The organism is Delftia sp. NA_296.1, assembly GCF_052692095.1.
The window spans coordinates 1-44,797 of sequence record NZ_JBQZGF010000020.1 but is presented as its reverse complement, the minus strand read 5'-3'; the positions used below and the strand labels follow the sequence as shown (position 1 = coordinate 44,797).

At 66.6% G+C, this 44,797-nt stretch carries 28 protein-coding genes, 2 tRNA genes and 1 riboswitch; of the genes, 27 read left to right on the top strand and 3 right to left on the bottom strand.

Going from position 1 to position 44,797, the window contains the following annotated elements; all coding sequences use genetic code 11:
- The 16 genes from ACUTR7_RS29180 to ACUTR7_RS29105 form a co-directional block, all read left to right on the top strand.
- On the top strand, positions 1-69 hold a 69-nt coding region (locus ACUTR7_RS29180), incomplete at its 5' end, for an EF-Tu C-terminal domain-related protein (RefSeq protein ID WP_198552046.1).
- A gap of 9 nt (positions 70-78) precedes the next feature.
- Positions 79-154 (top strand) — tRNA-Trp (locus ACUTR7_RS29175).
- An 86-nt stretch (positions 155-240) separates the two neighbouring features.
- The gene (gene secE, locus ACUTR7_RS29170) at positions 241-624 is read left to right on the top strand and encodes a preprotein translocase subunit SecE (RefSeq protein WP_445610408.1); all 384 of its coding nucleotides are present in this window, start codon (positions 241-243) and stop codon (positions 622-624) included.
- A complete protein-coding gene (gene nusG / locus ACUTR7_RS29165) occupies positions 624-1,208 on the top strand; it encodes a transcription termination/antitermination protein NusG (protein WP_012202437.1) in 585 nt (194 codons plus the stop codon). The genes secE and nusG overlap by 1 nt, the downstream gene beginning before the upstream one ends.
- Positions 1,209-1,348: 140 nt before the next feature.
- A complete protein-coding gene (gene rplK / locus ACUTR7_RS29160; protein WP_012202438.1) occupies positions 1,349-1,780 on the top strand; it encodes a 50S ribosomal protein L11 in 432 nt (143 codons plus the stop codon).
- Positions 1,781-2,476 (top strand): 50S ribosomal protein L1, encoded by a 696-nt coding sequence (gene rplA / locus ACUTR7_RS29155; RefSeq protein WP_013800271.1) that lies wholly within the window; start codon positions 1,781-1,783, stop codon positions 2,474-2,476.
- A gap of 226 nt (positions 2,477-2,702) precedes the next feature.
- Complete coding sequence (gene rplJ, locus ACUTR7_RS29150; RefSeq protein WP_012202440.1) at positions 2,703-3,230, top strand: 50S ribosomal protein L10; 528 nt, start codon at positions 2,703-2,705, stop codon at positions 3,228-3,230.
- Positions 3,231-3,267: 37 nt separating this feature from the next.
- On the top strand, positions 3,268-3,645 hold the full coding sequence (gene rplL / locus ACUTR7_RS29145; protein ID WP_012202441.1) for a 50S ribosomal protein L7/L12: 378 nt from the start codon (positions 3,268-3,270) through the stop codon (positions 3,643-3,645).
- 276 nt (positions 3,646-3,921) lie between these two features.
- The gene (rpoB, locus tag ACUTR7_RS29140; RefSeq protein WP_071953774.1) at positions 3,922-8,034 is read left to right on the top strand and encodes a DNA-directed RNA polymerase subunit beta; all 4,113 of its coding nucleotides are present in this window, start codon (positions 3,922-3,924) and stop codon (positions 8,032-8,034) included.
- A 23-nt stretch (positions 8,035-8,057) separates the two neighbouring features.
- Entirely contained in the window at positions 8,058-12,287 is a 4,230-nt protein-coding gene (gene rpoC / locus ACUTR7_RS29135) for a DNA-directed RNA polymerase subunit beta' (RefSeq protein ID WP_013800273.1), read from the top strand.
- Between the two features lie 254 nt (positions 12,288-12,541).
- Positions 12,542-13,171: a LemA protein gene (locus ACUTR7_RS29130; RefSeq protein WP_034397916.1), complete on the top strand. Its 630-nt coding sequence runs from the start codon at positions 12,542-12,544 to the stop codon at positions 13,169-13,171.
- Entirely contained in the window at positions 13,168-14,565 is a 1,398-nt protein-coding gene (gene rsmB / locus ACUTR7_RS29125) for a 16S rRNA (cytosine(967)-C(5))-methyltransferase RsmB (protein WP_034397918.1), read from the top strand. Before ACUTR7_RS29130 ends, rsmB begins: the two co-directional genes overlap by 4 nt.
- Positions 14,510-15,193, top strand: coding sequence for a DUF4390 domain-containing protein (locus tag ACUTR7_RS29120; RefSeq protein ID WP_445610407.1), 684 nt, complete (start codon positions 14,510-14,512; stop codon positions 15,191-15,193). The genes rsmB and ACUTR7_RS29120 overlap by 56 nt, the downstream gene beginning before the upstream one ends.
- On the top strand, positions 15,190-17,532 hold the full coding sequence (locus ACUTR7_RS29115) for an ATP-binding protein (RefSeq protein ID WP_445610406.1): 2,343 nt from the start codon (positions 15,190-15,192) through the stop codon (positions 17,530-17,532). Before ACUTR7_RS29120 ends, ACUTR7_RS29115 begins: the two co-directional genes overlap by 4 nt.
- A 41-nt stretch (positions 17,533-17,573) precedes the next feature.
- The gene (locus tag ACUTR7_RS29110) at positions 17,574-18,245 is read left to right on the top strand and encodes a response regulator (RefSeq protein WP_012202448.1); all 672 of its coding nucleotides are present in this window, start codon (positions 17,574-17,576) and stop codon (positions 18,243-18,245) included.
- 66 nt (positions 18,246-18,311) lie between these two features.
- Positions 18,312-18,387 (top strand) — tRNA-Phe (locus ACUTR7_RS29105).
- A gap of 101 nt (positions 18,388-18,488) precedes the next feature.
- On the opposite strand, the gene ACUTR7_RS29100 is transcribed toward ACUTR7_RS29105, so the two are convergent.
- Positions 18,489-18,818: a cupin domain-containing protein gene (locus tag ACUTR7_RS29100; protein ID WP_012202449.1), complete on the bottom strand. Its 330-nt coding sequence runs from the start codon at positions 18,816-18,818 to the stop codon at positions 18,489-18,491.
- 119 nt (positions 18,819-18,937) lie between these two features.
- Here ACUTR7_RS29100 and ACUTR7_RS29095 point away from each other — a divergent pair, with 119 nt between their 5' ends.
- The 6 genes from ACUTR7_RS29095 (at position 18,938) to recD (ending at position 30,690) form a co-directional block, all read left to right on the top strand.
- Positions 18,938-20,134 (top strand): NnrS family protein, encoded by a 1,197-nt coding sequence (locus tag ACUTR7_RS29095; protein ID WP_445610405.1) that lies wholly within the window; start codon positions 18,938-18,940, stop codon positions 20,132-20,134.
- Positions 20,135-20,147: 13 nt separating this feature from the next.
- Positions 20,148-20,600, top strand: coding sequence for an RrF2 family transcriptional regulator (locus ACUTR7_RS29090; RefSeq protein WP_043824540.1), 453 nt, complete (start codon positions 20,148-20,150; stop codon positions 20,598-20,600).
- Positions 20,597-21,049 (top strand): CopD family copper resistance protein, encoded by a 453-nt coding sequence (locus ACUTR7_RS29085; RefSeq protein WP_445610404.1) that lies wholly within the window; start codon positions 20,597-20,599, stop codon positions 21,047-21,049. The genes ACUTR7_RS29090 and ACUTR7_RS29085 overlap by 4 nt, the downstream gene beginning before the upstream one ends.
- A gap of 70 nt (positions 21,050-21,119) precedes the next feature.
- The gene (recC, locus tag ACUTR7_RS29080) at positions 21,120-24,644 is read left to right on the top strand and encodes an exodeoxyribonuclease V subunit gamma (protein WP_445610403.1); all 3,525 of its coding nucleotides are present in this window, start codon (positions 21,120-21,122) and stop codon (positions 24,642-24,644) included.
- Positions 24,641-28,498 (top strand): exodeoxyribonuclease V subunit beta, encoded by a 3,858-nt coding sequence (gene recB / locus ACUTR7_RS29075; RefSeq protein ID WP_445610402.1) that lies wholly within the window; start codon positions 24,641-24,643, stop codon positions 28,496-28,498. The genes recC and recB overlap by 4 nt, the downstream gene beginning before the upstream one ends.
- The gene (gene recD / locus ACUTR7_RS29070) at positions 28,495-30,690 is read left to right on the top strand and encodes an exodeoxyribonuclease V subunit alpha (RefSeq protein ID WP_445610401.1); all 2,196 of its coding nucleotides are present in this window, start codon (positions 28,495-28,497) and stop codon (positions 30,688-30,690) included. The genes recB and recD overlap by 4 nt, the downstream gene beginning before the upstream one ends.
- Before the next feature lie 18 nt (positions 30,691-30,708).
- Here the strand turns inward: recD and ACUTR7_RS29065 are convergent, their stop codons facing one another.
- Complete coding sequence (locus ACUTR7_RS29065) at positions 30,709-31,371, bottom strand: glutathione S-transferase family protein (protein WP_445610400.1); 663 nt, start codon at positions 31,369-31,371, stop codon at positions 30,709-30,711.
- 119 nt (positions 31,372-31,490) lie between these two features.
- Between ACUTR7_RS29065 and ACUTR7_RS29060 the strand changes: the two genes are divergently transcribed.
- The 4 genes from ACUTR7_RS29060 (at position 31,491) to ACUTR7_RS29045 (ending at position 34,870) form a co-directional block, all read left to right on the top strand.
- Positions 31,491-31,850, top strand: a complete 360-nt coding sequence (locus tag ACUTR7_RS29060) for a hypothetical protein (RefSeq protein WP_013800287.1) — start codon at positions 31,491-31,493, stop codon at positions 31,848-31,850.
- A gap of 96 nt (positions 31,851-31,946) precedes the next feature.
- Positions 31,947-32,459, top strand: coding sequence for a copper chaperone PCu(A)C (locus ACUTR7_RS29055; protein WP_445610399.1), 513 nt, complete (start codon positions 31,947-31,949; stop codon positions 32,457-32,459).
- 142 nt (positions 32,460-32,601) lie between these two features.
- Complete coding sequence (locus tag ACUTR7_RS29050) at positions 32,602-33,558, top strand: PhaM family polyhydroxyalkanoate granule multifunctional regulatory protein (RefSeq protein WP_445610398.1); 957 nt, start codon at positions 32,602-32,604, stop codon at positions 33,556-33,558.
- Positions 33,559-33,634: 76 nt separating this feature from the next.
- Positions 33,635-34,870: an FIST signal transduction protein gene (locus ACUTR7_RS29045; RefSeq protein WP_445610397.1), complete on the top strand. Its 1,236-nt coding sequence runs from the start codon at positions 33,635-33,637 to the stop codon at positions 34,868-34,870.
- A 50-nt stretch (positions 34,871-34,920) separates the two neighbouring features.
- On the opposite strand, the gene ACUTR7_RS29040 is transcribed toward ACUTR7_RS29045, so the two are convergent.
- Entirely contained in the window at positions 34,921-36,252 is a 1,332-nt protein-coding gene (locus tag ACUTR7_RS29040; RefSeq protein WP_445610396.1) for a D-amino acid dehydrogenase, read from the bottom strand.
- 92 nt (positions 36,253-36,344) lie between these two features.
- Positions 36,345-36,455: riboswitch (glycine riboswitch) on the bottom strand.
- Between the two features lie 659 nt (positions 36,456-37,114).
- On the opposite strand from ACUTR7_RS29040, the gene ACUTR7_RS29035 reads away from it, so the two are divergent.
- The coding region (locus ACUTR7_RS29035; RefSeq protein WP_445610395.1) for an invasin domain 3-containing protein at positions 37,115-44,797 on the top strand (7,683 nt) is incomplete at its 3' end.

The window sequence follows — 44,797 nt, the reverse complement described above, 5'->3', positions numbered from 1 at the left end:
CTGCGCTTCGCTATCCGCGAAGGTGGCCGTACCGTGGGCGCTGGCGTGGTTGCCAAGATCATTGCCTAATTGATTCGTAGGGGTATAGCTCAATTGGCAGAGCGTCGGTCTCCAAAACCGAAGGTTGTAGGTTCGATTCCTACTGCCCCTGCCACCTGATGGTGGAATCGCAACGAGCCCGCCCCAAAGCGGGCTTCGGTGTCTTGGCGTTGCGCAAAAGATGCGCATTAGAAATGGATTATGGCCACTACTCAGGTTGAAACGGTCAGCTCCGGAGCTGACAAAGCCAAGCTTGCCGCAGTCGCGGCTTTAGTCGTTGCTGCGATCGCAGGTTTCTATCTGCTGAGCAAGCAAGGGCCCATCATCCAGTGGCTGGTGCTGCTGGTTGGCCTGGCTGCAGCTGCGGGCACGTTCCTTGTTTCCGAGCCCGGAAAGCGTTTCGTGAGCTTTGCCCAGGATGCCTGGCGCGAAGTCAAGAAGGTCGTCTGGCCGACGCGCAAGGAAACCATGCAGATGACCTTGTACGTCTTCGGCTTTGTCGTCATCATGGCCTTGTTCCTGTGGTTCACGGACAAGACGCTTGAGTGGGTCTTGTACGACCTGATTTTGGGCTGGAGGAAGTAATGGATGCTGTCGAAACGGGTGTGAACGACGGAGGGGCAGCGCCTGCCAATCCGGATCTGCGCTGGTACATCGTCCATGCCTACTCCGGCATGGAAAAGGCGGTTGAGCGCAACATCATCGAGCGCATCGCGCGCTCTGACATGCAGTCCAAGTTCGGTCGCATTCTTGTCCCTACTGAAGAAGTGGTGGAAATGAAGAATGGCCAGCGCCGCACTACCGAGCGCCGTCTGTTTCCTGGCTACGTGTTCGTCGAGATGGTTATGGACGACGACACCTGGCACTTGGTCAAGCACACCAGCAAGGTGACGGGTTTCGTGGGCGGTGCCAAGAACCGTCCTGCGCCCATTTCCGAAGAGGAAGTGCGCAAGATCGTCAGCCAGATGCAGGAAGGCACGGAAAAGCCGCGCCACAAGGTCGAGTTCATGCCCGGCGAGCTGGTGCGTGTCAAGGAAGGTCCGTTCACGGACTTCAATGGCTCTGTCGAAGAGGTCAACTACGAGAAGAGCCGTCTGCGCGTCTCCGTGATGATCTTCGGTCGCTCCACGCCAGTCGAGCTTGAATTTGCCCAGGTTGAAAAAACCTGAGTTACCGCTTACAATCTCTGGCTCTGCATTTTTAGGCTTGGTGCAGAGCGTTTTCACAAGAGTCTTTCAACCCCCGGGGAGCTGCCGGCTGCAACTGTTGTTGGTTGGGCCGGCGGCGCTATACCCGCAAGGAGCATTCAATGGCGAAGAAAATCGTCGGCTTCATCAAGCTGCAAGTGCCAGCTGGTAAGGCCAATCCCTCTCCCCCGATCGGTCCTGCGCTGGGTCAGCGCGGCCTCAACATCATGGAATTCTGCAAGGCGTTCAACGCCCAGACCCAAGGTGTCGAGCCCGGACTGCCCCTGCCCGTGGTCATCACGGCCTTCGCGGACAAGAGCTTCACCTTCATCATCAAGACGCCTCCGGCGACTGTGCTGATCAAGAAGGCCATCAAGCTGGACAAGGGTTCTTCCAACCCCCTGAAGAACAAGGTCGGCAAGATCACCCGCGCTCAGCTGGAAGAGATCGCCAACACCAAGCTGAAGGACATGAACGCTGCTGACGTGGACGCCGCCGTGCGTACGCTGGCTGGTTCGGCTCGCTCGATGGGCGTGATTGTGGAGGGCGTGTAAATGGCCAAGTTGACCAAGAAGCAAAAGGCTCTCCAGGGCAAGGTGGAGTCCACCAAGCTGTACGCTTTCGCTGACGCAGTTGCGCTGGTGAAGGATGCTGCCACCGCCAAGTTCGATGAATCCATCGACGTGGCCGTGCAACTGGGCGTGGACGCCAAGAAGTCTGACCAAGTGGTTCGCGGCGCTGTCGTGCTGCCCCATGGCACCGGCAAGATTGCCCGCGTGGCTGTGTTCGCCCAAGGCGCCAAGGCTGAAGAAGCCAAGGCTGCCGGCGCCGACGTGGTCGGCATGGACGACCTGGCTGCCCGCGTGAAGGCTGGCGACATGCCCTTCGACGTGGTCATCGCTGCCCCCGACGCCATGCGCGTCGTCGGTACGCTGGGCCAGATCCTGGGCCCGCGCGGCCTGATGCCCAACCCCAAGGTTGGCACGGTGACTCCCGATGTGGCCACGGCTGTGAAGAACGCCAAGGCTGGTCAGGTGCAATATCGCGTCGACAAGGCCGGCATCATCCACGCCACCATCGGCCGCCGCTCGTTCGACAACGAGAAGCTGCAAGGCAACCTGGCTGCGCTGATCGACGCGCTGAACAAGTCCAAGCCCGCTTCGAGCAAGGGCCTGTACCTGCGCAAGGTCGCTGTTTCGTCGACCATGGGTGTGGGCGTTCGCGTCGACACGCAAACCATCTCGGCCTGATAGCCAAGAAATCTTGAGACACCTTTCGGGGTGCCTCAGTGGTGGGCCGGTGCAGCGATGCGCCGGGTCATCCAAGACCGTTGGTGTGCCTTGCGGCACTTAAACCCCCGGGGCCAACGCAGATGGCGATCCCGCTGCAGATGGATGCATTTCCAAAACAGTTGGTCGCTGCAACAAGAGCGCGCATGAGGGGCTTGCCCCGAGTGCGCATTTGAAGGAGTAGACCTTGAGTCTTAATCGCAGTGAGAAAGAAGCGGTCATCAATGAAGTGACCAGCCTCGCCGCAAAAGCTCAAACGCTTGTGATCGCGGAATACCGCGGCATCACGGTCGCCGACATGACCAAACTGCGTTCTGATGCTCGCAGCAAGGGTGTGAGCCTGAGCGTGTTGAAGAACACGCTGGCCCGCCGTGCTGTGGCTGGCAGCCAGTTTGACGTTGTCGCCGACCAGATGACCGGCCCTCTGATCTATGGCTTCTCTGAAGACGCAGTGGCCGCCGCCAAGGTGGTGGCCGACTTCGCGAAAACCAACGACAAGCTGGTGATCCGCGGTGGTGCGTTTGCAGGCAAGGCCCTGGACGTGAACGGTGTGAAGCAACTGGCGAACATCCCCTCGAAGGAAGTTCTGCTGGCACAACTGTGTGGCTTGCTGATGTCGCCTATCTCGCGTACGGCCGTTGTGCTGGGCGCCCTGGCGGCAAAGAAGAGCGAAGGCTCTGCCGAAGAACCGGCAGCCGAAGCAGTCGCAGCCTGAGCGCGCGGCAGTTAACCAATATTGTTAGGAAATCAAAATGGCATTCGATAAAGACGCATTTCTGACCGCGCTCGACGGCATGACGGTCCTGGAACTCAATGACCTGGTGAAGGCCATTGAAGAGAAGTTTGGCGTGAGCGCTGCCGCTATGGCTGCTCCCGCTGCTGGCGGCGCTGCTGGCGGCGCTGCTGCTGCAGAAGAAAAGACCGAGTTCAACGTTGTGCTGACCGAAGCCGGCGCGAACAAGGTTTCCGTCATCAAGGCCGTGCGTGAAATCACCGGCCTGGGTCTGAAGGAAGCCAAGGACCTGGTCGACGGCGCTCCCAAGAACGTCAAGGAAGGCGTTGCCAAGGCTGACGCTGAAGCCGCTGTGAAGAAGCTGGTGGAAGCCGGTGCCAAGGCTGAACTGAAGTAATTCAGTCCCCTCAAGGGCTGGAGGCTCCGAAAAAGGGCCTCCAGCCTTTGGCGCTTGTGGAGCGCTGATCCATAGAGCACACTAAAAAGCAGTCAGCACAGTCTGTTTTTTAGTGTCTTCTGACAACCCGACAGCAGAAGATGCCTTGGTTCGGGCGATGTGCAACGCATCGCCGTCAGCCATGGTTGGTAGTGGCCAACCGCCAAGCCCGCAGGGAGCTTTCCATGTGGGGCAGTCGTCGCAGACCCAGGACTCATGTCTTTGCCCGGAGATCTCATGGCCTATTCTTACACCGAACGCAAGCGAATCCGCAAAAGCTTCGGGAGCCGCGACAGCGTGCTCGAAGTGCCTTACCTGCTGCAGATGCAAAAAGATGCATATACCGCATTCTTGCAGTCAGATGTAGCCCCCAAAAAACGCACCATCGAAGGCCTGCAAGCGGCCTTCAACTCCGCCTTCCCCATCGTCTCCCACAACGGTTTTGTGGAGATGAAGTTCGTCGAGTACAACCTCGCCAAGCCTGCTTTCGATGTGCGCGAGTGCCAGACCCGTGGTCTGACGTTCGCCTCCGCCGTGCGCGCCAAGGTCCAGTTGATCATCTATGACCGTGAGTCTTCGACCTCGCAGTCCAAGGTGGTCAAGGAAGTCAAGGAGCAAGAGGTCTACATGGGCGAAGTGCCCCTGATGACCGAAAAGGGCTCGTTCATCATCAACGGCACCGAGCGTGTCATCGTCTCGCAGCTGCACCGCTCGCCTGGCGTGTTCTTCGAGCACGACAAGGGCAAGACCCACAGCTCGGGCAAGCTGCTGTTCTCGGCACGCATCATTCCTTACCGCGGCTCGTGGCTGGACTTCGAGTTCGACCCCAAGGACCTGCTGTTCTTCCGCGTCGACCGTCGCCGCAAGATGCCCGTGTCCATTCTGCTGAAGGCCATCGGCCTGACGCCGGAATCGATCCTGGCCAACTTCTTCGTCAACGACAACTTCCGCCTCATGGATTCGGGCGCGCAGATGGAGTTCGTCTCCGAGCGCCTGCGCGGCGAAGTCGCGCGCTTCGACATCACCGACAAGTCGGGCAAGGTCGTGGTCGCCAAGGACAAGCGCGTCACCGCTCGCCACACGCGTGAGCTGGAGCAGTCGGGCACCAAGTTCATCAGCGTCCCCGAAGATTTCCTGATCGGCCGCGTGGTCGCCAAGAACATCGTCGATCCGGACACGGGCGAGATCATCGCCAAGGCCAATGAAGAGCTGACCGAGTCCCTGCTCAAGAAGCTGCGCAGCGCCGGCATCCAGGATCTGCAGTGCATCTACACGAATGAGCTGGACCAGGGCGCCTACATCTCGCAGACCCTGCGCACCGACGAAACCGTCGATGAGTTCGCTGCACGCGTGGCCATCTACCGCATGATGCGCCCCGGCGAGCCGCCGACCGAAGACGCCGTGCAGGCTCTGTTCCAGCGCCTGTTCTACAACCCCGACACCTACGACCTTTCGCGCGTGGGCCGGATGAAGTTCAACGCCAAGGTCGGCCGCGATGGCGCCACCGGCCCCATGGTGCTGTCCAACGAGGACATCCTGGCCGTGGTCAAGATCCTGGTGGATCTGCGCAACGGCAAGGGCGAAGTCGACGATATCGACCACCTGGGCAACCGCCGCGTGCGTTGCGTGGGCGAACTGGCCGAAAACCAGTACCGCACGGGCCTGGCACGTATCGAGAAGGCTGTGAAGGAGCGTCTGGGCCAGGCCGAGCAAGAGCCGCTGATGCCCCATGACCTGATCAACAGCAAGCCGATTTCGGCCGCCCTGAAGGAATTCTTCGGTGCGTCGCAGCTGTCGCAGTTCATGGACCAGACCAACCCTCTGGCCGAAATCACGCACAAGCGTCGCGTCTCGGCCCTGGGCCCGGGCGGTCTGACCCGCGAGCGTGCAGGCTTCGAAGTGCGCGACGTGCACGTGACCCACTACGGCCGCGTCTGCCCTATCGAAACGCCTGAAGGCCCGAACATCGGCCTGATCAACTCGCTGGCCCTGTACGCCCGCCTGAACGAGTACGGCTTCATCGAGACGCCGTACCGTCGCGTGGCCGACGGCAAGGTCACGATGGAGATCGACTACCTGTCGGCCATCGAGGAAGGCAAGTACATCATCGCCCAGGCCAATGCCGACCTGGATGCCGAAGGCCGCCTGATCGGCGACCTGGTGTCGGCACGCGAAAAGGGTGATTCGACCCTGGTGTCGGCCGAGCGCGTTCAGTACATGGACGTGTCGCCCGCACAGATCGTGTCGGTGGCTGCCTCGCTGATTCCGTTCCTGGAACACGATGACGCGAACCGCGCATTGATGGGCGCCAACATGTCGCGTCAGGCCGTGCCTGTGCTGCGTCCCGAAAAGCCCATGGTGGGCACGGGCATCGAGCGCGTGGCGGCAGTGGACTCCGGCACCGTGGTGACGGCAACCCGCGGCGGTATCGTGGACTATGTCGATGCAACGCGCATCGTGGTCCGCGTGAACGATGCGGAAGCCGTGGCCGGCGAAGTCGGCGTGGACATCTACAACCTCATCAAGTACCAGCGTTCCAACCAGAACACCAACATCCACCAGCGTCCCATCGTCAAGCGTGGCGACAAGCTGGCCAAGGGTGACGTGGTGGCCGACGGCGCATCGACCGACCTGGGCGAAATCGCCATCGGTCAGAACATGCTGATCGCCTTCATGCCCTGGAACGGCTACAACTTCGAGGATTCGATCCTGATCAACGAGCGCGTGGTGGCCGAAGACCGCTACACCTCGATCCACATCGAAGAACTCGTGGTGATGGCCCGCGACACCAAGCTCGGTGCCGAGGAAATCACGCGCGACATCCCGAACCTGTCCGAGCAGCAGCTCAACCGCCTGGACGAGTCCGGCATCATCTACGTGGGTGCGGAAGTGCAGCCCGGCGATGTGCTGGTCGGCAAGGTAACGCCCAAGGGCGAGACCACGCTGACGCCTGAAGAGAAGCTGCTGCGCGCCATCTTCGGCGAGAAGGCTTCCGACGTGAAGGACACCTCGCTGCGCGTGGACCAGGGCTCGCAAGGCACCGTGATCGACGTGCAGGTCTTCACCCGTGAAGGCATCCAGCGTGACAAGCGCGCCCAGCAGATCATCGACGATGAACTCAAGCGCTACCGCCTGGACCTGAACGACCAGCTGCGCATCGTCGAGGCCGACGCCTTCGACCGTATCGAAAAGCTGCTCAATGGCCGCGTGGCCAACGGCGGCCCGCAAAAGCTGGCCAAGGGCGCCAAGATCGACAAGGCCTACCTGGATGGCGTGGAGAAGTTCCACTGGTTCGACATCCGTCCTGCAGAGGACGAAGTCGCCACCCAGCTCGAGTCCATCAAGAACTCGCTGGAGCAGACGCGCCACAGCTTCGACCTGGCTTTTGAAGAAAAGCGCAAGAAGCTCACCCAGGGCGACGAGCTGCCCGCTGGCGTGCTCAAGATGGTCAAGGTCTACCTGGCCGTCAAGCGCCGCCTGCAACCCGGTGACAAGATGGCCGGCCGCCACGGCAACAAGGGTGTGGTCTCCAAGATCGTTCCGGTCGAGGACATGCCCTACATGGCCGACGGCTCCACTGCCGACATCGTGCTGAACCCGCTGGGCGTGCCTTCGCGTATGAACATCGGCCAGGTGCTGGAAGTGCATCTGGGCTGGGCCGGCAAGGGCCTGGGCCAGCGCATCGGCGACATGCTGCAGCAGGAAGCCCGCGCCGCCGAGATCCGCACCTTCATGGAAGAGATCTACAACTCGCGCGGCCGCAAGGAAGACCTGACGCAGCTCGACGACAAGGAGATCGTGTCCATGGCGCAGGCGCTGACCACGGGCGTGCCGTTTGCCACGCCGGTGTTCGACGGTGCGTCCGAGCAGGAAATCCAGGACATGCTGCATCTGGCATATCCGGAGGAACTGGCCCAGCGCAAGGGACTGACGGAGTCGCGCACGCAGGCCTACCTGTATGACGGCCGCACCGGCGACCGCTTCGAGCGTCCGACCACCATCGGCTACATGCACTACCTGAAGCTGCACCACTTGGTCGACGACAAGATGCACGCCCGCTCCACGGGTCCGTACTCTCTGGTGACGCAGCAGCCGCTGGGCGGCAAGGCCCAGTTCGGTGGCCAGCGTTTCGGGGAAATGGAAGTGTGGGCGCTGGAAGCTTACGGCGCCGCCTATGTGCTGCAGGAAATGCTGACCGTGAAGTCCGACGACGTGGTGGGCCGTACCAAGGTGTACGAATCCATCGTCAAGGGCGAGCACGCCATCGAGGCAGGCATGCCCGAGTCGTTCAACGTGCTGGTCAAGGAAATCCGCTCCCTGGGCCTCGACATCGAGCTTGAGCGTTCTTAAATATTGAAAAGGGAAAGAGTCTTATGAAATCTCTACTCGACCTGTTCAAGCAATTCACGCCTGATGAGCATTTCGATGCCATCAAGATCGGTCTGGCTTCTCCCGAGAAGATCCGTTCCTGGTCCTTCGGCGAGGTGAAGAAGCCCGAGACCATCAACTACCGCACGTTCAAGCCCGAGCGCGATGGTCTGTTCTGCGCCAAGATCTTTGGCCCCATCAAGGACTACGAGTGCCTGTGCGGCAAGTACAAGCGCCTCAAGCACCGCGGTGTGATCTGCGAGAAGTGCGGTGTCGAAGTGACCCAGACCAAGGTGCGCCGCGAGCGCATGGGCCACATCGACCTGGCTGCGCCCTGCGCCCACATCTGGTTCCTGAAGTCGCTGCCGTCGCGTCTGGGCCTGGTGCTCGACATGACGCTGCGCGACATCGAGCGCGTGCTGTACTTCGAAGCCTACGTGGTGACCGACCCCGGCATGACCCCGCTGAAGAAGTTCAGCATCATGACCGAGGACGACTACGAGGCCAAGCGCACCGAATACGGTGACGAGTTCGAAGCCAAGATGGGCGCCGAAGGCATCAAGGACCTGCTCGAAGGCATCGACATCGATGTCGAGACCGAGCGTCTGCGCGGCGATCTGACCGGCTCCGAAGTCAAGGTCAAGAAGAACGCCAAGCGCCTGAAGCTGCTGGAAGCGTTCAAGAAGTCCGGCATCAAGCCGGGCTGGATGGTCATGGAAGTGCTGCCCGTGCTGCCCCCGGACCTGCGTCCGCTGGTGCCGCTGGACGGCGGCCGCTTCGCAACGTCCGACCTGAACGACCTGTATCGCCGCGTCATCAACCGCAACTCGCGTCTGCGCCGCCTGCTGGAGCTGAAGGCTCCGGAAATCATCGCGCGCAACGAAAAGCGCATGCTGCAGGAAGCAGTGGACTCGCTGCTGGACAACGGCCGCCGTGGCAAGGCCATGACGGGCGCCAACAAGCGTGCCCTGAAGTCGCTGGCCGACATGATCAAGGGCAAGAGCGGTCGTTTCCGCCAGAACTTGCTGGGCAAGCGCGTGGACTATTCGGGCCGTTCCGTGATCACGGTGGGTCCGTACCTCAAGCTGCACCAGTGCGGTCTGCCCAAGCTGATGGCGCTGGAACTGTTCAAGCCCTTCATCTTCGCGCAGCTCGAGCAGCGCGGCATCGCCACCACCATCAAGGCGGCGAAGAAGGAAGTCGAATCCGGCACGCCCGTGGTGTGGGACATCCTCGAAGAGGTCATCAAGGAGCACCCGGTCATGCTGAACCGTGCTCCCACGCTGCACCGACTGGGCATCCAGGCCTTCGAACCCATCCTGATCGAAGGCAAGGCCATCCAGCTGCACCCGCTCGTCTGCGCGGCCTTCAACGCCGACTTCGACGGTGACCAGATGGCTGTCCACGTTCCGCTGTCGGTAGAAGCACAGATGGAAGCCCGCACGCTGATGCTGGCCTCCAACAACGTGCTGTTCCCCGCATCGGGCGAGCCCTCCATCGTTCCTTCGCAGGACGTGGTGCTGGGTCTGTACCACGCAACGCGCGAGCGCATCAACGGCAAGGGCGAAGGCATGATCTTCGCCGACATCGGTGAAGTGCAGCGCGCGCTGGACTCCGACCAGGTCGAACTGGCCGCCAAGATCAGCGTGCGTCTGACCGAGTGGACCAAGAACAAGGACTCTGGCGAGTTCGAGCCTTCGACCAGCCTGGTGGAAACCACCGTGGGCCGCGCCCTGATGTCCGAGATCCTTCCCAAGGGCCTGCCGTTCAGCCACATGAACAAGGCGCTCAAGAAGAAGGAAATCTCCAAGCTCATCAACGCCTCGTTCCGCAAGTGCGGTCTCAAGGCCACGGTGGTGTTTGCCGACAAGCTGCTGCAAAACGGCTTCCGCCTGTCCACGCACGCCGGTATCTCGATCGCCATCGGCGACATGCTGGTGCCGCCGCAAAAGGCCGAGATCATCGGCCGTGCCGAAGCCGAGGTGAAGGAGATCGAACAGCAGTACGTCTCCGGTCTCGTGACCGCTGGCGAGCGCTACAACAAGGTGGTGGACATCTGGGGCAAGGCCGGCGACGAAGTCTCCAAGGTCATGATGGCCCAGCTTGCCAAGGAAAAGGTCATCGACCGCCACGGCAACGAAGTCGAGCAGGAATCGTTCAACGCCATTTACATGATGGCCGACTCCGGCGCCCGCGGCTCGGCCGCGCAGATCCGCCAGCTGGCCGGCATGCGTGGCCTGATGGCCAAGCCTGACGGCTCCATCATCGAGACGCCCATTACGGCGAACTTCCGTGAAGGCCTGAACGTTCTGCAGTACTTTATCTCCACCCACGGCGCCCGAAAGGGTCTGGCCGACACGGCGTTGAAGACGGCCAACTCCGGCTACCTGACGCGTCGTCTGGTGGACGTGACGCAGGATCTGGTGGTCAACGAGGACGATTGCGGCACGACCAATGGCGCACTGATGCGCGCCATCGTCGAAGGCGGTGAAGTGATCGAATCGCTGCGTGACCGCGTGCTGGGCCGTACCACGGCCGAGGACGTCGTGCACCCCGAGACGCTGGCCGTCCTGCTGCCCGCAGGCACGCTGCTCAACGAAGACGGGATCGATGAACTCGAGTTGCAAGGCGTGGACGAAATCAAGGTCCGCACCGCGCTGAACTGCGAAACCCGCTACGGCCTGTGCGCCAAGTGCTACGGCCGCGACCTGGGCCGCGGCGGCCAGATCAACCTCGGCGAAGCCGTGGGTGTGATCGCCGCACAGTCCATCGGCGAGCCCGGCACGCAGCTGACCATGCGTACCTTCCACATCGGTGGTGCCGCTTCGCGCGCTGCCATCGCATCGAGCGTGGAAGCCAAGTCCAACGGCGCCATCAGCTTCAACAGCACGATGCGTTACGTCAGCAACACCAAGGGTGAGCTGGTCGTGATTTCGCGTTCGGGCGAAATCGTCATCAGCGACAACGGCCGCGAGCGTGAGCGCCACAAGGTGCCTTACGGTGCCGTGCTGACCGTCAGGCCCGACCAGCAGGTCAAGGCCGGTCTGATCCTGGCCAACTGGGATCCGCTGACCCGACCCATCATTACCGAGTACGCCGGCCAGGTGCGCTTCGAGAATGTGGAAGAGGGCCTGACCGTGGCCAAGCAGGTCGACGAAGTGACCGGCCTGTCCACGCTGGTGGTGATCGATCCCAAGCGCCGTGGCTCTGCCAAGGTCGTGCGTCCTCAGGTCAAGCTGATCGATGCCAACAACCAGGAAGTCAAGATCCCCGGCACCGACCACTCGGTGACGATCGGCTTCCAGGTCGGCGCTCTGATCCAGGTGCGTGACGGCCAGGACGTGGGCCCCGGCGAAGTGCTGGCCCGTATCCCTGTCGAAGGCCAGAAGACCCGCGACATTACCGGCGGTCTGCCCCGTGTGGCCGAGCTGTTTGAAGCCCGTACGCCCAAGGACAAGGGCACGCTGGCCGAGATGACCGGCACCATCTCCTTCGGCAAGGAAACCAAGGGCAAGGTGCGCATGCAGATCACCGATCTGGATGGCAAGGTCTGGGAAGAGCTCGTGCCCAAGGAAAAGAACATCCTGGTGCACGAAGGCCAGGTGGTCAACAAGGGCGAGTCCATCGTCGACGGTCCCGCCGATCCGCAGGACATCCTGCGCCTGCTGGGCATCGAGGAGCTGTCGCGCTACATCGTTGATGAAGTGCAGGACGTCTACCGTCTGCAGGGTGTGAAGATCAATGACAAGCACATCGAGGTGATCGTTCGCCAGATGCTGCGCCGCGTCGTGGTCGAGAACACCGGCGATTCGACCTACATCGCTGGCGAGCAGGTCGAGCGTTCGGAAATCCTCAATACCAACGAGGCCCTGCAGCGCGAAGGCAAGATCCCCGCCACGTACTCCAACGTGCTGCTGGGTATTACCAAGGCTTCGCTGTCGACCGACTCCTTCATCTCCGCCGCGTCGTTCCAGGAAACGACCCGCGTGCTCACCGAGGCTGCCATCATGGGCAAGCGCGACGAGCTGCGTGGCCTGAAGGAAAACGTCATCGTGGGTCGCCTGATCCCCGCTGGTACGGGTCTGGCCTACCACCAGGCACGCAAGGCCAAGGACGCCATGGACGACGCAGAGCGCCGCGCCATCGCCGACGCCGAAGCGGCCGAACTGGCCGGTGTGATGGCTGACGACGACGCTGGCGTGGCTGCCGTCGCCGGTGACGCTTCCGCTGACTGATAGGCGGTGTCACCCCCTGAGCGGCTGTGCCGCTTCCCCCTCTCTCGCTACGCGGGAGGGGGACGACGCCCTCGCTGCGGGGCGGCCCTTGCTCGGCGTCCCCCTTGTTGGGACATGCTGTCTCCTAGAGCAGTGCATGGCGCAAGTGCTTGATGATGTGACGCTCCCGGCCTGCCCTGCGCAGGCGGGAGCGTTTTTCTTTGGGAATAACCAGAGTTCGGCCGGAACAGCTTCCGGCCGGGCCATTGCAGACGATGTGGTCCTTGTCTCTTGAATGGATGCTGCTGGCACTGCTGGTGTTCTGGGCCGTTGGCGCATACAACCGGCTGGCCCGGCTGCGCAGCGGCTGCGTGCAGCAGTTCGGAGCGCTCGATGCGCACCTGGGCCAGTGGCATGCCATGCTGCAGGCCTTCGAGGCCCAGCCCAAGGCTGAAGGCCAAAGCCCCGCCCTTGTGCATGCCCAGGCCGCACTGCACCAGACCGCCGCACAGCTGCAGGCGGCCCTGGTCGATGCCCGTGGCCGGCCGCTGCGCGAGACCGCGCTGGCCTCGCTGGAGCACGCCTGTTCGGCGCTGGACGTGGCCTGGCAGGCCATGACCAAGGTCGCCGTTGACACCGGCGCCGGCGCCGCTGGCACTGGCGCTGCGCCATCAGATGCCCCATCGCCGGACCCCGATCCGCTGCAGCCCTGGCAGCAGCGCTGGACCGAGCACCAGGTGCGCAACCGCCTGGGACTGCAGCAATTCAACGCCGCGGCCGAGCGCTACAACGCCGCCATTGCGCAATATCCGGCCAGGCTGCTGGCCTGGCTGCTGGGCTTTCGCCCGGTGCGCAGCCTGCTGGTCGAGCCTGTCGCCAGCAAGGCACAGGAAAGTGGAACATGAACCAACGCACGCATTCTTCCCCGCGCCGCGCTGCGGCGCCCTCGCAGGCGCATGCCGCACCGGCCGCACCTCCTCTTTGGCAGCAGCTCGACGCCGTCGCCCAATGCCTGCAGTCCGTGCTTGAAGGCCAGTCCAGCCGCAGCGTGCTGGCGCGCGTGGCGCAGCCGCTGCGCCCCGGCGTCCAGGCGCTGCTGTTCCAGGTGCTGCGCCAGTTGGGCCGTGCCCAGGCGCTGCAAAAGCAGCTGGCCTCGCGCAACCCGCCGCCGCGCGTCAGCGCATTGCTGAACACGGCCCTGGCCTTGGCCTGGGATGAGTCCCGGGCACCGTACCCACCATTCACCCTGGTCAACCAGACGGTGGAGGCTGCCAAGCAGGGGCCGACGCGCGCCCAGTCCGGCTTCATCAATGCCTGCCTGCGCCGCTTCCTGCGCGAGCGCGATGCCCTGGTCGCCGCCACCGACGACCAGCCGCAGGCCGTCTGGAACCACCCGGCCTGGTGGATCGCCCGCCTGCGCAAGGACCATCCCGATCATTGGCAAGCCATCCTGCAGGCCAACAATGAACAGCCGCCGATGACGCTGCGCGTCAACCGCCAACAAACGGACCGCCAGTCCTACCAGGCAGCGCTGCAGGCCATGGACGTGCCTTCCCTGGCCGTGGCCGACAGCGGCCTGCAACTGCAGCAGGCCCTGCCGGTGCAATCCCTGCCGGGCTTCGACGAAGGCCTGGCCTCGGTGCAGGATGCGGCCGCGCAACTGGCCGCGCCGCTGCTGCTGCAGGGGCTGGAGCAGCCCGCCGGCCGCGCGCTGCGCGTGCTCGATGCCTGCGCCGCCCCGGGCGGCAAGACGGCCCACCTGCTGGAGTACGCAGCCCCGCAGACCCTGGAGGTCACGGCGCTGGAGATAGATGCCGAGCGCGCCGCGCGCATCGCGGACACGCTGGGGCGGCTGCGCCTGCAGGCCCGCGTGGTGGTGGCCGATGCATCCCGGCCCGACCAGTGGTTCGATGCGCAATGCGGCGGCCAGCGGTTCGACGCCATCTTGCTGGACGCACCCTGCACGGCCTCGGGCATCGTGCGGCGCCAGCCCGACGTGCGCTGGCTGCGCCGCGAAAGCGATGTGCGCCAGCTGGCCGAGATCCAGGCGCGCCTGCTCGACACCCTGTGGCCCCTGCTGCAGCCCGGTGGGCGCCTGCTCTACTGCACCTGCTCGGTCTTCAGGGAAGAGGGCGAGGCACAGGTTCAAGCGTTTGTTACACGCAACAGTGAGGCGCGAACCCTGGCGGCACCGGGGCATTTAATCCCGGGCAAAGCCGACAAAGCCGGCATGCTGGCTGACAATGCTTTGGGTGACCACGACGGTTTCTTCTACGCCTTGCTGCAAAAGACGCGCTGACCCCCCCCAACGGGCCTGGTCGCCAGCCTGGCTGCGCCTGCTGGCGCGGCTGGCCGGGGCGCTTTTGCTGGCCGGCGTGCTGGCGGGCCTGGGCCTGCAGGCCAGGGCCGAAGCCCTGACGGCCGAGATCGGCCCCATGCAGCTCGATCGCTCCGACGACGGCCTGCTGCTGTCGGCCAACCTCCATTTCGAGCTGCCCTACCAGATCGACGATGCGCTGCGCCAGGGCATCCCCATGTACTTCGTGGCCGATGCCCAGATCCAGCGCGAGCGCTGGTACTGGTCCGATCAGCAACTGGCCACCGCCAGCCGCCACTACCGCCTCAGCCACCAGCCGCTGACGCGCCGCTGGCGCCTGCACGTCTCCAGCACTCCGTTCTCCAGCAGCGGCCTGGGGTTGGCGCTGGGCCAGACCTTCGAAAGCCTGGACGATGCGCTGGCCTCCATGCAGCGCATCTCGCGCTGGAAGATCATGGACACGGCGCCCACGCAATCGGGCGTATCGGTGCAACTGCGCTTTCGCATCGACCTGTCCCAGCTGCCCAGGCCGCTGCAGATCGGCGCGCTGGGCCGCTCGGGCTGGAACCTGCAGCTGTCGCGCACCCAGATGCTGGAAGACGCGCCATGAGCAGGGCCTCAGCCGGCGACGAACGCGTGGCCCTGCCGGCCTCGGCCGGCCTGTCGCGCGGCACGCGCTGGGCCGTGGGCGTGGGCGCCGGCCTCATGGGCTTGGTCGGCGTGCTGCTGCTGTTCCTGCTCACCCTGGCCACCAACAACCGCCTGGACTACGAGCGCAACTACAACTGGCTGTTCGCCGCCAACGTGGTCGTGGCCGGCCTGCTGCTGGCCATCCTGGCCTGGGGCGGCATCCGCCTGGCCATCCGGCTACAGCGCGGTCGCTTCGGCAGCCGCCTGCTGCTCAAGCTGGCCGGCATCTTCACGCTGGTGGGCCTGGTGCCGGGCCTGCTGATCTACATCGTCTCCTACCAGTTCGTCTCGCGGTCCATCGAAAGCTGGTTCGATGTGCAGGTCGAGGGCGCGCTGTCGGCCGGCGTGAGCCTGGCCAGTGCCACGCTGGAGACCGTGGCCAATGACATGGCCAACAACACGCGCACCGCAGGCGCCCAGCTGTCCCAGGCCTCCGATGCCGGCGCCGCGCTGATCCTGGAGCGCGTGCGCGACCAGTTGGGTGCCACCGATGTCGTGCTGTGGAGTGCATCGGAGCTTGCCGTCATGGGCCCGACGCAGACCACCCGCGGCGGCGACCTTGCGGGCCTGCGCGCCATCGCCAGCGTGGGCCAGTCGCGCTTCAACCTGCAGCCTGAACGCCCCAGCGCGCAAATGCTGCGCTCGCTGCGCGAGCAGCGCGCCGTGGCCAGCATCGAAGGCCTGGACGACGACGGCATGGCCCAGCCCGGCGCCACCGCGCCCGGCGCCCAGGTCCGCACACTGGCCCTGGTGCCCAACCCCAGTGTGGGCCTGCTGACCGAGCCGCGCTACCTGCAAGCCACCATTGCACTGCCGCAGGCCCTGGTGACCAATGCCCTGGCCGTGCAGGCAGCCAACCGCGAATACCAGGAGCGCGCGCTGGCACGCGGTGGCCTGCAGCGCATGTACATAGGCACGCTCACGCTCAGCCTGTTCCTGGCCGTCTTCGGCGCCGTGGTGCTGGCCATCGTGCTGGGCAACCAGCTGGCCCGGCCGCTGCTGCTGCTGGCCCAGGGCATGCGCGACGTGGCGCGCGGCGACCTGCGGCCCAAGCCGGCGCTGCAGACGCGCGACGAGATCGGCGGGCTCACGCGCTCCTTTGCGCTCATGACCCAGCAACTGGCCGACGCCCGTGCCGAAGCCAACCGCAGCATGGGCCAGCTCGATGCCGCACGCGGCAACCTGCAGACCATCCTCGACAACCTCACCTCGGGCGTCATCGTGCTGGATGCGCGGGGCGCCATCGTGCTGAGCAATCCCGGCGCCACGCGCATATTGCGCGCGCCCATGGCCGTCCATGAAGGCCGGCTGCTGTCCCAGGTGCCGGGGCTGGAGCAGTTCGGCGAAGTCGTGCAGGAGCAGTTCGCGCTCTTCCTGGGCGAGCAGGGGCGCGATCGCTGGCAACTGGTGCATGAGCTGCATGCCTCCACCGATGGCGGCGTCATCCAGCACACCACCACCCTGGTCATGCGTGGTGCGGAACTGCCCGATGCGCAGCGCCTGCTGGTCTTCGACGACATCTCGGAAATCGTCTCGGCCCAGCGTGCCCAGGCCTGGGGCGAGGTGGCGCGCCGCGTGGCCCACGAGATCAAGAACCCGCTCACGCCCATCCAGCTGTCGGCCGAGCGCATGGCCATGCGGCTGACCGACAAGCTGCAGCCTGCAGAGCAGGCGCTGCTGGCCAAGTCCGTCAAGACCATCGTCGATCAGGTCGGCGCCATGAAGCGCCTGGTCGATGAATTCCGCGACTACGCGCGCCTTCCCGCCGCCAACCTGCAGTCGCTGGACCTCAACGCGCTGGTCACCGATGTGCTCCAGCTGTATGGGGAAGAGAACGCCGAAGTGCGCGTGGACTGCGTGCTGGACCCGCAATGCCCGCCGATTTCCGGCGATGGCCAGCAGCTGCGGCAGGTCATTCACAATCTTTTGCAGAATGCCCAGGACGCCACGGCCCAGCGCGCGCAGGAAAGCGGCCAGCCCCCCGGCCCCGTGACCATAGAGACGCGCTGGAACGAGTCCGCGCGTCGCGTGCGCCTGAGCATCAGTGACAGCGGCACGGGCTTCGCCGCCAACATCCTTCAACGGGCCTTCGAGCCCTACGTCACGACCAAGGTGCGAGGCACCGGCCTGGGCCTGGCCGTGGTCAAGAAAATCGCAGACGAGCATGGCGCCCGCATCGACCTGGGCAACAGGGAAGACGACGGGGTGATTCAAGGTGCGCAAGTGTCGCTATCATTTGCGCCTGAGCGTACGGGATAGGCCTGACGCCCCCCGCGCCTCAGCACATAGGCTTAAGACACATGGCAAACATACTGGTGGTCGACGACGAACTGGGGATCCGGGATTTGTTGTCGGAAATCCTCAACGACGAAGGTCATAGTGTGGACGTGGCCGAGAACGCCGGTCAGGCACGCTCGGCGCGCGCCTCCAACACCTACGACCTCGTGCTTCTCGACATCTGGATGCCCGACACCGATGGCGTATCGCTGCTCAAGGAATGGGCCTCGGCAGGTCTGCTGACCATGCCCGTGATCATGATGAGCGGCCACGCCACCATCGAGACGGCCGTGGAGGCCACGCGCATCGGCGCGCTGTCCTTCCTCGAAAAACCCATCACCATGCAAAAGCTGCTCAAGGCCGTGGAGCAGGGCCTGGCGCGCAACGCCGCCAGCCAGGCACCGGCTGCAGCGCCCGTGGCGGTGGTCGAGCCGGACACTGCGGCCGTGGTCACGCCTGCGGCCAGCCGCGTGCCGGTGGACAACAACGTGCCGCATGCACACCAGGGTTTCGATCTGGACCGCCCGCTGCGCGAGGCGCGCGACGGCTTCGAGAAGGCCTATTTCGAATTCCACCTGGCACGCGAAGGCGGCTCCATGACACGCGTGGCCGAGAAGACCGGCCTGGAGCGCACCCACCTGTACCGCAAGCTGCGCCAGCTGGGCGTGGACCTGGGCCGCAACAAGCGCGGGTAGACTTTTTGAAGGAATTTTGGCTTTTTCGTTTTTGGGTCAAAAAATCCTGCATATAATCTAGTTCTCGGCCCGGTAGCTCAGTCGGTAGAGCAGAGGATTGAAAATCCTTGTGTCGGCGGTTCGATTCCGTCCCAGGCCACCAAATTCAGTAAAAAATTACGGACTGCTTCGCAAGAAGCGGTCCGTTTTTCTTTGTGCCTCAGGCAATGCGTGATCCTGCCTGTGCGCCGGCTGCGGCCGCCTTCAGTCGTTCGCGCCCGCAATCGTCACCAACAGCACGCAGCCCTGGTCGCCGCGCGCGTGCACATCGTGCAGCTCGCCGGCAGGCACCAGCACCACCGAGCCGGCCACCAGCCGCAGGCTTGCCAGGCGCGTGGCAATGCCGGCCTCGCCCGCCAGGCAGTGGATGGTGGCTTCGCCGGGGACCTGATGGCTGGGCAGGGCATGGCCCGGTGGCAGCACCAGGCGCAGCAGTTGCAGCTTCGGCGTTCGGATCAGGCTGGTGCTGATGGGCATGCCGTCGCGGGCGTGCAGGGCGATGACCTCCAGTGGCTTTGCGTGTTCGAGTGCCATGCTTGGCTCCTGCTTGATGTGGATCAGAAGGTGGTTGCGCCGCCGCCTCGCCTGTGCACTTGAAGATGTACGCTGGATGCATCTTATGCAGGCGCAGCGGGCCGGAAGGAGTGCACATCATGGCGCAATGGATGGAGCTGGAGGAACCCCTGAGAACCCGGGAGCCGGCGCCGCAATGGAAGGCATTCCTCGAATTGGGATTTCGGCCGCTGTACCTGCTGGGCTGCCTCTGGGCCGCGCTGTCGGTGGCGCTGTGGGTCCATGCGCCGCAGAGGATCACCGGTCGCATGCCCGGCGTGTTCTGGCATGCGCACGAGATGCTGTGGGCCTTCGTGGCCACCATCGCCGTAGGCTTTCTGTTCACGGCGGGCAGCAACTGGACGGGACGCAATCCGCTGCAGGGCCGGGCGCTGGGCGCGCTGTGCCTGCTGTGGCTGATCGCCCGTGCGGGCTTTCTGCTGCCCGGGCCGCAGGCCTTTGCCGTGGCTGCGCTGTGCGAGACCGCCTTCTTTGCCTGGGCCGCGCTGGCGCTGGGCCGCGCCATCCATGCCGCGCGCAGCCGGCGCAACTACGGGCTGCCCCTGCTGCTGGCCGGCCTGGGCACGGCCGACGCGCTGTACCTGTGGTCCATCTGGCAGGGCGACTACGGCGCGCTCATGCAGCGCTTCAACGCAGGCCTGCTGTGCATGGCCGTGATTGCGCTGCTGATCGCGCGGCGCGTGATTCCCTTCTTTGCCATGCGCGCCGTCGCCGGCCTGCAGATTCCCATGCACGCGGCCAGCGGCCCGTGGCAGCTGGGCGCGGGCGTGGTGGCCATCGCCTGCCTGCTGGCGGGCTGGATGCCTGGCATGGCGGCCGGCCTGGCCGTGGCGGGCCTGATCGCCCTGTGGCAGGTGCTGGCCTGGAGGCCCCAGGCCGTGCGCCGCGTGCCGCTGCTGTGGATTCTCTACCTGGGTCACGCGGCGCTGGGTGTGGGCCTGCTGGTGGCCGGCGCGCATGCGGCCGGATGGGTGCTGCGCCCCGCCTGGCCCGTGCATGTGATCGGTGCGGGCGGCTTTGCCCTGCTCATCATCGGCATGTGCACACGGACGTCGATGGGCCACTTGGGCCTGCCGCTGCGCACCGACCGCAGCATGGTCGCCGCCTATGCCCTGGTCATTGCCGCTGCCGTGCTGCGCCTGGCGGCCCTGCTGCCCACGGCGCTGTCGCTGGCGGCGCTGCATGCCTCGGCCGCTGCCTGGGTATTGGCCTTTGCGCTGTACCTGTGGCGTTTCGCCCCGCTGCTGGTGCGCCCGCGTGCCGACCGGCAGGCATGAGCGGAGGCCTGCCATGCGCCTGACCCTGATGACCGACTACGCGCTGCGCCTGCTCATGCATGTGGCGCGCCACCCCGGGCGGCTGTGCACGATTGCCGAGATCGCCCAGGCCCATGCCATCTCCGAAGCCCACCTCATGAAGGTCACGCACCAGTTGGCGCTGCGCGGCTGGATCGTCACCGTGCGCGGCAAGGGCGGCGGCATGCGCCTGGCCCATGCGCCGGCCGACATCGGCCTGGGCGACGTGGTGCGCGGCATGGAGCCGGACCTTGCCATCGTCGAATGCTTCACGGGCACCAGCCCACCTGCCTGCACGCTTGCGCAGGACTGCCGGCTGGCCGGCGTGCTGGGCGGGGCGCTGGACAGCTTCATGGCCCATCTGGACGGCTTCACGCTGGCCGATCTGCTGCCGGCTCCCGCATCCCTGCCGCTGTCCCTGCCGTTGCCGCACAGGAGCCGCGCATGAGCTACGGACTGCTGCTGACCCTGCACCTGCTGGCGGCCATTGCCTTTGCAGGCACGGTGTTCTTCGAAGTCGTGCTGCTGGCCGGGGCGCGCCGCCACCTGCCCGCTGCCGTGGCGCGCGCCACCGAGCAGGCGCTGGGCGACCGCGCGGTCGCCGTCATGCCCTGGGTGCTGATGGTGCTGTACGGCGCGGGGCTGGGACTGGCCTGGCAGCACCGCGCGACATTGGCTGCCGCCTTTGCCGCTCCGCTGGCCGGCAGCTTCGGCCTGCTGCTGGCGCTCAAGATCGTGCTGGCGCTCAGCGTGTTCGGGCATTTCCTGGCGGCCATGTGGTGGCGCCGGCGCGGTGTGCTGGGCGGGCGCCGCTCGCACCGCCTGCACCTGAGCGTGTTCTGCCACGTGCTGGCCATCGTGCTGCTGGCCAAGGCCATGTTCTACCTGCACTGGTAAACAGCCTGCAGGCAGGCCCTGCCCGCGTTAAGCTCACTGCTCGCATGGCTTGGAGCACGGGGGCGCAGAGGTGGCATCGCATTGGCAGCCGGGCTTGATCGCCCTGCACGGGAATCAGACGGAGGTGCTGGCCGACACGGTGCTGGCATGGCTGGCTGCGCACCCGCTGGATGTGCTGGAGCCCGAGGTGGTGCTGGTGCAGAGCAACGGCATGGCCGAGTGGTTCAAGATGCGCATGGCCGAGCAGCTGGGCGTGTGCGCCGCCGCGCGCGTGGAACTGCCCGCGCGCTTTGTGTGGCGCAGCTACCGCCAGGTGCTGGGCCGCCAGGCCGTGCCGCGCGAATCGCCGCTGGACAAGACACCCATGACCTGGCGGCTCATGCGCCTGCTGCCGCAGTGCCTTCATGACCCGGCCTTCGCCCCCATTGCAGGCTTTCTGCGCCCCGGCGAGCCCGAGCGGCTGCTGCAATTGGCCCAGCGCCTGGCCGACCTTTTCGACCAATACCAGATCTACCGCGCCGACTGGCTGGACGCCTGGGAGGCCGGGCATGACGTGCTGCCCATGCCCTTGCGCCCTGGTGTGGCGGACGTCCCGGTGCCCGAAGGCCAGCAGTGGCAGCCGCGCCTGTGGCGCGCCGTGCTGGCCGAGTTGGACGAGGACCAGCGCGGCGCCACGCGCGCGCGCCTGCAGGGCAGGGTGCTGGCCGCGCTGCAGTCCGGCGAGGCGCCGGCCGCGCCGCTGGCGCGCCGCGTGGTGGTGTTCGGCATCAGCCAGTTGCCGCTGAGCCTGCTGGAATTCCTGGCCGCCATTGCCCGCCACAGCCAGGTGCTGCTGGCCGTGCCCAATCCCTGCCGCTTCCATTGGGCCGACGCCATCGACGGGCGCGAGCTGCTGCGCATGGCGCGGCGCCGCCAGCCGCTGCGCGGCGGGCGTGATCTGGCGCAGCTGCCGCTGGAGGCCATGCACGCCCACGCCCATCCGCTGCTGGCCGCCTGGGGCCGGCAAAGCCGCGACTATGTGCGCCAGCTCGACGCCTTCGACACCACGGGTGCCGCCGCGCAGCTGCAGATGCCACGCGTGGACCTGTTCGACGAGACGGATGCCGAGGACCTGCGCACCGCGCCGCTGCTGGCCCAGGTGCAGCAGCGCATCCGCGACCTGGTGCCGCTGGCCGAGCACCCGCCGCTGGAGGTGGCGCGGGCCGACCGCTCCATCGTCTTTCACAGCGCCCACAGCGTGGTGCGCGAGCTGGAAGTGCTGCACGACCAGCTGCTGCAGATGCTGGCCCGGCCACCGGATCCTGCCCAGCCAGGGCAAGCGCCGCTGGCCCCGCGTGACGTGGTGGTCATGCTCCCGTCCATAGAGACGGCAGCGCCCTCGATACGTGCGGTCTTCGGCCAGTACGGCCGCCATGACCCGCGCCATATTCCCTTCGACATCGCCGACCTGGGTGCGCGCGCCAGCAGCCCGCTGGCCGTGGCCCTGCAATGGCTGCTGCGCCTGCCCCAGCAGCGCTGCCGGCTCAGCGAGCTGTGCGACCTGCTGGACGTCCCCGCGATTGCCGCGCGCATGGGGCTGGCGGCCGACGACCTGCCCCAGCTCACGCGCTGGATGGCCGGGGCCGGCATCCGCTGGGGACTCAATGCGCCGCAGCGTGGCGCCCTGGGCCTGCAGGCCTGTGGCGAGCACAACAGCGCCTGGTTCGGCCTGCAGCGCATGCTGCTGGGCTATGCCGGCGGCGTGGCGCAGGACGGCCAGGCCTTTGGCGGCATCGAGCCCTATGACGAAGTGGGCGGCCTGTCGGCCGAGCTGGCCGGCGTGCTGGCCGCGCTGCTGGAGCGCATGCTGGCCTGGTGGCGTGAGGCCGGGCGGCCCGCCACGCCCGAGGTCTGGGCGCAGCGCTTTCGCGCACTGCTGCAGGACTTCTTCAAGGCGCAGGACGATGAGGACGAGGCCATGCTGGCCGCGCTGGACGCCGCCCTCACGGACTGGCAGCGCGCCTGCGAGCAGGCCGGCTATGCGGACGCCGTGGAACTGGGCGTGGCTCAGGAGGCCTGGATGCAGGCGCTGGAGCAGCCCTCGCTGTCGCAGCGCTTTCGCGCCGGTGGCGTGACCTTTTGCACGCTGATGCCCATGCGGGCCATTCCCTTCGAGGTGGTCTGCCTGCTGGGCATGAACGATGGCGACTATCCGCGCCGCGCCATGCGCAGCGACTTCGACCTGATGGCGTTGCCTGGTCAGCAGCGCCCCGGCGACCGCGCGCGCCGCGACGATGACCGCCAGCTCATGCTCGAAGCCCTGCTGTCCGCACGCCGCGCGCTCTACATCAGCTGGACCGGCCACCATGTGCGCGACAACAGCGAGCAGCCGCCCTCGGTCCTGGTCTCCCAGCTGCGCGACTACCTGGAGACGGGCTGGCGCGGCGAAGGCGGCCAGCCGCTGCTGGCGCAGCGCACGCAGCAGCACCCGCTGCAGCCCTTCAGCCGCCGCTATTTCGAAGAAGGTTCGCCGTGGACCACCTATGCGCGCGAGTGGCGGGCCGCGCATGCGCAGTCGGACGGCACGGACGCGTTGCCTCCGCTGCCCGCGCAGCCGCGCCCGCCCTTTGTCCCCGACGCCTCGGCGCCGCTGACGCTGGCCCGGCTCACCGATTTCCTGCGCCACCCGGCGCGCGCCTACCTGCGCCAGCGCCTGCAGGTGCGCTTCGAGCAGGAGGACAACCCCGTGGTGGACGAGGAACTGTTCCAGCTCGACGGCCTGACCGAATACCTGCTGCTGCAGCAGTTGCAGCAGCAGGTGGCGGCCAGCCTGGACGAGCCCGGGCAGGCGCCCCAGGCCATGGAAGACAGCGTGCGAGCGGCCGTGGCGCGCCTCACGCGCTCGGGGCGGCTGCCGCTGGCGGGGCTGGGCGAGCGCGGCGCGCGGGCGCTGCAGTCCTCGGTCACGCCTTCGCTGCGGGCCTGGCGCCAGCAACTGGATCGGTATGCCCATCCCGCGCCGCGCAGGCGGCTGCTGATCGAGGACGATGGCCTGGTGTTCGACGACTGGATCGACGGGCTGCGCCAGTCCTGCGAAACCGAAGAGCCCCCCGATGCGGACGACGCACAGTGCTGGCTGCTGCTGGACCCGCGCAACCTGCTCAATGCCAAGGGCAGGCCCCATGCCGACAAGCTCATGCCGGTCTACCTGCGCAGCCTGGCGCTGGCCGCCAGCGGCTCACAGGCCGAGTTGCGCGTGGTGGCGCGCGACGGCCTGGTGCAGGTGCTGCCCATGGACCCTTCCGACGCGCTGGCACGGCTGCGTGAATTGATGGCCCTGTGGCGCGAAGGCCAGAACGGCCCGCTGCCCCTGCCGCTGCGCAGCGGCCTGGCCATGGCCGAAGGCTTTCCCGCTGCGGCACAGCAGGCCTATGAGGGTGGTCATCTGGTCGGCGGCGAAGGCGAGGACCCGTCCTGGGCCCGCTGCTACCCGGACTTCGAACGCCTGAGCGCCGATGGCCGTTTCGAGGCCCTGGCCCATGCCGCCCACGGGCCGCTGCTCGACTGGGTGGCCGCGCAGGTGCAGGTCCTGCCGTACCAGGGGGATGCGCAATGAGCGCGAGCGAAATGATCGGCGCCGTGACCGGCGATGTGGACGGCGACGTGACCAGCCATGTGCTCGACGCGCAGCGCTTCCCGCTGTGGGGCAGCCGCCTGATCGAGGCCAGCGCCGGCACCGGCAAGACCTGGACCATCGCCGCGCTCTACCTGCGCCTGGTGCTGGGGCATGGCGAGGGCAGCCTGGACGGCATCAGCAGCACGGCCTTCGAGCGCCCGCTGATGCCGCCCGACATCCTCGTCATGACCTTCACGCGCGCGGCCACGCGCGAGCTGTCCGACCGCATACGCAAGCGCCTGATCGAGGCCGTGCAGTGCTTTCGCGGCCAGGCCGAGCCCGCGCCCCACGACGCCTTCCTGCACGCGCTGCGCGAGGCCTACCCCGAAGGCGCGGCCCGTGAACGCGCGGCCTGGCGCCTAGCCATGGCGGCCGAATGCATGGACGACGCGGCCATCCACACCATCGACGCCTGGTGCCAGCGCATGCTGCGCGAGCATGCCTTCGACAGCGGCAACCTCTTCGACGAAACGCTGGAGCCCGACGAAAGCCAGCGCCAGACCGAGGCCGCGCAGGACTACTGGCGCCAGCAGTGCTACCCGCTGTCCGACGAGTTGCTGGACGAGGTCCTGAAGATCTGGCCCCACGTCGGCGCCCTGGTCGATGACATGCGCGCCCTGCTGCGCGAGCCCCCCGTGCCCGGCGCGGGCGAGGGCAGCCTGGCCGACTGCCTGCAGCGCGCCATGGAACAGCGCCGCAGCCGCCTGCTGGCCCTGGCGGCCGGCTGGGACGACAAGGCACAGCGCCTGCAGCTGTGGCTGGATGGACAGCTCGACGGCCATGGCGCGCTGTGGGACAAGCGCAAGCTGCAGCCCGCGCGCTACACCGGCTGGCTGGCCGCGCTGGCCGACTGGTCGCGCGCGCCGCTGGACGGCCCGCTGGCGCTGACCGAGGCCGCGCGCCACCGCCTCAGCCCCGAGGGCCTGGCCGAGGCCTTCAAGGGATCGGCCGGCGATGTGCTCATGCCGCTGGAACTGGCCGAGCTGCAGGCGCTGCTGCTGCAGCTGGAGCAACTGCCGCCCGTCAGCGTGGCCGTGCGCCTGCATGCGGCCGCGCGCGTGGCGCAGCGGCTGGCCCACCTCAAGCGCCAGGCCGGCAGCTTCGGCTTTGCCGACATGCTGCAGCGCCTGGACACGGCCCTGGCCGGCGACAACGGCGCCGTGCTGCGCGAGCGCATCCTGGCCCAGTACCCGGTGGCGCTGATCGATGAATTCCAGGACACCTCGCCGCTGCAGTACCGCCTGTTCGACCAGATCTACCGCACGGCGGCCAACGACCCGCACAGCGCCCTGCTGCTGATCGGCGACCCCAAGCAGTCCATCTACGGCTTTCGCGGCGCCGACATCCACAGCTACCTGCAGGCGCGCCGCGCCACCGAGGGCCGCCACTACGTGCTGGGCACCAACTACCGCTCCACCCAGGCACTGGTGGGCGCCGTCAACCATTGGTTCGCGCAGGCCGAGCAGCGGCCGGGCGAGGGCGCCTTCATGTTCCGGCGCGGCAGCCACAACCCGCTGCCGTTCGAGCCCGTGGCCGCCCAGGGCCGGCGCGAGCTGCTGCACACGCGCGACGGCACCATGCCCGCCCTCACCGTGGCCTGGAGTGCGGGCCGCGACGAGGACACCGGCATTCCCCTGCCTTTGTCGGCCGACGAGGTGCGGCGGCGCTTTGCGGCCCATTGCGCCGAGCAGATCGTGCAGTGGCTGGCCGACCCGCAGGCCGGCTTTGTGCAGCCCGATGGCCGCCTTGTGCGCCTGCGGCCTGCCGACATCGCCGTGCTGGTGCGCACGGGCCGAGAGGCGGCCGCCGTGCGCCGAGAGCTGCAGGCGCGCGCCGTGGCCTCGGTCTACCTGTCGGACCAGGATTCGGTGTTTGCCAGCGACGAGGCCCATGACCTGCTGTACTGGCTGCGCGCCGTTGCCGCGCCGCTGGATGCCCAGGCCGTGCGCGCGGGCCTGGCCACGCGGCTCATCGGCCTGTCGCTGGACGAGCTGGCCTGGCTGGCCGCCGACGAGGAAGCCTTTGACGTGCGCAGCGAGCAGCTGCGCGAACTGCACAGCATCTGGCTGCGCCTGGGCGTGCTGGCCATGCTGCGCCAGACCCTGTACCGGCTGGACCTGCCCGTGCGCTGGCTGCAGGACCCGGCCATGGGCGGCGAGCGGCGCCTGACCAACTACCTGCACCTGGCCGAGCTGCTGCAGACCGCCAGCGCCCAGCTGGAGGGCGAGCAGGCCCTGATCCGCTGGCTGGCCACCCAGATCGAGACGCCGGGCAGCGGCAGCGAAGAGCAGGTGGTGCGTCTGGAAAGCGATGCCGACCTGGTCAAGCTCGTCACCGTGCACAAGAGCAAGGGCCTGGAGTACCCGCTGGTCTGCCTGCCGTTTGCGGGCAGCTTCCGCCCCATGGAACGGGCCAGAACGCCGTTCCTGACCCTGTCCGCGCAGGACGAGTCGCAAGACGATGCGGCTCCGGCCCGCCGATTGCTGCTGGACTTCAGCTACGAGGACCTTGCCCAGGCCGACCGCGAGCGGCTGCGCGAGGACCTGCGCCTGTTCTACGTGGCGCTCACCCGCCCGCGCCATGCGCTGTGGCTGGGCCTGGCCCCGCTCAAGCGCGGCAACGGCAAGGCCTGCGTGAACGAGCAGGGCGCAGCCGGCTACCTGCTGGGCGGCACCGAGCCGCGCTCGGCCCAGGGCTGGCGCGACGGCCTGCAGCAGCTGTGCGGCGAAGACCCGCACATGGCCTGGCGCGACCTGGATGCCGGGCCACTGCAGCGCACGCGCTGGCAGCCCCCGGCTGGCGCCACCCCGCTGCACGATGCCCCGGCCTACGACGCGCGCTTCGACACCCGCTGGGGCATCGGCAGCTTCTCGGCCCTGGTGCGCGCCATGGCCGCGCCCAGCCTGCCCGTGCTGCCCGTGGCCGTGCAGCGCCCGGCCGAGGATGAGCAGGCGCTGGAGCCGCCCCCATCGCCGGAACTGGCGGACATCGTCGGCCTGGCGGGCCTGCAGCCCCTGCAGCCCCTGCAGGATGGACCGGCCGGCGGGCCTGCGGTCTGGCACCGCTTTCTGCGCGGTCCCGTGGTCGGCAACTTCGTGCACGACCAGCTTGAATGGCTGGGCGGCGAAGACTTTGCCCTGCCCGTGGACGGCCAGGGCGCGCTCGCTGATCGCCTGGTGCGCCGCTGCGAGCGCGCGGGCCGGGGCGAGCAGGCGCGCGACCTGCTGGCCTGGCTCACGGCCGTGGTCCACCAGCCGCTGGCGCCGCTCGATGTCACGCTGGCCACGCTGGGCCCGCAACTGTCCGAGATGGAGTTCTGGCTGCCCGCGCGCCAGCTGCCGGCCGAGCGCATCGACCAGCTGTGCCGGCGCTTCATCCTGCCGGGGCAGGAGCGGCCTGCGCTGCCCCAGCGCTCGCTGCACGGCATGCTCATGGGCTTTGCCGACCTGGTGTTCTGCCACGAGGGCCGCTACTGGGTGCTTGACTACAAGAGCAACCACCTGGGCCCGGACGGCGCCGCATATGGCCAGGAGGCCCTGGCCCGCGCCATGCTTCACCACCGCTACGACGTGCAGGCCGCGCTCTACCTGCTGGCCCTGCACCGGCTGCTGCGCAGCCGCCTGGGCACGGCCTACGAGCCGCAGCGCCAGCTGGGCGGCGCGCTGTACTACTTTCTGCGCGGCATCGATGGCCCGGCCGGTGGCATGCATGCCATGGCGCCCGAGCTGCCACTGCTCGATGCGCTCGATGAACTGCTCGGCCCCGGCCGCGCCGATATGCAGGAGCCACCATGAGCCCGCGCCCCCGTTCGCGGACCGTCGATACGGCCACGCTGGACCTGTTCGATGAACGGCCGAGCGGCGAGCCGCCGGGCGACGACTCGCCGGGCGACGCATCGCTGGGCGGCAAACCGCCGGGCGCCGTGCCGCCAGACACCAATGAAGTGCTGGCCCTGCTGCGCCGCTGGGCCGATGCCGGCCTGCTGCGGCGCCTGGATGCGGCGCTGGCCTCCTTCGTCGCCGGGCAGGATGCGCAGGCCGGGCCCGCCTTGCTGGTGGCCGCCGCGCTGCTGGCGCAGATGGAGGGGCGCGGCCACAGCTGCCTGCCCATGGCACCGCTGGCCGGCAATCCCAACGACGTGCTGGCCTGGCCCGCCGAGGCGCTGCCCGCGCAGCAGGCCCTGTGGCAGATGCTGCCCGCGCGCCTGTCCGGCTGGGTGGCGGCGCTGGGTGCCAGCCCCGTGGTGCGCGTGGTCGGCGACGCGGGGCAGGATGGCGGCGAGGACCGTGGCCAGCCCTTGGTGCTGGCCGGTGCCGACGGCCCCGCGCCGCTGCTGTACCTGCGCCGCTACTGGGACTACGAGCGCGCCGTGGCCACCCATGTCATCCAGCGCACGGCGGCGCAGGCCGTGGCCGCCCAGCCGCTGGACGAAGCCCTGGCCCGCCACTGGCTGGACCGCCTGTTCCCGCCTGCGGCGGAAGGCGGCCCCGTGGACTGGCAGAAGCTGGCCTGCGCGCTGGCGCTGCGCGGCCGGCTGTCGGTGATCACGGGCGGCCCCGGCACCGGCAAGACCTATACCGCCGCGCGGCTGCTGGCCCTGCTGTTTGCCACGGCGCCCGACGCCGGCCAGCTGCGCGTGGCCCTGGCCGCGCCCACGGGCAAGGCGGCCGCGCGTCTGAAGCAATCGATTGACGGGGCCTTGCTGCAATTGCAGGGCAGCATGGGCGGCGAGATCGACCTGGCGGGCCTGGTGCAGCGCATGGGCGCGGCGCGCACCCTGCACTCCATGCTGGGTGCGCGGCCCGATACACGGCACTGGGGATTCCATGCGGGCCGGCAACTGGACGTGGACGTGCTCATCGTCGATGAGGCCTCCATGGTCCACCTGGAGATGATGGCGGCGCTGCTGGAGGCACTGCCGGCCGGCGCCCGCCTGGTGCTGCTGGGCGACAAGGACCAGCTGGCATCGGTGGAGGCGGGCGCCGTGCTGGGCGACCTGTGCCGCGATGCCCAGGCAGGACGCTACCTGCCGGACACGCTGGACTATGCGCTGCGCGTGGCCGGCCAGGCGGTGCCGCCGCAGTTCGCGGCGCCGGCAGGCGACCGGCCGCCGGCTCTTGCGCAGCACACCGTCATGCTGCGCGAAAGCCGGCGCTTCGGTGGCCCCATCGGCCAGTTGGCGCGCGCCGTGAATGCCGGCCACGCCGCGCAGGCCCAGGCCTTGCTCGATGCCGGCACGCAAGGCGGTACGCACTCCGAACTCTGGGAGCGCCAGGGCGGCGGCGTGCAGGCCGTGACCGAACTGGCCGTGCGCGGGCGCGGCGGCCTGGCCAGTTATGCGCTGTATGCCAGGGCGCTGCAAAACAGGCCGGCTGCGGACGGCGACTACGAGGCCGCGCACCGGGCCTGGGTGGTCGACGTGCTGCAGGCCTTCGAGCGCTTCCGGCTGCTGTGCGCCGTGCGCGAGGGGGACTGGGGCGTGTCCGGCCTCAACCGGGCGGTGGAGCAGGCCCTGGAAGCGCAGGGCGCGATCCGCCGCAGCGGCGAATGGTATGCGGGCCGGCCCGTCATGGTCACGCGCAACGATGCGCAGCTGGGCGTGTTCAACGGCGACATCGGCATTGCGCTGCCGGGTGGGTCGCATGGCGGGTCACAGGGGGGGCCGCAGGGTGGGCCCGGGCAGCCGCTGCGCGTGTACTTCCTGCAGGGTGACGAGCTGCGCTCGGTCGGTGTCAGCCGCCTGGCCCATGTGGAGACCGCCTTCGCTATGACGGTGCACAAGAGCCAGGGCTCGGAGTTCGAGCACACGGCCCTGGTGCTGCCCTCGCGCGGTGGCAGCGTGCTGGGGCGCGAGCTGGTCTACACCGGCATCACGCGCGCCCGCCAGGCCTTCTCGCTGTTCTCCGAGGTGCCGGGCCTGCTGGCCTCGGCCGTTGGCAGCCCCACGCAGCGCGCCAGCGGGCTGCTGCGCTGGCTGCAGGACTGAGGCGGGCAGGGCGGCGGCTCAGGCCGGAGTCTTGTCGCTGGCGTAGCGGGACATCATCAGCGCCGTATTGGTCTTGCGGTCGGCATTGACCTGCTGCACCGTGGGCCGCTCGGCCATGCGCGCCAGGTACTCGCGCACGGGCAGGTCGGCCAGCACGTCGCGCCCGCCAACGATCTTGCTGGCCGCGCTGACCAGGGGCAGGTGGACGATGGCGCAGCAGTCGGCCAGCGTGAAGCTGTCGCCCGCCACAAAGGGTGAGAAACGCGCGAGCTTGGCGAAGGCCGCCACGTTCTTGTCGAGCTGGGCCAGCGTGCGTTCCCGGGTGGAGTCGCTGACCTGGCCGCCGAAGAAGGCCTGCGGGTAGAGGATGCGCGCCACCAGCTCCAGGTGCAGGTCCAGGTACACGCACAGCTCGCGCACCTTGGCGGCCTCGAAGGCGTCGGTCGGCAGCAGGGCCGGCGAGGGCGACAGCGTCTCCACGTACTCGACCATGGCGGCCGACTCGCACAGGCCCCGGCCGTCGTCGATGCGCAGGTACGGCACCTTGCCCAGCGGCGACAGTGCCATGTCGGTCTCGCCCAGCCAGTCCAGTTCCTCGTTGAAGGGCAGCTGCTTTTCCAGCAGGGCCAGCTTGACCTTGTTGTAGTAGTTGCTGGCCGCGAATCCGCACAGGGTGAGCATGGGTGTCTCCTTGGGTTGTTTGTGGTGAAGGCGAGGGTGCGCGCCTGTGATGGTAGGGGCGGGCAGGGCATGGCGCGGTCCCGGAGATGACGACTGGGGCAGACCCCTAGAATGGCGCCATGCCGCTTCGCCTGCCCTCCACCTTGGCTGCCTGCGCCCGCTGGGTGCTGGGGCTGTGGCTGTGCGTGGCGCTGGCATCGGCGTTTGCGCCGCTGGCGCGTGCCTCGGGCTGGGAGCGCCTGTGCTCGGCCGCTGGCGAATCGGTCTGGGTGCCATCGCCGGCCGGTCAGGACAATGCCCTTGCCGGCAGCCACGGCATCGACTGCCCGCTGTGCCTGCCCCCGCTGGCGCCGCCGCCCGCCCGGTGCAGTGCGGCCCCGGCACCGCTGATGGCAGATGCGCAGCCACGGGCGCACCCGGCCTCCGTCCACAGCGTGGCCATGCCGGCCTTGCCGCAGGCCCGCGCCCCGCCCCGGTGACTCCCCATTTCAATCCCTGCCTCTTTCGCTTGGCTTTTGTTTTTGCAAGGCACACAGACCGTGCAGCAACGTATTGAATTTTCTGGAGAAACCGTGATGACACTGCGTCAATGGACCACCCCTTTCCTGATCGCCGCCTCCCTGTCCATGGGCCTGGCCCATGCCCATGCCGATGCCGCCCACGTCAAGGCCGACGCCGCCTGGGCGCGTGCCAGCGTGCCGGGCCAGCAGGCCACGGGCGCCTTCATGCGCCTGACGGCCGAGGAGCCGCTGCGCCTGGTGGGCGTGGAGTCGCCCGCCGCTGGCGTGGCCGAGGTGCATGAAATGAAGATGGAAGGCGATGTGATGCGCATGCGCGCCATCGACGGCCTGGACCTGCCCAAGGGCGTGGCCGTGGACCTGAAGCCCGGCGGCTACCACGTCATGCTGCAGCAGCTCAAGAGCCCGCTGCTCAAGGACAGCCAGGTGCCCATCACCCTGGTGTTCAAGGATGCCAAGGGCGAAACCTCGCGCCTGAGCCTGCAGGTCCCCGTGCGCGCCATGGCGCCCGGCGCGGCGGCTGCCCCGGCAGCGGGCCACGGCGGCGGCCACGTAGGCCATTCGCACTGAGCCAGCGCCATTGCACCGGGTTTGTGCGCAGCCGCATGCGCATGACTTGCCGTGGACTTGGCGTGTGCCTGGGTTAAGCTGGGAGCATGGCCGGCATCCTTCGCCGGCATGCTCTTCCAACCCAGTCCTAGCGAGTGCTGCCATGAGTGACGCGTCCTCCTTCGGTTTCGGCAAGTTCATCCCCGGTTTCGACTTCCTGCAGGGCCTGGCCCAGAGCGCGGGATCGGCCACGGCCCGGCCCCTGGGGCGCCTGCCCGAATGGGTGGCGCCCACGGTGAGCATCGAGGAGGTGGACAAGCGCATCACCGAACTCAAGGCCGTGCAGTTCTGGCTGGACCAAAATGGCAAGGCGCTGGCCGCCACCATCCAGGCCCTGGAAGTGCAGCGCATGACGCTGTCCACCCTGCAGGGCATGAACGTCAGCATGGGCGAACTGGCGCAGGCCTTCCAGTTCCCCGCCGCTGCGGCCGCCACCGCTGCTGCAGCCACTGCGGGCAAGGGCGCCGCCAGCGCGGGGCAGTCCGACCACTCGGACTGGCCCATGTCCTCCGCCGGCAAGGCCGGCAAGCAGGAAAAGCCGCAGGCCGCGCCCGCGCAGCCCCCTGCCGAGCCGCCTGCAGCTGCTGCGGCCGCTGCATCCGCGGATGCCGGCAGCAAGGCCTCCGGCCCCGAGGCTTCTGCGCCCAAGGACGAGCCGGCCCAGGCCGCCGCCATGGGCCAGGCCATGCAATGGTGGGGCGCACTGACCCAGCAATTCCAGCAGATCGCCGCCAAGGCCATGGCCGAGCCCATGGCCCCCGAGGCCGTGGCTGCCGCACAGCGCGCCACCGGCATGGCCGGCGACATCGCCAAGGCCGCCATGGACCGCATGACGGCCCAGGCTGGCGCCTTCGCCGCGCAGGCAGGCAAGGCGGCTGCACCGGCGGCCAAGGCCCCGGCCGGAGCCGCCAAGGCGGCTGCGAAAGCGCCAGCCAAAGCTCCAGCCAAAGCGCCAGCCAAGGCAGCGGCCAGGAAGACGGCGGCAAAGACCACCGCAAAGACAACAGCCAAGGCACCGGCCGCAGGCAAGTCGCCGGCCAAGAGCCGGCCACCGCGCTGAGCGGCACGGCGGCTCCCATGGATGGTCTAGAGCCCTCCGCAAGCCGGGCGCTGGCAGGGCTAGAAAGAAGGTTGGAATGTCGTTGTTTCCTGTAGGCCATGCCAGCCATTCCGACTGGCGCGCCGCGGCCGATGCGGTGCTGCTGCAACTGCGCTCGCAGATGGCCGATCCGGGCCACGCGCAGCGGCCCCGACTGGGCCTGGTGTACCTGTCCCACGCGCATGCCGCCCATGCAAGACCGTTGCTGCAGCATCTGGCCAGGGCCTTGCCCCATGTGGCGGACTGGGCTGGCTGCTCGGCCGGTGGCGTGCTGGCCATGTCCCATGAATACCTGTCCGGTTCCGCGCTCGCGGTGATGCTGCTCGATGTGCCGGCGGCGCACTACCGCCTGTATTCGGGCCTGGCGCCGTTGCATGCGCCGGGCGGCGAGGCCGGGTTCACGGCCCATTCGGCCCTGGTCCATGCCGGAGGCGGCCAGCCCGAGCTGGCCGAGTTGCTGTACGAGCTGTCCGAGCGCACCGAGTCCGGCCTGCTGTTCGGCGGCGTGGGCGATGACGGGGACGATGGCGTGGAGGGCGTGCAGATCGCCTGCCGCACCGAGGACCTGCATGCGCAGCATGCGGATGCGCGCGGCATTTTCAGCGGAGGCTTCTCGGGCGTGGCCTTCGGTGCGGGCGTGCCCTGCATCACGGGCATGGCCCAGGGCTGCGTGCCGCTGGGCGAGGGCCTGGAGATCACCGAGGCGCGCGGCGCCCTGGTCACCGGGCTCAATGGCGATCCGGCCTTGCAGTGCCTGCTGCAACTGCTGGGCGTGGAGCTGGAAGGCAGCGACTGGCAGCCCGCGCTGACCACGGTGCGCAGCACGCTGGCGGCCATTGCGCCGCCGGGCCGGGGCATGGCCCACGGCGTGCTCACCGAAGAGGCCCAGGTGCTGACCCTGGTCGGGCTGGACCCGCTGCGCCAGGGCGTGGCCCTGTCATCGGCCGTGGAGGCCGGGCATTCGGTGATCTTCTGCCGCCGCCAGGCCCAGGTCGCGCGCCAGGAACTGCTGCAACTGGGCGCTGCGCTGCGCGATGCGGCGGAGCCCGAGGAGGCGGCGCCCGAAGGCGAGGCACAGCCCCGCATCCGTGGCGCCATCTACATCAGTTGCCGGGGCCGCGGCGGCGGCCTGTTCGGCGGCCCCGATGCCGAACTGCGCACCCTGCGCCACGCACTGGGCGATGTGCCATTGATCGGCTTCGTCGCCGAAGCCGAGATCATGGACGCCCGCCTGCACCGCTTCGCCGGGGTGTTGACGGTGTTCACTGCCTAGGCGCCGTACACGCCGTACACGCCGTACACACGGTACACACCGTCTGCACCTCAGACCGCGCGCGGGCGCACCGTGCCTGCGCTGCGATCCGGGTCCATGGCTGCGGCCCCCAGAAAATCGAAATCCACGGCCGGCTGCCTGCCGCTGACCAGGTCGGCCAGCGCCATGCCGGAGCCGCAGGCATGGGTCCAGCCCAGCGTGCCGTGGCCGGTGTTCAGGAACAGGTTGGCGATGGGCGAGCGCCCGATCAGCGGCACATTGCTGGGCGTGGCGGGGCGCAGGCCGCTCCAGAACTGGGCGCGCCCGGTATCGCCGGCGCCGGGGAACAGCTGCTGCACGCGCCGCACGATGGCCTCGCAGCGCACGGGGTCCAGGTTGCGGTCGTAGCCGTTGAACTCGGCCGTGCCGGCAATGCGCAGGCGGTCGCCCCGCGCGCCGGTGTAGCGCGAGAACACCAGCTTGAACTCATCGTCCGTGAGGCTGACCTGGTAGGCCTTGGCGGGGTCCAGCACCGGCAGGGTCACGGAGTAGCCCTTGGCCGGGTAGATGGGCAGGTGCAGCCCCAGCGGCTGGGCCAGCAGCGGGCTGAACGAGCCCATGGCCAGCACATAGGCGTCGCCCTGGATGCGTTCGTAGCGGCCATCGGCATTGGTCACCTCCACGTGGTCGATATGGCGGCTGGCGCCCGCACCCGTGGTGCGCAGCGCCATGACGTGGTGGCCGTGGCGGAACTGCACGCCCGTGGTGGTGGCAATGCGTGCCAGCTCGCGGGTGAAGAGGTTGGCGTCGCCCGATTCATCCTCGGCCGTATAGGTGGCGCCCGCTATCTGCCCGCGCACATGGGCCAGGGCCGGCTCCAGGCGCACGGCTTCGTCGGCGTCGATCAGGCGGCGGTCGCAGCCCAGGGCCTGCATCTGCTCGGTGGGCTTGAGCGCACCCTCGAACTCGCGGGCGTTCGTGTAGAAGTGCAGGATGCCCTGCATGCGCTGCTCGTACTGGATGCCGGTGTCCGACCGCAGCTGCTGCAGGGCCTCGCGGCTGTAGGTGCCCAGGCGAACGATCTGCTGGATGTTGTGGCGCGTGCGCGCGGGCGTGCAGTTGCGCAGGAAGGACAGACCCCAGAGCCACTGGCGCATGTCGGCGCGCAGGCGGAACAGCAGGGGGGCGTCCTGCCGGCCCAGCCAGCCCAGCAACTTCAGCGGTGCGCCGGGGTTGGCCCAGGGTTCGGCATGGCTGACCGAGATCTGCCCGCCGTTGGCAAAGCTGGTTTCGGCGCCGGGCGCAGCCTGGCGGTCGATGACGGTCACTTCATGACCGAGAGATTGCAGATAGTAGGCCGAGGCGGTGCCGATCAGGCCGGCTCCGAGAACGATGACGCGCATGACAATGCCCTTTCAAAGGCATGTGCCGGTCACGCGGAAGCTGGTAGCTATGGATTCAATAGCAAGCAGCCGGCGTCCGTCGTGACGCAGCTGCCGCTCCCCCTGTCCTTGGTACCTGAGAGATTCACCGCCGTCCATGGGAACGGGGCTTGCTCCTTCGGTGCGCCGCATATTGCGTGCGGCGGCTCTCCAGACGGCATGTTGTGTTTGCAGTACGGAACCTGAGCGTGTATGGGAGTTTGCGCCTTCGGTGAGGCTCGGCACCGTGGTGCCCGCCTGCTCTCCTGCAGGGGCGATTCTATGTGGCTTGCGCAGCCGGTTCCAGTCGTACTGGGGATACCACCAGTTACTACCTGTATGTGGTGTGGCCGATTCAGGGTATTCCCTATATCGCTCAAGCGCCTCCCTCGTAGCGCTGGCACGAGCCTTCGATTTCATGTAAAAAAACTATTGAAATAGAAAAAAACATGATTTAGCCTATCGGTATGTGTGGTGGTTTGACAGCGCATGTTCTGATCGATTGAACCTCCATGGGGTAACCATGGGTTGTATATCTGTCGGATAGGCGACTTACCGTTGCACAGGTGAAGGTCTATGGAAACTGGCCCGCCACTGGAAAAAATACAAGCACGGTGAATATGGTTCGTTGAGGGAGGAAAAAAATGATTTGCATCGCAAACCCGGCTGAAGTTGTGCCCGGCTCAATGGGCAATGGAGCAGTGCGCAAGCGCTGATGGAAATCCACCTTTTTTGATTGACGCGCAGGATCTGCGCGAAACCCTGTTACTTCCAATGTCACCGGTTGCAAGGTGAGTTGTGAGTTCTTGACTCAAATAGAACTATCCGAGGTGCGGCGATGCAAATGCGCTGGGTACAACTGATGGCCATTGCCATTGGGGAAAATATTTTCCTGTCTGATTTCCTTGAAAAAATGGGGAATATCATGCGCGTTCTTGATCGCCTGCCTAGTTCGGTGTTTTTACGAAAATGGCGTGCAGCGAGGTACTTGTTCTCGTTGCTGCTGCTTTCGTGCGCCGGTATTTCATCCACGGCACTCGCGGCGACCATCGTTTTCACGGTCACCGACAACAGCGACGCTCCAAATGCCAATGCAACGACACCAACCACCTGTGTCAGCACGCTGGGGGGTACCTTTGCTGGCGCATGTACGCTGCGAGCGGCCATTCAGGCAGCCAACTACACGCTACAAACGCTGGATCCGAGTGCCGATGTTTCCATCGTCTTTGCGCCGACACTGTCTACGTCGGTACGAACCATACAGAGCGGGACATCCAAGGATGCGGCGGGAAACCTCCATCCGTATGTCGACAATCAGACGGTTTACGTGCGCTGTGCCAACACATTCGTCAGCGGAGCCCAGTCCGGCGCCGTGACGGGAGCCACCAATGCCTGTGGTCAAACCCAGATGATCAGCGGCGGCGATACGGGCACCACCACTGGTGCCGGTGGTGCCTGGTACTGGCTCAAAGGCACCGTGCCAGCCGGCACGGGCTCATTGACCATCGATTTCGGGGGAGTCATACAAGTCCAGAACTGGGCGGACTCCGCCTGGGAAACTTTTTATCTTGGTGGGAAGAACATCACGCTCACCAATTCGCCCAACATGACCTGTGGCGAAGCGGTATTCGTCGTTGGCTCCCCGGCGAACAATGTCACCATTGATCGCGTCGGCCTGGTGAATGTGGCGCCAACCCCTGCGGGAGAGGGGACGCCGTTCAACTGCGAGCTGTACGCGGAGATTCATCAAGGCGCACAAAACGTATTCTTTACCAATAGCACGATCAATTCCGCGATATGGAATGGAAATTACGGCAATAACAAGGGCTCGGCCATTTCCGTTGCCGCAAGCAACGGTACAGGCACGGTTTCCAACATTGTTGTCGATAATTTCACTGTAACGAATCTGCCCAATCCTATCGGGGGAATGCAGCTCGAGCAGTTTTTCCAGGTCATGTCGAACATGACCGTCAACGGATTGACGATCAAAAATTCGAATATCGCACTGAGCCCGACTGGTGGAAATGCGCCCAGGGCCGTGGTGTCGGTTGATGGAACGATCAGCCTGGCCAATGGAATTGGTCTGGCCGTGACGGGTAATACCTTCTCGCTGCCTATCGCCGCCTATACCGGGTCATCGCCAACGCATGTGTCGGCACCAACGGTGAATACGGCAGCCTCAGGCACGACGCAGGTAGTGACGGTGACCGATAACAACTTCACTGGCGGCGGGGACGGGGTGAATATCGGTGGTACGGGTACGGCACCAGGATTGATTGGCAACAACAAGATGACAAGCCAGTCGAGAAGTGCCATTCGTATCACTACGCGTGATTTCTTCAAGATTTCTCAGAACACGCTGTTTTCCGTGCCTGTGGCTGCAAACTCAGGCATCAGTTTGCTGACGACGGGCAATGGACAAACCGGATGGACTCCCACCCTTGGCGTCGGCGCCAGTGACACCGCCGCCTGCACCTGGACATTCAATATCACGGCAAATGCCAATGCGAGCGAGCCGGCACCGTATACGGTGGAAGCCTTTTGGTCGCCGACCGGCGCGGGCGTCAACGATGCGCAGGTCTATCTGGGCTCCGAAACCATGGCCGGAGCCTCGGGAACGCTGACCGTTCCTTCGTATCTCAGCGGCCAGGTGCGAGTCACAGTGACGGACAGCAATTCCGGCGGAGCCCAGACCTCGCAGCTTTCAACGGCGGCAAGCGTCACCGGTTTTCCCTGTGCCCTGAAATCCGGCGTTCTGGCGACGACCAACAATCAACCTGTCGGCAGCAGCGACTTGCTGGAGGTCTACATTGTTGACGGCCAAGGCAATGCCTGGACAGGGGGCAGTGACACCGTCACCTTCGCAGCGCCGCCTGCAGGTGTCACGTTCAATGGCGGCTCCGCCGCAGTCAGCTGCACGACCAACTCCAGCGGAAAGTGCGCGTCTCCAATCAATGCCAGCAGCAGTGTCGCCGGAACATTCACCACACCCGTGACCTTGTCGTCGTCAGTCGCTGGTGCCACGTTCTCCAATCTTCCATTGGGTGGAAGTCCGGTATCTGGCGCAGTAACTTATCAGCCTTCGCCGGTTGCTTACAGCTTCACCGGGCTGCCGGCCAGCACGAGCGGGTCTGAAATCGCCGCGAGTCCGCCATCGATTGCGGCCAACGGCGTCTCCACCAGCACCTTGGCCGTGCAGTTGAAGGATGCTTTAGGCAACCTTGTCACCACCTGTACCGATACGGTGGCCTTCACCCTCAATGCGGGGACGCAAGGCGTTCCTGCCGCCAGCGTCACGGGCTGCAGTGCCGGCATGTATACGGGGACGGTGACATCGCCGGTGCTGGTCGGCAGCGGCACCTTCGGGTTCACCATCAACGGGTCTGCGGCTGTTGCCACCGCAACGGTCTCCTATGTGGCCGCAACGCCGAGCACGAGTGCATCGACGATAGTCGCCACACCGGCATCGATCGTGGCCAACGGCAGCTCCACCAGCGTGCTGCGCGTGCAACTGGTCGATGCCAGCAGCAATCCGATCAACACCTGCACGAACACGGTGGCATTCACCCTGAACGGCGGAACGCAGGGAACGCCCAATGTGGGCGCGGCCTCGTGTACTGCCGGCATCTATACGGGCACCGTCACATCGCCCACGGCAGTCGGCAGCGGGATCTTCGGATTCACCATCAACGGCTCTGCTGCAGTTGCTACGGCTTCAGTGAGCTACACGGCGGGTCCGCCAAGTACCAGTGCCTCGACCATCGTTGCGAGTCCGACCTCGATCATTGCCAATGGCACTGCAACCAGCACATTGACGGCGCAGCTCAAGGATGCGTCAGGCAATTCGATTGCAACCTGTGCCAATACGGTGGCCTTCACGCTGAACAGCGGAACACAGGGCTCGCCTGCGGTCGGCGCGGGTTCGTGCAGCGCAGGGGTTTACACGGCAACCGTCACGGCACCTACCGCAGTCGGCAGTGGCACCTTTGGCTTCACCATCAATGGCTCGGCCGCCACGGCTACGGCTGTGGTGAACTACACGGCCGGCTCGCCCAGCAATGGCGCGAATGGAAACCTGATCAGTGCCAGTCCGCTCAGCGTTGTCGCAGACAACACTGCCACGAGCTCGATCAGCGTGGCCCTGCGCGATGCCAATGGCAATCCCGCCACGGATACGGTGGCGCACACGATTGTCTTCACCAAAACGGGCGTGGGCACGACCACGCCGGCCGCACCCACGTGCACGATCGCGGCCAATGCCAATCCGGCCACCTGCTCCGTGACGGTGAAATCGGCCACGGTCGGCACCGCAAGTTTCACGGCAACGGACAACGGAACGGCCGTGAGCAATGGCAGTCCGGTATCGGTCAACTTCATTGCCGGGCCGCCCAGCAATACAGCCAGTGGCAATCTGCTCAGTGCCACGCCGCTCTCGGTGATGGCCGACGGTACGAGCACCGGCACGGTGACCGTCGCACTGCAGGACGCCAATGGCAATGCAACCGTCGATACGGTCGCCCACACCATCGGCTTTGTCCATACCGGCGCCGGCACGCCGTCGGCAACTTCCTGCACGATTGCGGCCAATGCGAATCCAGCGCGCTGCTCCATCACGGTGACATCCACCGTGGCGGGTGCGGCGAGCTTCACAGCCACGGACAACAACGGCACCACCACCCAGAGCGTGGCAAACGGCAGTCCGGCCGTGATCAACTTCACGGCCAATGCCGCCGACCCAGCCAGGTCGGGGGTGCGTACTGTCACCAGTCCGGTCACGGCCAATGGCTCGGCGACAGATGTGCTTGAAGCGTTTGTGGGAGATGTCAACGGCAATCCGGTGGCCGGAAGCGTTGTCACGTTCTCTCCCACCGCAAACATCACCTTCAGCGGTACCTGCACTACCAATGCGGCCGGTACCTGCCAAGTCACCGCCAAGACAACCGTCGCGGGTTCCTACACTTCCGGCGCAAGCATCGCGAGCGGCGCATTGAGCGGCAGCGGCGTCAGCGCCGGTGGCAATACGTACGGTGCGACGGCTGCCTATGTCTTTACGGCAGGTGCCGTCGATCCCTCCAATTCGACCATGTCGGTCGATGTGAACAACCAGGCAGCCGGTGGCGGCCAGGACGTCGTTTCCGTGGTCACCAAGGATGCGTTCGGCAATCCGGTCACCGGCGTTGTCGTGAACTTCAGCGTGACGCCCGCCGGAGCGGCACCTGCCACCGCCAGCTGCACGACTGCTGGTGCAGCGGCGACCTGCTCGGTGTCGTTCACCAGCGTGACCGCATCGACTTACTCGGCTGCCGCCACGGTGGGTGCAACTGCCATCGGCAACAGCCCGCAATCGATGGCCTTTGTCGCCGGCAATGCCTCGGCAAGCAATTCGGGCCTGCGTGTCGTGAGCGACAACGCGGCGGCAAATGGCACGGCAACCGATGTGGTGGAAGCGTATGTGCGCGATGCCGGTGGCAATCCCAAGGGCGGCGAGGTCGTCACCTTTGCCGGTGCTGCCGGCGTGAAGCTGAACGGTGGTGCGGCAGGCGCGTCAGCCACTTGCACCACTGGAACAAGTGGCGCAACTCTGGGCATTTGCTCTATCACTGCCACCAGTACAGCAAGTGGTACCTACAGCATCGCCACCAGCATTCCTGCAGGAACTCTGGGTGGCACGTTCACCGTGGGAGCAAACGCGTATTCGCCAAGCGCCGCACAAATTCATTTTGTGAGCGTGGTGAACCTCAGTGTCACCAAGGCCAACCCTGGCAGCCTGACTGTGGGCACGCCCTTCAACTATGCGTTCTCCGTGTCCAATGCGGCCAGTGCCTTTGGTCCCGCCACCAGCGTGACCATCAAGGATCTGGTGCCGGCAGGCATCAGCATCACGGGCGTGCCGACCGGCGCGAACGTGGCCAGTGCGACCTGCACGCCCAACACCTTCCCGTTTGCGGGCAATGGCAGCTCCGTGCTGACGTGCACGGTGAACTTCACCACACCGGTGGCGGCTGGCAGCAACAGCAGCTTCAATCTGCCGGCAGTGCCGACGGCGGTGGGCTCGAGCACGAACACGGCCTCCTACGATCCGTCCGGCGGCATCAGCCCGGTCAATCCGACGGCCGGGTGCACGACCGATTGCGCATCGACGCCTTCCACGCCGGTCACGCCTGGTACGCCAGCGCTGACGGTCACCAAGGCCAACCCGGGCAGCCTGGCTGTGGGAACTGCGTTCAACTACGCGTTCTCCGTGTCCAACGCTGCCGGTGCCTTCGGTCCTGCCACCAGCGTGACCATCAAGGATCTGGTGCCTGCGGGTATCAGCATCACGGGCGTACCGACTGGTGCAAACGTGGCCAGTGCAACCTGCACGCCCAACACCTTCCCCTTCGTGGGCAATGGGACGGCGATCCTGTCTTGCACGGTGAACTTCACTGCGGCAGTGGCAGCGGGTGGCAACACCAGCTTCAATCTGCCGGCTGTACCGACGGCGGTGGGGTCGAGCACGAACACGGCTTCCTACGATCCGTCCGGCGGTATCAGCCCCGTCAATCCGACGGCAGGGTGTACGACAGACTGCGCTTCCACGCCTTCCACGCCGGTGACCCCTGGTACTCCTGCACTGACGGTCACCAAGGCCAATCCCGGCAGCCTGGCTGTGGGGACTGCGTTCAACTACGCCTTCACGGTAGCGAATGCGGCCAGTGCCTTCGGTCCCGCCACCAGCGTGACCATCAAGGACCTGGTGCCTGCAGGCATCAGCATCACGGGCGTACCGACCGGCGCAAACGTGGCCAGCGCAACCTGCACGCCCAACACCTTCCCGTTCGTTGGCAATGGCACGGCGATCCTGTCTTGCACGGTGAGCTTCACCACACCGGTGGCAGCTGGCAGCAACAGCGGCTTCAATCTGCCGGCTGTTCCGACGGCGGTGGGCTCGAGCACGAACACGGCCTCCTACGATCCGTCCGGCGGCATCAGCCCCGTCAATCCGACGGCGGGTTGCACGACGGATTGCGCATCGACGCCTTCCACGCCGGTCACGCCTGGTACGCCAGCGCTGACAGTCACCAAGGCCAACCCCGGCAGCCTGGCCGTGGGCACGCCGTTCAACTACGCCTTCACGGTAGCGAATGCGGCTGGAGCGTTTGGTCCCGCCACCAGCGTGACCATCAAGGACCTGGTGCCGGCAGGCATCAGCATCACGGGCGTGCCGACCGGCGCGAACGTGGCCAGTGCGACCTGCACGCCCAGCACCTTCCCGTTTGCGGGTAACGGCAGCTCCGTGCTGACGTGTACGGTGAGCTTCACCACGCCGGTGGCGGCTGGCGGCAACAGCAGCTTCAACCTGCCAGCTGTGCCGACGGCGGTGGGTTCGAGCACCAACACGGCCTCCTACGATCCGTCGGGCGGAATCAACCCGGTCAATCCGACGGCAGGGTGCACGACGAACTGCGCATCGACGCCTTCCACGCCGGTCACGCCTGGTACGCCAGCGCTGACGGTCACCAAGGCCAACCCGGGTAGCCTGGCTGTGGGCACGCCCTTCAACTACGCGTTCTCCGTGTCCAACGCTGCCAGTGCCTTCGGTCCCGCCACCAGCGTGACCATCAAGGATCTGGTGCCGGCAGGCATCAGCATCACGGGCGTGCCGAGCGGTGCGAACGTGTCCAGTGCGACCTGCACGCCCAATACCTTCCCCTTCGTGGGCAATGGCACGGCGATCCTGTCTTGCACGGTGAGCTTCACCACGCCGGTGGCGGCTGGCAGCAACAGCAGCTTCAATCTGCCGGCTGTGCCGACGGCGGTGGGTTCGAGCACGAACACGGCTTCCTACGATCCGTCGGGCGGCATCAGTCCGGTCAATCCGACGGCCGGGTGCACGACCGATTGCGCATCGACGCCTTCAACGCACGTCACGCCAGGCATGCCTGCGTTGACGGTCACCAAGGCCAATCCCGGCAGCCTGGCTGTGGGTACGCCCTTCAACTACGCGTTCTCCGTGTCCAACGCCGCCAGTGCCTTCGGTCCCGCCAACAGCGTGACCATCAAGGACCTGGTGCCGGCAGGCATCAGCATCACGGGCGTGCCGACCGGCGCAAACGTGGCCAGTGCGACCTGCACGCCCAATACCTTCCCGTTTGCGGGTAACGGCAGCTCCGTGCTGACGTGTACGGTCAGCTTCACGGCTTCGGTCGCAGCGGGTGGCAACACCAGCTTCAACCTGCCGGCTGTGCCGACGGCGGTGGGCTCAAGCACGAATACGGCTTCCTACGATCCAGCGGGTGGCATCAACCCGGTCAATCCGACGGCGGGTTGCACGACAGACTGCGCTTCCACACCGGTGACTCCGGTCACACCGGGTACGCCTGCGCTGACGGTTACCAAGGCCAACCCCGGCAGCCTGGCTGTGGGGACTGCGTTCAACTACGCCTTCACGGTAGCGAATGCGGCTGGAGCGTTTGGTCCCGCCACCAGCGTGACCATCAAGGACCTGGTGCCGGCAGGCATCAGCATCACGGGCGTGCCGACCGGC

Bases quoted from the DNA above. Each gene is read 5' to 3' on its own strand.
- secE (WP_445610408.1), top strand. From the start codon at position 241: ATGGCCACTACTCAGGTTGAAACGGTCAGCTCCGGAGCTGACAAAGCC.
- nusG (WP_012202437.1), top strand. From the start codon at position 624: ATGGATGCTGTCGAAACGGGTGTGAACGACGGAGGGGCAGCGCCTGCC.
- rplK (WP_012202438.1), top strand. From the start codon at position 1,349: ATGGCGAAGAAAATCGTCGGCTTCATCAAGCTGCAAGTGCCAGCTGGT.
- rplA (WP_013800271.1), top strand. From the start codon at position 1,781: ATGGCCAAGTTGACCAAGAAGCAAAAGGCTCTCCAGGGCAAGGTGGAG.
- rplL (WP_012202441.1), top strand. From the start codon at position 3,268: ATGGCATTCGATAAAGACGCATTTCTGACCGCGCTCGACGGCATGACG.
- rpoB (WP_071953774.1), top strand. From the start codon at position 3,922: ATGGCCTATTCTTACACCGAACGCAAGCGAATCCGCAAAAGCTTCGGG.
- rpoC (WP_013800273.1), top strand. From the start codon at position 8,058: ATGAAATCTCTACTCGACCTGTTCAAGCAATTCACGCCTGATGAGCAT.
- ACUTR7_RS29130 (WP_034397916.1), top strand. From the start codon at position 12,542: ATGTGGTCCTTGTCTCTTGAATGGATGCTGCTGGCACTGCTGGTGTTC.
- rsmB (WP_034397918.1), top strand. From the start codon at position 13,168: ATGAACCAACGCACGCATTCTTCCCCGCGCCGCGCTGCGGCGCCCTCG.
- ACUTR7_RS29120 (WP_445610407.1), top strand. From the start codon at position 14,510: ATGCTTTGGGTGACCACGACGGTTTCTTCTACGCCTTGCTGCAAAAGA.
- ACUTR7_RS29115 (WP_445610406.1), top strand. From the start codon at position 15,190: ATGAGCAGGGCCTCAGCCGGCGACGAACGCGTGGCCCTGCCGGCCTCG.
- ACUTR7_RS29110 (WP_012202448.1), top strand. From the start codon at position 17,574: ATGGCAAACATACTGGTGGTCGACGACGAACTGGGGATCCGGGATTTG.
- ACUTR7_RS29100 (WP_012202449.1), bottom strand. From the start codon at position 18,818: ATGGCACTCGAACACGCAAAGCCACTGGAGGTCATCGCCCTGCACGCC.
- ACUTR7_RS29095 (WP_445610405.1), top strand. From the start codon at position 18,938: ATGGCGCAATGGATGGAGCTGGAGGAACCCCTGAGAACCCGGGAGCCG.
- ACUTR7_RS29090 (WP_043824540.1), top strand. From the start codon at position 20,148: ATGCGCCTGACCCTGATGACCGACTACGCGCTGCGCCTGCTCATGCAT.
- ACUTR7_RS29085 (WP_445610404.1), top strand. From the start codon at position 20,597: ATGAGCTACGGACTGCTGCTGACCCTGCACCTGCTGGCGGCCATTGCC.
- recB (WP_445610402.1), top strand. From the start codon at position 24,641: ATGAGCGCGAGCGAAATGATCGGCGCCGTGACCGGCGATGTGGACGGC.
- recD (WP_445610401.1), top strand. From the start codon at position 28,495: ATGAGCCCGCGCCCCCGTTCGCGGACCGTCGATACGGCCACGCTGGAC.
- ACUTR7_RS29065 (WP_445610400.1), bottom strand. From the start codon at position 31,371: ATGCTCACCCTGTGCGGATTCGCGGCCAGCAACTACTACAACAAGGTC.
- ACUTR7_RS29060 (WP_013800287.1), top strand. From the start codon at position 31,491: ATGCCGCTTCGCCTGCCCTCCACCTTGGCTGCCTGCGCCCGCTGGGTG.
- ACUTR7_RS29055 (WP_445610399.1), top strand. From the start codon at position 31,947: ATGACACTGCGTCAATGGACCACCCCTTTCCTGATCGCCGCCTCCCTG.
- ACUTR7_RS29050 (WP_445610398.1), top strand. From the start codon at position 32,602: ATGAGTGACGCGTCCTCCTTCGGTTTCGGCAAGTTCATCCCCGGTTTC.
- ACUTR7_RS29045 (WP_445610397.1), top strand. From the start codon at position 33,635: ATGTCGTTGTTTCCTGTAGGCCATGCCAGCCATTCCGACTGGCGCGCC.
- ACUTR7_RS29040 (WP_445610396.1), bottom strand. From the start codon at position 36,252: ATGCGCGTCATCGTTCTCGGAGCCGGCCTGATCGGCACCGCCTCGGCC.